Raw genomic sequence first — 57,671 nt, forward strand, 5'->3', positions numbered from 1 at the left:
TGGCGAGATAGCTCAGTTGGCTAGAGCACACGGTTCATACCCGTGGTGTCGAGGGTTCGAATCCCCCTCTCGCTACTACACGAAAGATGAGTCTGTAGATCGAGTGAAAGGTTTACAGGCTTTTTTTATGTTGCCGGCATATTTATGCAAAAATATACAAAATTTCTTTTTACTATTGCCATAATCCCCAAAATCCTTTATAATGCAAAAAGGTGAAAGCAAAAGTTCATTGTAATGACAGTAGTATGAAATGATAACAGGGTAGTTATTCAAAAAAAGGATAACTGCCTTGTTTTTGATTATAGGAAAAATCGCTATTGTAAAACCTTTTGCCGAATCACATCAACATTCACGAAAGAGAGGGAAAGGAATGGAGAAACAAGAGAAAAACACAGTAACACCCTACGACCTTGATGGAAGGCCGCCACTGAAGCTGGCGATTCCTCTTGGTTTGCAGCATGTGCTGGCTATGTTCGTAGGTAATCTTACACCGCTTCTGATCATCACAGCAGCCTGTGGAATCGAAGCCGGCGGAGAACTGCAGGTAGCACTTCTGCAGAATGCCATGCTGATTGCAGGTATTGTAACATTGGTTCAGGTATTTACCATAGGACCTGTGGGTGGTAAACTCCCCATCGTTATGGGAACCAGTTCCGGTTTTATTGGCGTATGCCAGAGTGTTGCAGGAGTCATGGGTAATGGAGTGGTTGCGTATGGTGCAATTATGGCGGCATCCTTTATCGGCGGTCTTTTTGAAACTGTACTGGGAAGCTTCCTGAAACCACTGAGAAAATTTTTTCCGTCAGTTGTAACAGGAACCGTTGTATTATCAATCGGTCTTTCACTGATCGCTGTTGGTATCAGTTCTTTTGGAGGCGGAAGTTCCGCTAAGGACTACGGTTCTCTGGAGAATCTGTTTGTAGGTTTTGTAGTTCTGGTTGTAATTGTCGTATTAAAACATGGAACAAAAGGATTTACAAGCTTTGCATCAATTCTGATCGGCATTATCGTTGGATATGTGCTGGTAAGTATTATGGCAACAGTTCTTCCTACCACATTTACCTATGTGGATGATGCAGGTGCAACAGTAGAAGCTACCAAATCCTGGGTTCTTAACTGGGATAAAGTAGCAAGCGCATCCTGGTTTGCAGTGCCGAAGATTATGCCTGTCAAATGGGTATTTGATGCAAGGGCAATCGTTCCGATCTGCATCATGTTTATTGTAACAGCTGTAGAAACTGTCGGTGATATTTCCGGTATCACAGAGGGCGGTCTTGGAAGAGAAGCTACAGACAAAGAGCTTTCCGGCGGCGTTATGTGTGATGGCCTTGGATCTTCACTGGCAGCAGTATTTGGCGTACTTCCGAATACTTCTTTCAGCCAGAACGTAGGTCTGGTTGCAATGAATAAGGTTGTAAATCGTTTCTCAATTGCAACAGGCGGTATTTTCCTTATCGCATGTGGTCTGTTTCCTAAGCTTGCAGCACTGATCTCCATCATGCCTCAGAGTGTACTGGGCGGTGCGGCAGTTATGATGTTCTCATCTATTGTTGTCAGCGGTATCCAGCTTATCACAAAATGGCCGGTAACTCCGAGAAACGTAACAATTGTCTCCGTTGCACTTGGTCTTGGCTATGGACTTGGGGCAAACTCAGCAGTCCTTGCACATATGCCGCAGGCGATCACACTGATCTTTGGTGGTTCAGGAATTGTACCTGCAGCACTGTTTGCTATTATTCTGAATATCGTGCTTCCACCGGATGAGAAATCCGAAGTTGAGATCGCAGAAGAGATTCTTGACATGAAGAGAAAAGAGACACAGAAGAAATAGCGGCACACTGGGAGTGTTCGAAAGTGAATAAGTAAAACAATAAAAAGCGTGAAACCGGGAATATCTGGTTTTGCGCTTTTATTCAGATTATAGTGAATGATTATCTGGTGCAGATGTATGTGGCGAAAACAGACTGCAGATGTCTGGAATGAATTTTGGCTACGTTACTGAGAACGGAGTGAACAACAACGTAATGATAAAAATATGTTATTGAAAATGAAATTCAGGGTTGACAAATCAAGAAAGCAGTGGTAAATTGTTTGTAAATTTAACAGATTAAACCGATGAAGCGGAAGTCAAAGCAGTCATGCGCGCACAGAGAATCCGGGAAGGTGAGAGCCGGGTGGAAATGCAGTCTGCCAAATGGGCCGCTGAGGGCACAGTGAAAGGTTGAAGATTACAGAGCAGACTAAGTATCCTGTGACGTGAGGCATACGTCAGTTGCCGGGAATATGAAGGTATTTCGCAAAGAGTACGGTTCAAACCGTAAATCAAGGTGGCACCGCGGGTGAAGTATATACGCTCGTCCTTGACAGAAACGATAATTCTGTCAAGGGCGGGCTTTTTTATGTTCTTGGCAGAAACTGAATTAATCACAGGAGGTGTTTCCATGTATCCAACATTAGAAACCATCAGACAGCTTGCACAGACAAAAGAATATCGTCGTATTCCTCTGTGCAGAGAACTTTATGCAGACAGATATACACCGGTAGAGGTAATGCGCATTTTGCGAAAAGCCAGCCGCCATTGTTACCTGCTGGAAAGTGCCAGCCAGACAGAAGTGTGGGGCAGGTATTCTTTTCTGGGGTATGAACCGTCCATGGAGATTACCTGTACAGACAGAACATTGAAGATCCGGACAACCGATGCTGAGGGAAAAACAGAGGAAACCGTAAGGCAGGTCACACATCCCGGTGATACTCTCAGAGAAATCATCCGGAAATATAAAACTCCGGTAATGGAAAAGATGCCTCCTTTTACAGGCGGTCTGGTAGGATATTTCTCCTACGATTATATCAAATACAGTGAACCAAAGCTGAAACTGGAGGACAGGGAACAGCAGGATTTCAGGGACATGGATTTAATGCTTTTTGATCAGGTGATCGTATTTGACCATTTCAGACAGAAAGTACTTCTGATCACAGGTGTGATGGCAGATGATCTGGAAGCCTCCTACGAGAAAGCAGTAAAGAAATTGGAGGAAATGGCGCAGCTGATCCGAAACGGGGAGCATATGGAATTTGAACCGCTGAGACTTCAGTCAGAAATACAGCCGAAATTTCCGAAAGAAAAATATGCAGAGATGGTGGAGAAAGCCAAACATTACATCAGAGAAGGTGATATTTTCCAGGTAGTACTTTCCAATCCCATGCGTGCGAAAGCAACAGGAAGCCTGTTTGATACTTATCGGGTTCTTCGGGCATCTAATCCTTCTCCTTATATGTTTTATTTCTCCAGTGATGACATTGAACTGGCAGGTGCTTCCCCGGAAACCCTTGCGAAGCTGGAAAATGGCACCTTAAGTACCTTCCCTCTGGCAGGAACCAGACCAAGAGGAAAGACAAGAGAAGAGGATAAAGAACTTGAAGAGGGACTTCTGAAAGATGAGAAAGAGCTGGCAGAACACAATATGCTGGTAGACCTGGGAAGAAACGATATTGGAAAGATCAGCAAGATCGGAACTGTAAAAGTAGAAAAGTATCTCTGCGTAGAACGTTTTTCCCATGTAATGCATCTGGGCTCCACAGTAACAGGAATCATCCGGGATGATAAAGACGCTGTGGATGCAGTAGACGCAATCCTTCCGGCAGGAACTCTTTCCGGAGCACCCAAATTCAGAGCCTGCCAGATCATCGAGGAACTGGAACAGAGCAAACGAGGCATTTACGGAGGCGCCATCGGATATCTGGATTTTGCAGGAAACCTGGATACCTGTATTGCCATCCGCCTGGTTTACAAGAAAAACGGAGAAATCTGTATCCGTTCAGGTGCCGGAATCGTGGCAGACAGTGTACCGGAAAAGGAATTTCAGGAATGCTGCAACAAGGCAAGAGCTGTGGTACAGGCAATTGAACAGGCACAGGAGGGATTAGAATGATATTACTGATCGATAATTATGACAGTTTTTCCTATAACTTATATCAGCTCATCGGCGCAGTGGAACCGGACATCAAAGTAGTGAGAAACGATGAGTGTACACTGGAAGAAATCGCAGAGATGAAACCGGAAGCCATCATTTTATCCCCTGGTCCGGGAAGGCCGGAGGATGCAGGTATCTGTATTCCGGTGATTAAAGAATTTGCAGGAAAAATCCCTATCCTGGGTGTGTGCCTGGGACATCAGTCCATCTGCGAAGCCTTTGGAGGAACAGTTTCCTATGCAAAAGAGCTGATGCATGGAAAGAAAAAGCTGATGTATAAAACAGGAGAAAGCCGGCTTTTTAAGGACCTGCCGGATACCTTTGCAGCAGCCAGATATCATTCCCTGGCAGCGTTAAAGGATACCCTGCCCGCAGAACTTAAGGTAACAGCAGAGTCAGAGGACGGAGAGGTCATGGCAGTGGAACATACGAAATATCCTGTGTTCGGAGTACAATTTCATCCTGAATCTGTAATGACACCGGACGGCAGAGTGATGATAGAGAACTTTATGGAGGTAGTGAGAAATGATTAAGGAAGCCATTATTAAATTATCAAAGAAACAGGATTTAGCTTATGCGGAAGCAGAAGCTGTAATGGACGAGATTATGAGCGGTCAGGCAACACCTGTACAGATGTCTGCTTATCTTACTGCATTAGCTTTAAAAGGAGAGACAATTGATGAGATCACAGCTTCCGCAGCAGGAATGAGAGCTCACTGTATCAAACTTCTCCACAACCTGGATGTGCTTGAAATCGTGGGTACCGGCGGAGACGGTTCTAATTCTTTCAATATTTCCACTACTTCTTCTCTGGTGATCGCAGCAGGCGGTGTTCCGGTTGCAAAACATGGAAACAGGGCAGCATCCTCCAAATCCGGTGCAGCAGATGTTCTGGAAGCACTGGGAGTGAAGATTACACTGACGCCGGAACGCAGTGCAGAGATCCTGAAAAAGATCAACATCTGCTTCCTGTTTGCGCAGAATTATCACATTGCAATGAAATATGTGGCACCGATCCGTAAAGAGCTAGGAATCCGTACTGTATTTAACATTCTTGGACCGTTAAGTAATCCGGCAGGTGCAAACATGGAACTGATGGGAGTTTACGATCAGTCACTGGTGGAGCCACTGGCACAGGTTATGGCAAATCTGGGCGTTAACAGAGGAATGGTTGTCTATGGACAGGACAGTCTGGATGAGATTTCCATGTGCGCACCTACTTCTGTATGTGAGATCAGGGATGGCAAATTTACTTCCTATGAGATCACACCGGAACAGTTTGGATATGAGAGATGTGAGAAGGGTGCCCTGACAGGTGGTACACCTGCAGAAAACGCAGAGATCACAAAAGCAATCCTGAAAGGTGAGGAAAAAGGTCCGAAGCGTCAGGCGGTATGTTTAAATGCAGGTACAGCACTCTATATCGCAGGAAAAGCCGCCTCCATAGAAGAAGGAGTGAAGCTGGCAGAATCCCTCATCGACAGCGGTGCAGCACTGAAAAAACTGGAAGAATTTGTAGAAGAGACAAATAAATAAAAAGCAACCCCAAATTACTAATGTAAAGGAAATCTGTAACTGTCCGGTAATCTGCTGACTGTGGATATACAGAACAGTTACAGAAAAATCATAGAGATTATGAAGAATATATTAGAAGAAATAGCAGCCAGAACAAGAGAAAGAATTGCAAAAGAAAAATCCCGTATTTCTGTTTCGGAGTTGGAGAACCGGATTCAGGAAGTAAATAAAAATGCAAGGCAGAAAATCACATTTCTCCAGGCATTACAAAAAGATGGTATGTCCTATATCTGCGAGGTAAAGAAAGCCTCCCCCTCAAAGGGACTGATCGCACCGGATTTTCCATATCTGGCAATTGCAAAGGAATATGAACAGGCAGGTGCAAGTGCAATCTCCTGTCTCACAGAACCTTTTTATTTCCAGGGAGCAGACCAGTATCTGAGAGAAATCGCAGCCGCTGTACAGATACCTGTACTCCGCAAGGATTTTACAGTAGATGAATATATGATCTATCAGGCGAAATCCCTTGGTGCTTCCGCGGTATTGCTTATCTGCGCCATCCTGGATGACGGAGAATTAAGAGCATACAGACAGCTTGCAAAAGAGCTGGGACTGGATGCACTGGTAGAAGCACACGATGAGTACGAAGTGGACAGGGCCTTAAATCTCGGGGCAGAGATCGTGGGAGTCAATAACCGGGATCTGAGAACCTTTCAGGTAGATATGAACAACAGCATTCGCCTGAGAAAAATGGCACCGGACAATGTGGTTTTTGTTTCCGAGAGCGGAATCCGCACCCCGGAGGATATCCGGCTTCTTTATGAGGATAAAGTGGATGCGGTACTGATCGGGGAAACACTGATGCGAAGCCCGAACAAGAAAGCAGCGCTGGAAAGCCTGAATGGCAGCCCGTTACGCTGAAAGATCGAATATTATCTGAGAGGATAGAATATGACCAGAGAACAACAGCAAAGAACCAAAATCAAAATCTGTGGTCTGAAACGCCCGGAAGACATTACCTATGTAAATGAAGCAAAACCTGATTACTGTGGATTTATCATAGAATTTCCGAAGAGCAGCAGAAATGTTACAGGTGCATTGGTGAGAGAACTTACTGCAAAACTTAATCCGGACATTATCCCTGTAGGTGTTTTTGTAAATGTAGCACCTGAGCGTGTGGAGGAACTGCTTCTTGACGGAACTATCCATATTGCACAGCTTCATGGACAGGAAGATGAGGCATATATACGGAGAATCCAAAAGAATACAGGTCATCAGGTTATAAAGGCCTTTTCCGTAAAAACGGCTCAGGATATTGAAAAAGCCCTGAAAAGTCCTGCAGATTATATACTGCTTGATCAGGGTGGCGGTGGAACCGGACAGACCTTTGACTGGTCACTGATCCCGGAGATAGACAGACCGTTTTTCCTGGCAGGAGGACTGGGTGCAGATAATCTGGAAACAGCCGTCCGGACTATTCATCCCTATGCAGTAGATCTGAGCAGCAGCGTGGAGACGGATGGAATGAAAGACAGAGATAAGATTTTGAAGGCAGTTCAACTGGTGCATATAAAATAAGATAACCGAATCAAGTAAGTCACCTGCTTCAATTGCGAAAAGCAATAAGCAGTGGGTGGGGACTTGCTTGTATCAGGAGGAGTGCAAGCTCCTTCTGATAAACTGCGGAGCAGTTATTCGGTTATGAGCAAGTAGCGAAGCGGATTGCGAATATCCGCTTGACTAATTCAGAAAGAACATAGAATACTCTGACCGACCATCTGACAGGCCAGGGATTACATACATAAAAGGAGGACATATACAGATGTCAAAAGGAAGATTCGGCATCCATGGAGGACAGTACATTCCGGAAACACTGATGAATGCTGTCATCGAATTGGAGGAAGCCTACAACCATTATAAAGATGACCCGGAGTTTAACGCAGAGCTTACAGAGCTTCTGAATGAATATGCAGGAAGACCATCCCGTCTCTACTTTGCATCTCACATGACAGAAGATCTGGGTGGAGCAAAAGTATACTTAAAGAGAGAAGATTTAAACCATACAGGTGCTCACAAAATCAACAATGTACTTGGTCAGGTACTTCTTGCAAAAAAAATGGGCAAGACCCGTGTCATTGCAGAAACAGGCGCAGGTCAGCATGGTGTGGCAACAGCAACAGCAGCAGCTCTTATGGGTATGGAATGTGAAATCTTCATGGGAAAGGAAGACACAGAACGTCAGGCATTAAATGTATACAGAATGCGTCTTCTGGGTGCAAAGGTCAATGCAGTTACTTCCGGTACTGCAACACTGAAGGATGCTGTTTCCGAGACAATGAGAGAGTGGACAAACCGTATTTCCGATACACATTATGTACTTGGTTCTGTAATGGGACCTCATCCGTTCCCTACAATTGTTCGCGATTTTCAGGCAGTGATCTCCAAAGAAATCAAAGAGCAGATCCTTGAAAAAGAGGGCAGACTTCCGGATGCAGTTCTTGCATGTGTAGGTGGCGGATCCAATGCGATCGGAACATTCTACAATTTTATCAATGACAAAGATGTCCGTCTGATCGGATGTGAGGCAGCAGGACGTGGCGTAAATACGGCAGAGACAGCAGCTACCATTGCAACCGGCAAACTGGGAATCTTCCATGGAATGAAATCTTATTTCTGTCAGGATGAATATGGTCAGATCGCACCTGTATATTCCATTTCCGCAGGTCTGGATTATCCGGGAATCGGACCGGAACATGCGCATCTCTATGATACAGGACGTGCAGAATATGTACCTGTCACAGATGAAGAAGCAGTGGAAGCATTTGAGTATCTTTCCAGAACAGAGGGAATCATTCCTGCTATTGAGAGTGCTCATGCAGTAGCTTACGCAAAGAAAATTGTTCCGCAGATGAGAAAAGACCAGATCGTGGTCATTACAATTTCCGGACGTGGAGATAAGGACTGCGCAGCAATCGCGCGTTACAGAGGGGAGGATATCCATGAATAAGAGAATTACAGAAGCATTTGAAAAAGGAAAGGCATTTATCCCGTTTATTACCTGTGGAGATCCGTCTCTGGAAGTGACAGAGCAGCTTGTCTATGCAATGGAGGAAGCTGGTGCAGACCTGATCGAGCTTGGGATTCCGTTTTCTGATCCTACAGCAGAGGGACCGGTGATCCAGAGAGCAAATGTGAGAGCACTTTCCGGTGGTGTGACTACAGACAAGGTATTTGACATGGTGGTAAAGATCAGAAAGAACAGTTCTGTTCCTATGGTGTTTATGACTTATGCAAACGTGGTATTTTCTTACGGAACGGAGCGGTTTATTAAAACAGCTGCAGAAATCGGAATGGATGGTTTGATTCTGCCAGATGTGCCATTTGAGGAAAAAGAAGAGTTTGACAGTGTATGTAAGAAACACGGTATTGATCTGATCTCTCTGATCGCGCCGACTTCTCATGAGAGGGTCGCACAGATTGCGAAGGATGCGGAAGGGTTTGTGTATTGTGTTTCTTCTCTTGGTGTTACAGGAACAAGAACTAATATTACTACAGATATCGGGGCAATGGTGAAGCTGGTAAAACAGGCGAAAGATATTCCTTGTGCAGTTGGATTTGGCATTTCTACGCCGGAACAGGCGAAGAAGATGGCGGCGCAGTCAGATGGAGCGATTGTAGGATCTGCAATTGTGAAGTTGTGTGCACAGTATGGCAGGGATTGTGTGCCCTATGTGAAAGAGTATGTGAAGTCTATGAAAGATGCTGTAATGGAAGCTTAGGAATTAAAAAGGGACGCGCAGAAACATATTTCATTTCGTGTGCGGTTTCGGAGCCTAAGAACTTCTAAGTTGCTAAAAATATGCTAAAAACATAAGAAAAATGACCCAAACTCGCCGCATGCTGCGGCTCAGACAGTGGGTCATTTTTCTTATAACGCATATTTTTATCAGCTAAGAAGTTCTAAGACTCCTGCAAATGCACACGAAATGAAATATGTTTCTGCGCTGTGTATTGGTATGAACTGGAGTAATTTGTATCTTTTATAAGAAAGACTTCAGAATTTGCAGAACTCCGTTTTCCCAGTAGGGCGGGCAGGTATTTTTGGCGGCAGCCCGGACTTCGGGGCGGGAGTTGGAGACTGCGTAGCTGAGACCGGCATTCTGAAGCATTTCAATATCGTTGAGGTTATCTCCGAAAGTACAGGTTTCGTCAGGTGAAATTCCCAGATATTCCTGCAGGAAAGCAACGGAAGGACCTTTGCCGGAACCTGGGGCAGTACAGTCCATCCATTCCTTGCCGGCGGCAGCCATAACTGTTTTGTCTTTCCAGGTGGGAGTGAATAAAGGGGCGCACATTTCCTCACAGGCGTTGGGGTGGTAGACAGCAAATTTGTTTACCTGCTGCCCCTCGAGTTTTAACATTTCCGGAACTTCATGGATATCATATCCGTAAGAATCTCTCAGCCAGTGAAACATCTGGCTGCCTCCGTCTTCTGCGAAACAGCGTTCAGGTGTGGAAATAAAATAATCACAGGAAGGCATATTCTCTCTTACCATAGAACACATTCCTTTCCAGATTTCGTCCGGCAGAGTATCCACTTTCAGAATCTCCTTCGGAGTCCGTACAACAGTTCCTCCGTCAGAGATATAAAGCAGTCTGTCTGCGACAGGGGTAAACAGTTTTCTCTCACTTCTGTACTGCCGTCCGGAGCATGCCACAAACACAATCCCCTTATCAATCAGCCTTCCGATAACCTCCATATACTCCCCGTCAATAGCCAGAGTCCCATCCTTTACCAAAGTTCCATCTATATCTGAAGCAATCAATTTAATCATATGAATAAGAAATCCTTTCTATACAAATTCATTTTAAAAATTCTCTTTGTAATTGTAATAAGTCCCTTCTATAATAAATACAAATAAATACAATCCCCATTTTATCACGCTAAAATACAACTTACCATAAGAAATTAGGAAAAATTGCAATTATTCACCAGTCCCGTTTTATGCGTTATCATCCTGCAAAATTTTCTGTGAGAAAATCTCATCTGCATAGCCTGTCGTTGCAAGGCGCATTACTGTGAACGAAGTGAGCAGTAACAGCCCGGCAGTCCCGCAGCCAGCCAACAGGCAGGAAATATTTTTGGTTTCAGGTGCATTTGCAGTGGGCGTAGTAACTCTTGGTGCGTGGGAATCTGCGTTATTCAAAAATTGCTCACTGTCTGAGCGAAGCGAGTTTGAGTAATTTTTGAATGTTTTTAGCAGATTTCCACACACCTAGAGTTATTAGCCCGCGAAACCGCACCTGAAACCAAAAATATTTCCTGTCGTCCCCAATTTTTTTGCCCGCCAAACCCCATTGACTTTTCCACCCTTTTTTCTTATATTATATAAATAGAAATCTGCGTACTCTGAAAACTACGCATTTAAACCCTGAAAAAAGGAGAGTTGCTCGAAATGAACAAAAAAATGCTCTTTGTTTTCAATCCCAAGGCAGGCAAAGGCAAGATCAAAACAAACCTGCTTGATATAGTAGATATTTTCAACAAAGGCGGTTATGAAGTCATTATCTATTCCACACAGAAACCAAAAGATGCCTACGAGAAAGCCAAAGAATACGAATCCAAAGTAGATCTTATCGTATGCAGCGGCGGAGACGGGACTCTTGATGAGGTGGTTACCGGAGTAATGGAAAAGAAGAGTTCCATTCCCATCGGATACATTCCGGCAGGAAGCACCAACGACTTTGCAAACAGTCTCTTTATGCCGAAAAGCATGACAGATGCCGCTTCCATGATCATGGAAGAGAAACTTTATCACTGTGACATCGGCAGATTCAATAACCAGAGCTTTACATATATAGCAGCTTTCGGTCTTTTCACAGATGTAGCCTATCAGACAGATCAGGATCTCAAGAATATCCTTGGCCATGTAGCCTATCTTCTTGAGGGAGTGAAACGCCTTTTTGATATCAAATCATACCATATGAGAATTGAATCCGAAGAATTAACTGTGGAGGATGACTTCATCTTTGGAATGATCACCAATTCCCGTTCAGTGGGAGGGTTCAAGAACCTTACAGGCAAGAACGTGGATATGAATGACGGACTTTTTGAAGTCACCATGATCACAAGACCGAAGAATCCGCTGGAATTGCAGGAGATCATGACTGCAATGCTGACAGCAGAGGACAATACAGATCTGATCCATTCTTTTAAATCAGCCAGGGTGACCATTACCTCAGAAGAACCGGTACCATGGACTCTGGACGGTGAATACGGCGGCAGTCATACACAGATAGAGATTGAAAACTGCCACGAAGCACTGAATCTGTATCTGAAAAGTACAAAAAATGAGGAAACCAGATCAATTGGAATTTCCCCGTTAATAAATAAAAAGGAGAAATAAAATGGGTGAGTATATCAATGTAGTAGAGACTTTTGGATGTGATGTGTTTAATGATTCCGTCATGCAGGCACGACTTCCGAAGAAGATCTACAAAGAATTGAAAAAAACCATAGAAGAAGGCAAGGAACTGTCTATGGAAATTGCGGATGTAGTAGCACACGAGATGAAAGAATGGGCCATCGAGAAAGGTGCCACACATTACAGCCACTGGTTCCAGCCCCTTACAGGTGTGACAGCAGAGAAACATGATGCCTTTATCACAGCTCCGATGGATAACGGCAAGGTCCTGATGTCTTTCTCCGGAAAAGAACTGATCAAAGGTGAACCGGATGCATCTTCTTTCCCGTCCGGTGGATTAAGAGCAACTTTTGAGGCGAGAGGATATACAGCATGGGACTGTACATCACCGGCTTTTGTGCGTCATGATGCAGCAGGCGGAACACTCTGTATTCCTACTGCATTCTGTTCCTATACAGGAGAAGCACTTGACCAGAAGACACCACTTCTTCGTTCTATGGAAGCAATCAACACCCAGGCACTCCGTCTGCTGAGACTTTTCGGAAATACAACTTCTAAGAAAGTAACTCCGTCAGTAGGAGCAGAGCAGGAATATTTCCTGATCGATAAAGAGAAATGGCTTCAGAGAAAAGACCTGATCTATACAGGCAGAACTCTTTTTGGAGCTATGCCTCCGAAGGGACAGGAAATGGATGACCATTACTTTGGAAGTATCCGTCAGAGAATTTCCGCATACATGAAAGAGGTAAATGAAGAATGCTGGAAGCTTGGAATTCCTGCAAAGACACAGCATAATGAGGTTGCTCCTGCACAGCATGAGCTTGCACCGATTTATGCACCGGTCAATATCGCAGCAGACCAGAACCAGATGATGATGCGTATCCTTAAAAAGGTTGCCAGCCGTCATGGAATGCGCTGTGTCCTTCATGAGAAACCATTTGCAGGTGTGAACGGTTCCGGTAAGCATAACAACTGGTCTCTTACCACAGATGACGGAATCAATCTTCTGGATCCGGGCAAAACACCTCATGAAAATATTCAGTTCCTTCTGGTCCTCACCTGTATCCTGAAAGCAGTAGATGAACATGCAGATCTTCTGCGTGAATCTGCGGCAGATGTGGGAAATGACCAGAGACTTGGCGGCCATGAAGCACCGCCGGCAGTGATTTCCGTATTTCTTGGAGAGCAGCTGGAGGATGTTCTGGAACAGCTGGTCAGCACAGGAACAGCAACTCACAGTAAAAAGGGAAGTAAGCTGGAAACAGGTGTTAAGACTCTGCCTGATTTCATGAAGGATGCTACAGACCGTAACCGTACTTCACCTTTTGCTTTCACAGGAAATAAATTTGAATTCCGTATGGTAGGCTCAAGAGATTCTATTTCCGCATGTAACGTAGTCCTGAATACGATCACGGCAGAAGTATTTAAGGAAGTATGTGACCGTCTGGAAAAAGCTCCTGATTTCGAACTGGCGGTACATGACCTGATCAAAGAATATGCCACAGATCATCAGAAGATCGTATTTAACGGAAACGGCTATGCGCCGGAATGGGAGAAAGAAGCTAAACGCCGCGGACTTCCGATCCTTCCGAGCATGGTGGATGCAATCCCTGCACTTACTACAGAGAAGGCAGTGAAACTCTTTGAATCTTTTGATGTATTCTCAAGAGCTGAGCTTGAATCACGCGCAGAGATTAAATATGAGATTTATTCTAAAGCAATCAATATTGAAGCAAAGACAATGATCGACATGGCAACCAAGCAGATTATTCCGGCAGTTATCAGATATACCACTGTTCTTGGCGAATCCATCAATACAGTGAAAACAGCGGGCGAAGGGCTGATCGATGTAAGTGTACAGCTTGACCTGCTTAAGAAAGCGTCAAAACTCTTAAAGGCTGCAAACAGTGCCATGAGTAAGCTGAGCAAACTGGTTGAGAAGATCCCGGAATATGCAGAGGGACGGGACAGAGCCGTATTCTGCAGAGAAAAGGTGGTTCCTGCAATGGAAGCTTTACGTGAGCCGGTAGATGAACTGGAAATGATCGTAGATAAGGAAATGTGGCCGATGCCATCTTATGGAGATCTTGTATTTGAAGTATAATGTTGTAAAAATATAAAGAAGAATGCTATAATAAAAGGGTCGTGAATCTGTAAAAGATAAGCGGCCTTTTTCTATAACACAAACTGGACTATAATAGTTATATAAAGGAGAACTAAATGGAAGAACTGAAATTTCTGGAGGAGCAGCAGGTAGCCTCTGAACTGATAAAGAGAGTAGAAGAATTCCGCAGCCAGTATGAGGTGGTACCGGAGACTGCAGGCAGGATTGTGAAACCATCCATTCCATTTTACGGAAAAGACATTCTGGAAATGGCCATTGCCGGACTGCTCAAAGGGGAGAATCTATTACTCACCGGTCCGAAGGCAACAGGAAAAAATATCCTTGCAGAGAACCTGGCATATATTTTCAACCGTCCCGCGTACAATGTTTCTTTTCATGTAAATACTAACAGCGGAGATCTGATTGGCACAGACACTTTCGTGGACAACGAAGTTAAGCTCCGCAAAGGAACTATCTATCAGTGTGCAGAATACGGTGGTTTCGGAATCCTCGACGAGATTAATATGGCAAAGAACGATGCAGTTTCCGTTCTTCATGCAACTTTGGATTATCGCCGTTCCATCGATGTTCCGGGCTATGACAAAATTGATCTTCATCCGGCTGCCCGTTTTATCGGAACCATGAATTACGGTTATGCAGGAACCAAAGAACTCAATGAAGCGCTGGTATCCAGATTTCTGGTCATAGACATGCCGGCTCAGACTGAAGAATCCCTGGAATTTATTTTCCGCCGGATGTTCCCGAATATAAAAGAAAACGCCAGAACACAGTTCATCGGAGTATTCCTGGATCTTCAGCTCAAAGCCACAAACAGTGAAATTTCCACCAAACCTCTGGATCTGCGAGGTCTCCTTGCAGCCATGAAGATTGTAGAAACCGGACTTTCTCCGAGAAAAGCAGTTACTATGGGAGTGGTGAACAAGACCTTTGACATTTTCGAGAAAGAAATCGTAGAGGATATTGTGAAAACCAGAATTCCGGCAGACTGGACAAGGGATGATGTATATGAAAGATGAGAAAATCGTAGAAATCGACGATTATCGTCTGGAACTGGAAAACAGGATCCGCAATCTCCTCTGGACTATCAGCGGGGATTACACGTTAAATATGAAAGTAGACGTTTCCCTGTATCTGCGCTCAAAAGCAATCGCTCTGTATGACGGCATCAAGCAGGGCGCTCTGGCAAAATATTATGACAGAAATCTGCTGGGTTTATATCTGGTAAAAAAAGTTTTCTGCCAGGCAGGAGAGGGAGAACTGACTGCAGTAGCACAGCTATGTGTAGAAGAAGCAATCGGGGACAAAATCTGTCAGGAACGTCCGGGAGTCCGGGAGATGCAGAAGGAAGCATTCGAGGATATCCTGGATCAGGAGTTTGAACGGATGCCCGCATACGGAGATATTCTTGGCCGATTGAAGATTGCCATCCTGCGTGACCGTTTACAGAATGGAAACCATTATGTAGAAGAGCGTCTTCGGGAAATCCGCGACATGGTTTACAAAGCCAGAACAGCTGCAGACACTATAGAATTGATCCGTATTATTGACAGTCTTTACAACACTATCATTGATCCGAATTTTGAGAAAGATCATGGAACACTGGAACAGGTTATGGCAGTCACCCTGGAAGAACTGACAGAATACGACTGGGAAGATTTTCTTACAGAAGAACTTTATGAGGAAGCTCTGGAGAGTTACATCGAACAGATGACAAATAAGATTACGGACATGGAAGACACTGCTGTCACTGAAGAAATGGAAAAACAGCGCCAGACCAAACACAAAATTACAATTCTCACAGAGGAAGAACTTGAGAAAGCATACACCTATGTTGAGTTGAATTTCGGAAAAACTTATCTGACTCCTGCAGAAGAGAAGCGAATGAATTATCTGATGTGTAGGGAACTTCACAGGGACTGCAGCCTTTATTTTACAGAAGGAATTCTTAAGAATCCGGTCAAACGAAACTATCAGTACGAATATGCAGTGCGATTAAAGAATAAGAATATCTGGCTCTACCATGACAAACACAGAATCGTAAAGCAGAACATCGCATCCCTCACAGACCTTTTACGAAAGACACTGGTGCTGAAAAGCGAGACGCAGGAAGTACTGTCAGACAGAGGAACGATCATTCCGTCCAGACTCTGGCGTGTGGGCAGAAGCAGTGAAGCAAATCTGTTTAAAAGAGAATTGAAATCTGATGCATCTGATTTCGTAGTAGATGTGCTGATCGATGCCAGCGGTTCCCAGATGTCCAGGCAGGGAGATGTGGCATTACAGGCTTATATCATCAGTGAAGCATTAAGTAATGTAAACCTGCCTCACCGTGTCATGAGCTTCTGCACATTCTGGGACTATACGATCCTTCACAGATTCCGTGAGTACGATGATCCACAGTCAGCTAATGAAAATATTTTTAATTATGTAACTTCTTCCAATAACAGGGATGGACTTGCCATCAAAACCGCAGGATACGGTCTGCTTCAGAGATCTGAGGAGAAAAAAATCCTCATTGTATTAAGTGATGGAAAACCATATGATGTCATCGTAAACAGACCTCACGCAAAGAACCCGGAACCTTATATGGGAAAATATGCGATCAATGATACTGCTACAGAAGTGCGGCACCTGCGAAACCTTGGAGTAAGTGTTCTGGGAGTCTTTGCAGGGGAAGAAAAGGACCTATCCACAGAAAAAAAGATATTTGGAAAAGATTTCGCATATATCCGGGATATTTCGAATTTTTCCAGAATTGTTGGGAGATACCTGATTAAACAGTTGGATTCAGATGAATAGACTGATAAAACAGGGAAAAAATATGCTGTTTGAGCGTGTTGATATGTTAAGAGATTATCAAGTTAGCACGTTAATATGGTAAAGTGCATAAAAAACCAGTTTTTTCACCTTGCCTTTTTGTATAAATTTCGCTATAATGTTCTATGTTTATAAATCAATACAAAAGGGAGAGGAAATCATGAACGAAAACAAAGAGTTCAAACCGTATATTCCGGCTGACAAGATCACACCTGAATTTACGGTGACATCCATCATCATGGGTGTTATCCTTGCAGTTATCTTCGGTGCAGCCAATGCTTATCTTGGTCTGCGTGTAGGTATGACTGTATCTGCTTCCATTCCGGCAGCAGTTATTTCCATGGGCGTAATTCGCAAGATCATGAAAAAGAACTCCATTCTGGAGAGCAACATGGTCCAGACAATCGGTTCAGCCGGTGAATCACTGGCAGCCGGTGCAATTTTCACAATGCCTGCTCTGTTCCTTTGGGCAGAAGAAGGACTTTGTGAAATGCCGGGTATCGTGGAAATCACATTAATCGCACTTTGCGGTGGTGTTCTTGGTGTACTTTTTATGGTACCACTTCGTAACGCACTGATCGTAAAAGAGCATGCAACACTTCTTTATCCTGAAGGAACTGCCTGCGCAGATGTTCTTCTTGCAGGTGAAGAGGGTGGTGCAAACGCTGCGACAGTATTCTCAGGTATGGGAATCGCAGCGATCTTTAAATTTGTCGTTGACGGTTTAAAGGTAATCCCTGCAGACGTTGCAGTAGCATTTAAAGGATTCAAAGGTGAAATTGGTATGGAATGCTATCCTGCACTTCTCGGTGTTGGATATATCGTAGGACCAAGAATCGCATCCTTTATGTTTGTTGGTTCTCTTATTGGCTGGATGGTGCTGATTCCGGTAATCTGTCTGTTCGGAGCTGATACAGTTATGTATCCCGGAACAGAAACAATTTCTGCTCTTTATGCAGCAGGCGGAGCATCTAAAATCTGGAGTACTTATGTAAAATATATCGGAGCAGGAGCTATCGCAACAGGTGGTATTATTTCTCTGATCAAATCCCTGCCTCTGATCATTGCAACCTTCCGTGATTCCATGAAGAGCATGAAGGGTGGCAAGAATACAAGTACAGAAAGAACTGCACAGGATCTTCCAATGAACGTTATCCTGATCGGTATTGTGGCAATGGTTGCGATCATTTGGCTTGTTCCGGCTATCCCGGTTAACCCGATCGGTGCGCTGATCATCGTAATCTTCGGCTTCTTCTTTGCAACTGTATCTTCCCGTATGGTTGGTCTTGTAGGAAGCTCCAACAACCCTGTATCAGGTATGGCTATCGCTACTCTTCTGATCGCAACAATGGTTATCAAAGCATCCGGCAATACCGGTATCGACGGAATGAAAGCAGCAATTGCGATTGGTTCCGTAATCTGTATCGTAGCAGCGATCGCAGGTGATACTTCACAGGATTTAAAGACAGGTTATCTTCTTGGTGCAACTCCTAAGAAACAGCAGATCGGTGAGCTTATCGGTGTTGTTGCTGCCGGTCTTGCTATCGGTGGAGTTCTTTATCTTCTGAACACTGCATGGGGATACGGAAGTGCAGAAGTACCTGCTCCTCAGGCAACTCTGATGAAGATGATCGTAGAAGGTATCATGGGCGGCAAGCTTCCATGGACACTGGTATTTATCGGTGTATTCCTTGCAATTGGTCTGGAAATCTTAAGAATTCCGGTTATGCCATTTGCTATCGGTCTTTATCTTCCAATCTACCTCAACGCTGCTATCATGATCGGTGGTGTTGTTCGTATGTTCGTTGACGGAAGAAAGAATGTTGATGATAAGAAAAAAGAAGAACAGGCAACAGACGGTACACTTTACTGTGCAGGTATGATCGCAGGTGAAGGTCTTGTAGGTATCCTTCTTGCAATCCTTGCAGTAGTAAACGTAAGCAGTGTATTTGATCTCTCCGGAAGCATTAACCTTGGTAATGCAGGCGGCGTGATCCTGATGTTACTTATGATCTTAAGCCTTCTGAAATTCAGTATCTGGAACAAGAAGAAAGCCTGATCAGGCGGAGATGATAATATTTAAATGAGTAAAAAGAAAAAAGAAATACAGATCAATTATCTGGATCTCATTCCTGAGCGCAGTGCACAGCTTCGCTGGCATACGGATATCAGGGGGAGAATGGTGCTGGAAATAGAGAATAAGGGCGCGTTTAACACGATTGCCCAGAAGCTGTTTGGAAAACCCAGATATACGAAGATACATCTGGATGACAATGGCACATTTATCTGGCCACTCATAGATGGCAGGAAGACAGTGGAAGATATTGCTGCACTGGTAAAAGACGAATTTGGGGAGAAGGCAGAGCCTTTATATCCAAGGATCGTTAAATACTTCCAGATAATGGAGAGTTATCATTTTGTAAATTTTATCAATAAGCCTGAAAAATAAGGTAAGAATAAGAGCGGGAGCAGTCCTTCATGGATTGCTGCCGTTCTTGTAGTTTATGGAAGAATAATTACGGCACAGTGATAAAGCGGTATTTCTGGCTGATATTCATGAAAGCATAAAACAAATATCATTTTTACAGAATACAAGGAGGCAAATGAATGAAGTTAGTAAATGGAAAAAGATCACAGCTTCTGGAATATCTGATGATCATAGCAGGAACCGGATTAATGGCACTGGCGATCAATTCCGTATTTGATGCATCAGGTATGGTAACCGGAGGCTTTTCAGGTATCGCAATCATTATAAAAGCAGGGAGTCAGGGAATCATTGACGGTGGTATCCCTCTCTGGGTAACAAATATGGGTTTGAACATTCCACTGTTTCTGATCGGATGGAAGATTAATGGATTCTCCTTTGTAAAAAAAGCTTTGATAGGAGAAATTGCTCTGTCCACCTGGCTTGCCATAGAACCTGTATGGAATCTTGCTGGCAATGATCTTCTTCTTGCCGCACTTTACGGTGGTGTGATCCAGGGTGTGGGAATTGGTCTTGTCTTTCTGGGCGGTGGAACAACCGGAGGAACCGATATGATGGCAGCTATCATCCAGAAATATCTGCAGCACTATTCAATCGCGCAGATCATGCAGGTTATAGATGCAGGCGTTGTACTGGTGGGTATGTATGTGTTTGGTATCCACAAGGCACTCTATGCGATTATTGCGGTATATCTGGTGACAAAAGTATCTGACGGTTTGATTGAAGGTCTGAAATTCTCAAAAGCTGCCTATATCATTACAGCAAAGCCAAAGGAAATAGCAGATATGATCATGAAAGATCTGGACAGAGGTGTAACAGGCATCAGTGCCAGAGGAATGTACTCAGGACAGGATAAACTGATGCTTTTCTGCGTGGTAAATAAAAAAGAGATCGTAATGCTTAAAGAAAAAGTAGATGAAATTGATCCGGAAGCTTTTGTGATAGTGACAGATGCCAGGGAAGTTCATGGAGAAGGTTTTATTGAAAAAAAGTAATACAAAAAAATATATAAAAAATTGTAAATTTTTTTCTCTTTCCTCTTTCATTTTTGGTAAATATATATTAAAATACAATACAGGTATAAGGTTTTATAGTTAAAACGGAAAATAAACACTATAGGATGAGAAGGGATTGAAATCAGATGATATCGAATCAGGTGCTTCAGAATACTCTTGAAGGGTTAAAAGAAATTTCCAGAACAGAATTTTGTGTACTCGACACAGAAGGCAAAGTGCTTGCAAGTACTTTTGCAGATTTTTCCATTGCAACACAGGATGTACAGGCTTTCGTAGAATCACAGGCCGACAGCCAGCTTGTAAAGGGGTTCCAGTATTTTAAAGTCTGTGATGACTATCAGCTGGAATATATACTGGTTGCCCATGGCGACGATGAAGATACTTATATGGTTGGCAAGCTCGCCGCTTTTCAGATCCAGAATCTGATCGTAGCGTATAAAGAACGCTTTGACAAAGACAGCTTTATCAAGAACCTGCTTCTTGACAACCTGCTTCTTGTTGACATTTATAATCGTGCGAAGAAACTGCACATTGAGGCAGATGTCCGCCGCGTAGTCATGATCCTTGAAATGCCACAGGAGAAAGACCACAGCTCCATGGAAAGCGTGAAGAGCCTTTTCGGCGGTAAAAGTAAAGACTTTATCACAGCAGTAGATGAGAAGAGTATTATCGTAGTCAAGGAACTTGAAGATGGTGAGAATTATCCTGAGATGGATCAGCTTGCACATACTATCCTTGATACTCTTGGAATGGGAAATGACGGTAAGACACATATGGCATACGGTACTATCGTCAATGAACTGAAAGAAGTATCACGTTCCTATAAAGAAGCCCGCATGGCTCTTGATGTAGGTAAGATTTTCTTCGGAGATAAAGAAGTGATCGCATACAGCTCTCTGGGAATCGGACGACTGATCTACCAGCTCCCGATCCCACTCTGTAAGATGTTTATCAAAGAAATCTTCGGCGGCAAATCCCCGGATGACTTTGACGAAGAGACTCTGGTTACAATTGATAAGTTCTTCGAGAACAGCCTCAATGTTTCAGAGACATCCAGACAGCTTTACATCCATAGAAACACTCTGGTCTACCGCCTCGATAAACTCCAGAAGAGTACAGGCCTTGATCTCCGCGTTTTTGAAGATGCCATTACATTCAAGATCGCACTCATGGTAGTACGTTACATGAAATATATGGAAACACTGGAATATTGATATATTATAATAGAAGGAAAATTTTCAATGCCTGCCACAGCTTTAATTGCTGCCGCAGGCATTTTGACCTTTACAAATCCAGCCTTGCAGTGTATAGTTAGAAATCGAGATTGCAATTGATAAGGTATGCAATATCCCGAGACATGCAAGTCAAAATTTTGTTGCCGCAGGCAATTTGTAATGAATGTTGGCTACGTTACTGTGAATATTCTATGAATCCTCAAAAATCTCTTGCAATCCCCAAAAACATACATTACAATAATGTTACAAATTCATTAATCCATTGGAGGAGAAATTTATGATAGATCTTACAGATGTAAGCAAATCCTATGGTCCCGGACTTCCGGCAGTGAACCATGCGAACTTACATATAGATAAAGGTGAATTCGTCTTTGTAGTAGGAAACAGCGGTTCAGGAAAAACAACCCTGATCAAACTTCTTATGAAAGAACTGGATTCCACATCCGGCCAGATCATCGTAAGCGGTGAACGTCTGGAAGGAATGAAACACAGAAGAGTAGCCAAATACCGCCGTAAGCTGGGCGTAGTATTTCAGGACTTCCGTCTTCTGAAAGACAGAAATGTATATGAGAACGTAGCGTTTGCCCAGAGAGTAGTCAACCGTCCCACAAGAGTAATCCGTAAACGTGTTCCGGAGGTACTTCAGGAAGTTGGACTTGCTGTCAAATACAAATCCTTCCCGGATGAACTTTCCGGTGGAGAACAGCAGAGAGTTGCATTGGCAAGGGCGTTGGTCAACCGTCCGGATATCCTTCTGGCAGACGAGCCTACAGGAAACCTGGATCCGAAGACTTCCGAAGAAATCATGAAGCTTCTCGAACAGATCAACGACAGAGGAACCACAGTCCTTGTTGTAACACACAACAAAGAGATCGTAAATGCAATGAAGAAACGTGTAGTTACTATGCATGAAGGTTCCATAATAAGTGACGAGAAAGAGGGAGAATATCATGAGGCCTAGCACAATATGGTATACCCTGAAACAGGGTATCAAGAACATTAAGAGAAACTGGATGTTTTCCCTGGCATCTATCATTACCATGGCTGCCTGTATTTTTTTGTTTGGCATTTTCTTTTCTATCGTGAATAACGTAAACAATGTTGCTCATAAAGTAGAGCAGGAAGTCCCGATCACAGTATTCTTTGATAAAGGAACAACGAACAAACAGATCAAGGCAATCGGTAAGAAAATTAAGGAACGCCCGGAAGTAGAGAAAATTGAATTCACATCCGCTGATGAGGCATGGGAAGAATTTAAAGAGACATATTTCCAGGGATCTGAAGCGGCAGACGGATTTAAAGATGACAATCCGCTTGCAAACCAGGCAAACTACAGTGTATACATGAACGATATCACGAAACAGTCAGAGCTGGTTTCTTATATAGAAGGGCTGAAACATGTACGTCTGGTAAATCAGTCCGAGGAAGCAGCCAAGACACTGGGAAATGTCAATAAACTGGTTTCCTATGTTTCCATTGCAATCATAGCATTATTACTTATCATTTCTATTTTCCTGATCAGCAATACAGTATCTGTCGGTATTGCAGTTCGTAAGGAAGAAATCGGAATCATGAAGTACATAGGAGCGACCGATGCATTTGTAAGAGCTCCATTCCTTCTGGAAGGCATTGTGCTGGGAGTTATCGGTGCTGCTATACCGTTGGTCGGACTTTATTTCTGCTATAATGCAGCGGTATCCTATATTCTGAACAAATTTAATGTGCTGACCGGTGTGGTTGATTTTATCCCGGTATGGCAGATTTACCAGACATTGCTTCCTATAGGACTGGCACTTGGAATCGGAATCGGACTGATCGGAAGTTTCTTTACAACAAGAAAGCATTTAAGAGTATAATAAAAAGCAGATAAGCATGAAGCTGCCGGAACAATGATATCATATCATAAACCGGCGGCTTTTTTTACAGGAGTGTAGATATGAAAAATAAAGAATTTTGGAAAGGTGCAGTAGCAGGAGCACTGGTTGTGACGTGCATCGGTACAGGTGTTTTTGCAGGAACAGGTCTTGCAGCAAAAGGAACAGCTCTTGGTGATCGCAAGTGTACATCAAAGCTGGCATATCTTGAAGAGCTGATCGACAGATACTATCTGGGAGATAAGGATGAAGAAAAGCTTCAGGAAGGGCTTTATGCAGGTCTTCTCTATGGACTGGATGATCCTTATTCCAGATATTATACAGCAGAGGAATACGATTCTGAGAATTCTTCCAATGAGGGAAGCTATGTGGGAATCGGCATTCTTATGGAGAAGAACAAAGAAGGTGGAGTAAAGATTGTTGAATGCTATGAGGGCGGTCCCGGAGAAAAAGCAGGACTGGAGGAAGGGGACATCATCAGTGCCATTGACGGGGAAGATATCACAGAGGATGAAGTATCTGATGTTGCAGACATTGTACGCAATTCAGATAAAGACAGTGTGGTGCTTACTGTTCACAGAGAAGGTGAAGAAGATGCCATGGAAATCACAGTCCCTGTTACAGATGTGGAATTACCGTCTGTTTTCCATGAAATGCTGGATTCTAAAATCGGCTACATCCGCATTACACAGTTTACAGGCGTTACCGGCGAACAGTATCAGGAGGCTTTTGATGACCTGCAAAAACAGGGAATGGAGAAAATGATCGTGGATCTCCGCGATAATCCGGGTGGACTTCTTGATTCTGTCTGTGATGTCCTGCGGAAAATCCTTCCGGAAGGACTGATCGTTTACACCGAAGATAAGGACGGAAACAGAGAAGAGGAAAAATGTGATGGCAAAAACGAACTCCGGATTCCGCTTGCAGTCCTGGTAAATGAAAGCAGCGCCAGTGCATCAGAGATTTTTGCCGGTGCAGTGCAGGATTATGGTATTGGAACGATCGTCGGAACAACCACTTTCGGAAAAGGCGTGGTACAATCCATCCGCCAGCTCTCAGACGGAAGCGCCATTAAACTGACTGTTGCCAATTACTACACTCCAAAAGGAAACAACATCAACAAAACAGGAATCAAACCTGATATAGAGGTTTCTCTGGATACCCGTCTGCTGAATAAGAATAAAGACGAGATTACTCATGAGGAGGATAATCAGCTGCAGGAAGCGATTAAGGCAGTTGAGAAGGAAAAGTAGTTGTTTGGCTGATAGTTTGATGTTATACTGTATATATCTGTATTTATAATAGAAGCATTTTTATTATAGATGAAAAGCCCATTACTGAGCAGGCAGCGGATTTTGCTTCGTAACTGAAAAAATAGTCAAGCGGATATTCGCAATTGAAGCAGGGGACTTACTTGATTCGGTTAAACAGTTAATGGGCAGAAAGTGAAAAATATCAGAAAAAAGAGGGCGACAACATGAGCGAATATGTGATCACCACCGACAACAATTCAGATCTTCCGGAGAAATATCTCAAAGACCATGGAGTAGGCTGCATGTATCTCAGTTATTCCATGGATGGAAAAAATTATACGCATGGAAATTTCCTTCCGGAGCATGAATTTTATGAGGCAATGAGAAACGGTTCCATGCCAACCACAGCACAGGTAAATCCTGAAAATGCAAAAGCACTGCTGGAGCCTTACCTGAAAGAAGGAAAAGATATTCTTCATATTGCATTTTCCTCTGCTTTAAGCGGTACATACAATAGCAGCCGTATCGCAGCAGAGGAACTGATGGAGGAATATCCGGACCGCAAGATCATCGTGGTAGATTCTCTTGGCGCTTCCCTTGGTCAGGGGCTTCTGGTTTACCTTGCACAGGAGAAGAAAGAGCAGGGAGAAGATCTGGAGACAGTTGCGAAATGGGCAGAAGAGAACAGGCTTCATATGGTACACCTTTTTACAGTCAACGATTTAAATCACCTATACCGCGGAGGCCGCATTTCCAGAACTACTGCAGTAGTAGGAAGCATGCTGAATATTAAACCGGTCCTTCATGTAGACAACGACGGAAAACTCACTGCCATCGGAAAAGTCCGCGGCCGTAAAAAATCCCTTCAGGAGCTGGTAAAGCTTATGGATGAGAAAATCGGCAGCTATCATGACACCTGCCATACCATCTTTATCAGTCATGGCGACTGCGAAGAAGATGCAAATTATGTGGCAGAGAAAGTAAAAGAAAAATACCAGATCAACACGATTATCATGAATCAGGTAGGAGCCACCATCGGCGCTCACTCAGGTCCGGGAACAATGGCGTTGTTCTTTGTGGGAGATGAAAGATAAATTAGCCTTTTGTGAAATGGTTTCATGGTATCATTATCCTGCGGGAAGATAAATGATACTGTGGAACCATTTTTGATATTACAGGAGAATTTTATGAAATTATTAAAAAAAGCATTCGCATTCACATTTATATTTATGCTGAGCGTTTCAGGACTGACAGGATATCAGGTAAACGCCTCAGAGGAGCCAAAACATCTGGATATCCTGTTCACCCATGATCTGCATTCCCATTTGAACAGCTTTCAAACGATTGTAGACGGGACACAGCAGGAGACCGGCGGGTTTGCCCGGCTGAAAACATTGATCAATGAGCACGAGAAAGAGAATACAGATACACTCATATTGGATGGCGGAGACTTCTCCATGGGAACTCTGATACAGACTGTATATGACACTGAGGCCGCCGAACTGCGGATGCTTGGATATCTGGGCTGTGATGTGACAACTCTGGGAAATCATGAATTTGATTACGGCTCCGATGGTCTGGCAGATATGCTGAACGCCGCAGTCAGTTCAGGCGAAAACCTTCCCAGGATGGTTGTGTGTAATGTGGACTGGGATGCAATGAAAAAAGCCGGCCTCAGTGAAGGACAGAAACAGATTTATGAAGCATTTCAGACATATGGAGTAAAAGACTATACGGTAATTCAAAAAGGTGATGTAAAGATTGCAGTACTGGGTGTTTTCGGCAAGGATTCTCTGGATTGCGCTCCTACCTGCGAGCTTCTTTTCAAAGACCCGTCAGAAGCAGCCAGAGAAACAGTAGAGGAAATAAAAAAGAACGAAGATGTAGACATGATCGCCTGTGTATCACACAGCGGAACATGGGAGGACGAAAAAGTATCAGAGGACGAAATCCTTGCAAAGAATGTTCCGGACATTGATCTGATCGTCAGCGGACATACCCACACACAGTTGGCAGAACCAATCCTGCAGGGAGATACCTGCATCGTATCCTGTGGAGAATATGGGAAAAACCTGGGAACACTTTCCATGACTCAGAAAGAGAATGGACGGTGGGAAACGGATACCTATGAGCTTGTTCCGGTTACGGATGAAATCAAAGCAGATGAAGCCACACAGAAGAAAATAGATGAATTGTCAGATACTGTTGACACCAATTATCTTTCCAATTTTGGTTACACCAGAGAGGAAATTCTGGCAGAGAATGACATTGAATTTAACAGCCTCAGTGAGATGGAAACAAAGCATGAGGAGTTAAATCTGGGAGATATCATATCAGATGCTTATGTATATGCAGTAGAGAATACAGGAGACTCTGACGGAGAAAAAGTAGATGTTGCAATCGTACCTGCCGGAACTGTAAGAGATACTTATACAAAAGGCGATATAACAGTGGAGCAGGTATATAATTCCTTCTCACTGGGAACAGGAAAGGACGGACTTGCAGGTTATCCTCTGATCAGTACATATTTAACGGGAAAAGAACTGAAAACAGTGGCAGAGGTAGATGCCTCAATTTCAGATTTTATGACAATAGCCAGATTATATTGCAGTGGAATGAATTTCACCTATAATCCCCACCGCATGATCTTAAATAAAGTAACAGACTGTTATCTGACAGGCAAGGACGGGGAAAGGGAAGAAATACAGGACGATAAATTGTATCATGTTGTCACCGACCTGTACACTGGCCGTATGCTTGGCTCTGTTCTGGACAAATCCTATGGTCTGATATCCATCGTCCCCAAAGATAAAAACGACAATCCCATAGAGAATCTGGAAGATTATGCAGTCATGGATGGAAAAAAAGAACTGAAAGCCTGGGCTGCAATTGCAGAGTATATGCAATCCTTTGAAGACACAGACAAAGACGGAATTGCAAATGTGCCGGAATATTATGATACAACACACGAAAGAAAAGTTGCAGACAACAGCAAAAACATCATAAATCTGATAAAACATCCGAATAAATTTGCCGTAGCGATTGTCGGGATCTGTATTGTGACTGTTGGGGTGATTCTGCTGTTGATCTTTGGGGTTGTAAAGATTATCAGAAGAAGGAGATAGTATTTTACTATAAACATAGCCACACATGTGATTGCAAAAGGCTTCCGGGATGCATATGATATTGCTGTATATAGTTATACTGGAAAGTAGCGAATATTCAATTAGTGAATGAAAATGTAGACATATTGTGGATGCAGATTTCTGCATTTTGTGTTAGGATAGAGTAGTAAATACAACTTAAGAATTGTAAAGATGATTCGCAGATTATTTATTTCAAACATTTTGTGAAAAGAAAGGTGAAACGCAATGAACGTTATATGTTTCCATAACCCGGATGAAGAAAATGGCTATTTAAGTAACTGGTATCTTAGTCATTTCACAGTCAAGGGAATAGATTTTTCGTCAATGGAGCAGTTTATGATGTATCAGAAAGCATGCCGCTTTCATGATGAAGAAATAGCTAATGACATACTTCATACAGATAATGTTGCTGAGATTAAGAAATTAGGTCGTAAAGTACATGGATATGATGAAAATGTCTGGAATGGTATAAGGCATATTATTGTTTATGAGGGATTAAAAGCGAAATTCAGTCAAAACACAGACTTAAAACGACAACTTGTTGATACAGGTGATGCTGTGTTAGCTGAATGCGCAGTAAGAGATCAGATCTGGGGAATAGGTTTATCCATGGGAGATCCAAACAGGTTTGAGCGAAGCAAATGGAAAGGCACCAATCTTCTGGGATATGCTTTAATGTTAGTGAGAGAACAGTTATAAACGGAGGAACACAAAACAAATGCACCTTGAGTTAGCCAAAACATTGCGAAATTACGACAGAAAAAATTTATCAAAGGACATCCTCACCGGGCTGATCATTATGGCTGTCTCGATCCCGATTTCCATGGGCTATGCCCAGATTGCGGGGCTTCCGGCGGTTTATGGACTGTATGGCTCTGTATTCCCGATCATTTTGTTTGGGCTGTTTTCCACATCGCCTCAGTTCATCTTCGGAGTGGATGCAGCACCTGCAGCGTTAGTCGGGGCGGCACTGGTGGAAATGGGAATCCAGAGTGGTTCGAAACAGGCAATGGCGGTTGTGCCGGTGCTCACATTTTTTGTGGCAGTCTGGCTGTTTGTATTTGCATTTTTAAAAGCAGGAAAACTGGTAAACTATATTTCCGCACCTGTAATGGGAGGCTTTATCACAGGTATCTGCACCACGATCATTCTCATGCAGGTGCCCAAATTAATGGGCGGAACTGCAGGAACCGGAGAATTGTCGGAGCTGGCAGAGCATATCTGGGCTACATTAGGGCAGATCAATCTGCCTTCCCTGATTTTAGGTCTGGTTTCTCTGGTCATCCTTCTGGTGATGAAAAAAATCCTGCCCAAGTTTCCTATGGTAGTAGTTCTGATGGCAGCAGGTGTATTATTATCCTATTTCGTCCCGATTTCCAACTGGGGAATCCGTACACTGGATGCAGTAGAACCGGGGCTGCCTGTATGGAGTATTCCTGATTTCTCTGCCATTGGTCTAAAAGAAGCGGTCATCTACAGTCTGTCAATTGCAGTAGTGATCATGGCGGAAACTTTACTTGGTGAGAATAGCTTCGCACAGAAAAATGGTTACAGGGTAAATGCTAACCAGGAGCTGGTAGCCTTTTCCATGGGAAATCTGGCAGCAGCTCTGACAGGCTGTTGTCCGATCAACGGTTCGGTGTCACGTACCGCCATCAGTGAACAGTACCAGGGAAAAACACAGTTGACCGGAATTGTTGCAGGAATTTCCATGATTCTTGTGCTTCTGGGAGCAACCGGGCTGATTGCTTATCTGCCGGTTCCTATGCTGACTGCAATTGTAATCTCCTCACTTCTGGGGGCAACGGAATTTGATCTGGCTGTACGTCTGAGGAAAATCAGCAAAAAGGAATGCCTGATTTACTGGGGCGCATTCTGGGGAGTGCTGACGCTTGGTACCATCAATGGAGTATTGATCGGTATTATTCTCTCCTTTGCCGAGATGATCATCCGTACTGCGAAACCGGCACGCTGTTTTCTGGGAGTGCAGCCGGGACACAGACATTTCGAAGATCTTACGGAAAGTCTGCATAACTGTGAGATTGAGGGAGTAGTGATCTACCGATTCAGCAGCAGCCTGTTTTTTGCAAACATAGATATTCTACAGCAGGATATTGAGAATGCCATTGGATCGGATACCAAAGCAGTCATTCTGGATGCCAGCGGGATTGGCAGCATTGATGTTACGGCTGCAGACAGGCTTGCAATTCTGTATCGTTCTCTGAAGTCAAGAGGAATTCGTTTCTACATAACAGAGCATATCGCTGAGCTGAATGAACAGATGCGCGCACTGGGACTTGGATTTATGATCGAAGAGGGACGTGTGCGTCGGACTATACATGTGGCATTGAAGGATATGGGAATCCATTATCCTTATCCTTTGAAGGGCAATGTAGATAATACAGAACGTTCTCCGTTCAGAAAGCGTGTGGACAACAGTGTACAGGAATTTGTCTGGGCTTTTGGTTCTGATTCTGAGGCAGAGATAGAGAAACAGATCCGTCTGCAGATTGAACAGCTGAAAGAGAACGGAGATATGCAGGAGCTGCTCCATGGTCAGTGGAATCATATGGATGAACTTGATGCAGATGCATGGATTGAGCATCTGGAAGAGCATATGAAAGAAATTGTAAAGATTTCCGGACAGGATGAACAGGAACTGACTGTACGTTTTGAGAAGCATCGAAAGAAACTCCGGGAACAGATGCTGAAAGAGCATCCGGAGCTGGTGGCAATGTTCGAGGAGCGCAGACGGCTTTTGGATGAGCAGCTTGAGAGAAAATGGCCGGATGTGTATGCTCTGGTCTTAAAACAGCGTGAGAAAGATAGCAGGTTAAAATAACAAGCAGTCTGGCATACAAATCAGAGCTTCTGAATCAGCGGATGTTCCCGGTAGTACATCTTGGTGAAGTTCAGGAATTTCTGCATATTGTCGCTGATATATTTCCCCTTTTTCCATATCATTCCGATCTTTATGCGGATGGGTGGACTGAGGGGAATTCCTTTTATGCCGGAAGAGGCAAATCTGTCGGTCATGCTGGAATAGAGAAAACTTCCATATTTACAGGTCTTTACTAGCTGCAAAATCGTATAAATCTGGCTGCTGCGCATGACGATATCCGGAATGTAACCGTCCATTTCGAAACGTGTTTTCAACAACTGGTTCTGTACGGAATCAGCATTGAAAAAGATTAAAGATTCTTTAGACATTTCTTTTGTGGTAACCACTTCTTTGTCTGCCAGTCGGTGGTCATCACTTACACAAAAAACAACCTGGTCGTTGGCAAGGAGAGCCTTGTTAAACTTATCAATATTATACTGTTCCATATTTACCAGAGCCAGATCCAGAGTGTCGTCCTGTACCAGATTGCAGGCACGGACAGAGCCATATTCCTCCAGAACAACAGCGATTTCCGGATATTGGTCATGAAATGCGATGAGAAGCTCAGGAAAAAAGACGGTGCTCAGCATAGGCGGAATTCCGATACGAAGAGGGGGCTTTACTCTCGCCATACTGGAGTAATCTGCCTGAAGCTCGGTGCAGTACTGAAGAATGTAGGTAGCTTTGTTATAAAGCTCTTCGCCTTCTTCGGTAAGAATCAGTCGGTTTCCCTTCCTATAGAAAAGGCTGATGCCGAATTCAATTTCCAGGTCGCGGATAGCAACGGACACAGTGGGCTGAGTAACGTATAATTCCTCGGCTGCCTTGGTGATACTGTGGCAGCGGCTTGCTGTGCAAAAGTAACGGAGTTGGTTAAGTGTCATAAGTAAATACCTCTAAGTTCGTTCTATATGTCATTTCTATAGCAATTGCAGTATTTTCTGAAACTGCTTTAAGTTATCTTCAAATAAAAAATACCATATACCTATCATAATTTCCATATTTATTTCTAAAGTTTTTTTTAATGTAGTAATATTGCATAAAAAAAACCTGCTAAAATTGAGATTATAAAAATTTTTTATGGGGATATGCAACCCATTAATTTGTTTTTTTATACGTGCATGATTTATAATAAACTCATCAAAGGAAACGTGCACGGCCGGTACCTTTCAAGAGAGATTAATAAAAAAGACGGATAAGTAAGACAAAAGCGAAGAGCAAAATAAAAAACGAAATCACAGAGAAAAAGTGAAAGGAGATCAATAAAATGTCTCAACAAACAATCACACTGTTATTTCTTGTGTTTACGATCATTAGTTTCATCCTCGAAAAGATACCACTTGGGCTTACAGCTTCGATCTGTGCAATCGGATTGACACTCACCGGAGTAGTGGATGTATCTACAACGTTTTCACAGTATGTAAACAGTAACGTAATCCTTTGTGTCGGCATGTTTGTAGTAGGCCAGGCACTATTTGAAACAGGAATGGCAAATAAAATCGGAGGTCTGGTCACCAGATTTGCCAGAACAGAAAGAACATTGATTATTGCAATCATGGTAATCGTAGGTGTGATGTCCGGATTCTTATCAAACACAGGTACAGCAGCAGTGCTGATCCCTGTAGTTTGTGGAATCGCTGATGAATCCGGCTATTCAAGAAGCCGCCTTTTGATGCCGCTGGTATTTGCAGCAGCGCTTGGCGGGAATCTTTCCATCATCGGTGCACCCGGAAACCTGATGGGTGTAAACGCACTTCAGGAAATGGGGCTTTCCACAAGCTTTTTTATGTATGCACCGGTGGGAGTCCCGATGCTTCTGGTAGGAATTATCTACTTCGTTTTCATTGGATACAGATTTCTTCCGGATGGAAAAGGGGCTGTAGGGGCAACTGTTGAAAAACAGAAAGATTTCAGTGATGTACCGAAATGGAAACAGACTGTTTCACTGGTAGTTCTGATACTTGTGATTCTTGCAATGATTTTTGAGAAACAGATCGGAGTCAGCATTGAGATTTCTGCATGCATCGGAGCAATCATTCTGGTGCTGGTTGGAGTTCTTTCAGAAAAAGAAGCACTGGCTTCCATTGATCTGAAAGTAGTATTCCTTTTTGGAGGATCTCTTACACTTGCCAAAGCCCTGGACACAACAGGTGCCGGTGAACTGATAGCAGATAAGATCGTAGGACTTCTGGGTGCAGACCCGAACCCGATCGTGCTTCTTCTGGTAATATTCATTGTAACCTGTGCACTGACAAACTTCATGTCAAACACAGCCACAACCGCACTGATGATCCCAATTGCAGTTTCTCTGGCAAACAACCTTGGTGCGGATCCGAGAGCTGTTGTTATCGCAACTGTTATCGCAGGCTCCTGTGCATATGCAACACCGATTGGAATGCCTGCAAATACTATGGTAGTAGGACTTGGAGGATATAAATTCAAGGATTACGTGAAATCAGGTTTACCGTTGATTCTGGTATCCTTCGTGATCTGTATGATCCTTTTGCCTGTTCTGTTCCCGTTCTATCCGTGAGAGGATAAACCATATGAGACGGAAGATTTTCCGCTTAATGTAAATGTATCAATAGAAATAAAGCAGAAAACATGCTGCTTTAGATAAATAACCCAAAATTAAAAGCCAAACAACCCTAAACCATTGAATGATCAGGAGGTAAATCATGACTAAGGAAAATGGAGTTAAAGTATTAACAGACATGGTAGCAGATTTTGTTGCCCACATTGGAAAAAAATTACCGGACGACGTAGTAACAAAACTGGAAGAGCTTGGTTCTCAGGAAAGCGAAGCACTTCCAAAAGTACTTTATGAGACAATGACTAAGAATCAGGGACTGGCTGTAGAACTGAATCGTCCAAGCTGTCAGGACACAGGAGTTCTTCAGTTCTGGCTGAAATGCGGAACTAATTTCCCGTACATCAACGAGCTGGAAGCCCTTTTGAAAGAAGCTGTTGTACAGGCTACTTTTGCAGCACCATTAAGACATAACTCTGTAGAAACTTTCGACGAGTACAACACCAAGAAAAACGTTGGAAAAGGAACTCCGACTGTATGGTGGGACATCGTTCCAAACAGTGATAAATGTGAGATTTACGCATACATGGCAGGAGGCGGATGTACTCTTCCGGGAAAAGCAATGGTACTTATGCCAGGTGCAGGATATGAAGGCGTTACCGATTTTGTTCTTGATCAGATGACAACTTACGGACTGAATGCTTGTCCTCCGCTTCTTGTGGGTGTAGGTGTAGGAACATCTGTAGAGACAGCAGCCCTCAACTCCAAGAAAGCACTTATGCGTCCGATCGGTTCTCACAATGACAATGCAAATGCAGCAAAAATGGAGAAGCTTCTGGAAGACGGAATCAATGCAATCGGCCTTGGACCGCAGGGAATGGGCGGAAAATATTCTGTAATGGGTGTTAATATCGAGAATACAGCCCGTCATCCGTCTACAATCGGTGTAGCAGTAAATGTAGGCTGCTGGTCACACCGCCGTGGTCACCTGACCGTAAATTCTGACCTTACAGTAACCTGTGATACACATTCCACATGGAAATTCAACGCATAATCGGAGGGAAAAAACATGATCGAAATCAGAGGAGATAAAAAAGTTCTTATTACACCAATCAGTGAAGAAGACCTGGCTGCCATCAAAATCGGTGATATTGTATGGCTGGACGGAGAGCTGATGACCTGCCGTGATGTGGCACATCGCCGTCTGGTTGAGTATGGAAGAGAACTTCCATATGATATCAAGGACAAAGCAATTTTCCACGCTGGCCCAATCGTTCGTAAAATTGAGGGAACAGAAGATGACTATGAAATGGTTTCCGTTGGACCGACAACCTCCATGCGTATGGAGAAATTTGAGTATGAATTTACTAAGCTTACAGGTGTAAGAGTAATCGTTGGAAAAGGCGGAATGGGACCGAATACAGAGCGTGCATGCAAAGAATTTGGTGCGATCCACTGTGTATTCCCGGCTGGCTGTGCAGTAGTAGCTGCAACAGAGGTTGAGAAGATCGTAGAACATCACTGGGATGAGCTTGGAATGCCTGAGACCTTATGGTGCAACAAGGTAAAAGAATTTGGTCCACTGATCGTATCTATCGATGCACAGGGCCGCAACCTGTTTGAAGAAAACAAGGTTATCTTCAATGAGAGAAAAGAAGCCGCTAAGCAGGCTATTTATCCGGAAGTTAAGTTCATTAAATAAGGAGGATCCAAACAATGCCTATGACAACTCCTGGAAAATTTGACAGCAACGGAGCATGGGATGGATTTCGCGGTGAAATCTGGCAGGAAGAGATCAATGTCCGCGATTTTATCCAGAAAAACTACACTCCATATGATGGAGACGAAGCATTCCTGACTGATCCTACAGACCGAACACAGAAGTTATGGAACCATGTTCAGAAGCTTCAGAAGGAAGAACGTGAAAAAGGTGGCGTTCTGGAATGTGAGACAGAAGTCGTTTCTGGTCTTACCGCATATGGTGCCGGTTACATCAGTGAGGACATGAAGGAACTGGAGCAGATCGTAGGTCTGCAGACAGATAAACCATTGAAACGTGCATTTATGCCTTATGGCGGTATCCGTATGGCAGTTCAGGCAGCAGAGACTTACGGATATGAGATCAATCCGGAACTGAAGAAGATCTTTACAACCTATGTAACTACTCACAATGATGCTGTTTTTGGTGCCTATACTCCTGAGATGCGTCTTGCCAGAAAAACACATGTTGTTACAGGTCTGCCGGATACTTATGGCCGTGGACGTATTGTTGGTGACTACCGTCGTGTTGCCCTTTATGGAATCGACCGCCTTATTGAGGCGAAAAAAGTGGCTCATTACCGGGCTGGCTGCGGAAACATGTATGATGATGTAATCCGCATGCGTGAGGAAATCAGCCAGCAGCTGAAAGCTCTTAACGGAATGAAAGAAATGGCAAAGGCTTATGGATATGATATCTCCAAGCCGGCAAGAAATGCAAAAGAGGCAGTTCAGTGGCTGTATTTTGGATATTTGGCTGCTGTTAAGACTCAGAATGGTGCAGCAATGAGTGTTGGACGTATTTCTACATTTCTTGACATTTATATTCAACGTGACCTGCAGAATGGTACTCTTACCGAGTCTGAGGCGCAGGAGCTGATCGATCATATGACCATGAAATTCCGTCTGGTAAAATTTGCCCGTATTCCGGAATACAATCAGTTATTCTCTGGAGACCCTACCTGGGTTACTCTGGAAGTAGGCGGTACAAGTCTGGATGGCAGACACATGGTTACAAAGACTGACTATCGTTTCCTTCATACCCTGGAAAACATGGGACCAAGCCCGGAGCCGAATCTGACTGTACTTTACAGTCCAAATCTTCCGACTGCATTCAAGAAATATGCAGCCAAGATTTCCATCGACACCAGCTCTATCCAGTATGAGAATGATGAAGTTATGAAGCCGGAGTGGGGAGATGATTACTCTATCTGCTGCTGTGTTTCCGCAACAAAAACAGGAAAAGAAATCCAGCTGTTCGGTGCACGTGCAAACCTTGCCAAGACTCTGCTCTATGCATTTAACGGTGGTTTTGATGAGAAACACAGGATCCAGTGCGGACCTGCCATGCAGCGCATTACTTCTGAATATGCAGATTATGACGAGGTAATCGAGAAGTTTGACTGGTGGATGGACTGGCTGGCAGACATCTATGTAAATGTGCTGAACCTGATTCATTACATGCATGACAAATATTACTACGAGGCTGCAGAGATGGCTCTGATCAATAATGATTGTGAGCGCTCCTTTGCAACTGGAATTGCCGGATTTTCACATGTTGTTGATTCACTTAGTGCAATTAAGTATGCGAAAGTGAAGATCATCCGTGATGAAGAAGGTATTACAAAAGATTTTGAAATCGAGGGTGACTTCCCGCGCTATGGTAACGACGATCCTCGTGCAGACGAGATCGCAACCTGGCTGCTGCGTACTTTCTTTGACAAGATTCGTCGCCGTCACACTTACCGTGATTCCAAGCCAAGTACTTCTATCCTGACAATTACTTCTAACGTAGTTTATGGTGAAGCTACAGGTGCCACACCGGATGGCCGTAAAGCATACACCTCATTTGCCCCAGGTGCGTCACCATCTTATGGTGCAGAGCAGAACGGACTCCTGGCTTCCCTGAACTCTGTTGCAAAGATTCCGTATCATTGGGCACTGGATGGAATTTCCAATACCCAGACCATTAATCCGGATGCACTTGGACATGAAACCGAGGAACGCAAGAATAACCTGGTTCAGATTCTTGACGGATATTTTACACAGGATGCCCATCATCTGAATGTAAATGTATTTGGTACAGAAAAGCTGATCGATGCAATGGAGCACCCGGAAAAAGAGGAATATCAGAACTTTACTATCCGTGTTTCCGGTTATGCTGTGAAATTTATCTCCTTAACAAAGAAACAGCAGCTTGATGTAATTGCACGTACCTGCCATAAGACTTTGTAATTAACATTATGGGACCACAGGAAATGCTGGACAGAGCAGAAGTGAAAAATAAGTGGAAGCTGACGCCTCTGAAAAACTTTAAATCACCCCGTCTTACAGAACGTATGTGGCGTACTGCTCTGGTAGTATTAATTACTTCTATTATTTATGAATATCCTTTGGAAGGACGAAATCCCTGTTTTGCATTGATTGGTGCAGTATATGGGGTGGGAAGCCAGTTTGAAGAAGGTTTTCATAATGGGATCAACCGTGTGATAGGGACTTTGGTTGGTGGTCTTCTGGCGATCCCTTTTTATAAGCTGTATATCAGTCAGCCCTTTGGAATACCTGGCTGGGTATGGCTTGTTGCAGGGGTTTGTCTTGTACTCTGGTGCAACTTCGCACTGGGCGCAGACTCTGCAATTCAGCCCGGAATTGTGATTTACTTTGTTGTTATGTTTACTGTCGGAAAGGAAAGGGTTTTACTATACACAATCGCGCGTATCCTGGACACAGGCTTTGGCGTACTTCTGACCCTTCTGCTATATGTTTTATATCCATCTAAATATGATAAGGCAAAGGGAGTCTCCTTAAAAACATTCTGGGCTGAAACAAATAATGCATTTCAGTCTTACAAAATTAAAAACCGTACCATGAGGAAAAAAGAACATGAAAACTTTGGTACGGACGATGATAAAAATTTCTCCTTTATTGTTTCAAAAATAAAAAAAGATAAACATCTCTAAGATGAAAAAGAAAAGGCGACTCACAGATTTTTCTCCCATATATGGTCTGTGAATCGCTTTTTTGGTATTTAAAAGAAAAAATAGCCATGGTCATCATTCTGGGAAGTATTGGTCTGATGCTGTTGGAAAATGTGATAGGGGTTGATATGTATCTGATCGCATGTATTGGTGCAGTACTTCTGGTTCTTACCGGTGTTCTTTCTGAAAAAGAAGCACTGGAATCCATCCACATGCCAACCATTTTTCTGTTTGCCGGTGTGCTTGCATTATCTGATGCGATTAAAGTAACCGGTGCAGGTGAAGTGGTTGCAGACCTTATGATCAAAATCATTGGAAATAATACAAATACATACGTGATCATGGCGGTTTTCTTCATGATCCCGTTTATCCTTACGCAGGTAATGTCAAACCTTGCGACTCTGACAATCTTTATCCCTCTGGTAACTTCTGCCTGTATAAAAATAGGCGTAGATCCAAGAGCAGCAGTAGTAGGCGTTCTTACAGCAAGCTGTATTTCCATCATGACTCCAATGGCAGCTCCCTGCCAGATCATGATCATCGAACCAGGCGGATATAAACTGAAAGACTATTTAAAGTGTGGAACACCTTTAGCAATTATACTTGCCATAATGACCATCTTCCTAATGCCTCTCATGTTCCCCATGCAATAAATAGTAACCTTAATACTTCGCGTGCAAAAAGCAATTTCGAAAGAAATTGCTTTTTGTCGTATCTTTCCCTCTGCTTTTTTTGTGGTACGCCTAACGGTAATATTCCGGGAGGTGTTTTTGTTTTTTATTATATAATCAGAAAGAGAAAAATAGACATTTACCTGTAATAAATGTATAATGAAAAATATCGCCAGGTACACTGGCTGAAAATAAAATACTGTTCGGAGAAACATATGAAAAAGTTTAAGATAAATGTACAAGGGTATGGCTGCATTTTATTATGTCTTATTTTATGTATTATGATATTACTTCCCATTCCTGTATCAGCACAGGAGGACAGATCTAAGGTTGTCAGGATAGGCTGGTATGAGGGAACTTATAATACCACAGAAGCAGACGGTCAGAGGAGAGGCTACAGCTACGAATACCAGCAGGCAGTAGCTGCGCATACCGGATGGAAATATGAATATGTGGAGGGAAGCTGGGCAGAACTGATGAGCATGCTGAAAAATGGACAGATCGATCTGCTGGGAGGCATTTCCTATACAGAGGAACGTTCCACTTCCATGCTTTTTTCAGAATTGCCTATGGGAGAGGATAAATATTACCTGTATGTGGATACTTCTAATACAGATATCTCCATTTCAGATCTGACTACATTAAATGGAAAAAGAATCGGTATGCTGCCGAATGCACTTCCTGCCGAAATGTTCCATGAGTGGGAGAAAAGTCATGGAGTGAACACGCAGCAGGTTGATATTACCGGTGCAGATGATGTTCGTCAGAAATTGAAAAATCATGAAATTGACGGATTTGTTTTAAATGAATCTCCACAGTGGGAAAGAGACGATATTTCACCAGCTATTCTGATTGGTAGCTCCTATAATTATTTTGCAGTCAGCAAAAAACGCCCGGATTTGAAAGAAGAGCTGGATCAGGTAATGCAGAAGATAGAGAGGGAGAATCCTTTTTATACAGACGATCTTTATAAAAGGTATCTCTCTGCAAATTCCCTTGAAACTCTTACGGATGAGGAACAGAACTGGCTGGAACAGCATGGGGCGGTCCGGATTGGATATCTGAAAAATGATGTGGGTATCAGCCTTGTGGATACGGAGTCAGAGAAACCGGTAGGAATTATTAACGATTATATTAGTCTGGTATCCGGTTATCTGGGTGAACAAGCCATAGAATTTCAACTGACAGGTTTTGAATCCCAGGAGAAAGAGCTGCAGGCATTAAAGGATAACAGGATTGATATGATTTTTCATATGAACCAGAATCCATATGAAGCTGAGCAGAATGATATTGTATTGTCAAATACTGTTTTTGAAATTAATGTTGCAGTACTCACCGGTGTTAAGAAGTTTGATGAAAATAAAGAGAATACAGTAGCAGTGAGCAGGAATAACCTGCTGGGGAAGTGGTATATTTCTTTTAATTATCCATTCTGGAAAATAAAGGAATACGACTCATCTGCTGAGGCCGATAAAGCAGTTCAAAGTGGCGAGGCAGACTGCTTTGTTGTGAAGGCAGGACAGTCATTAAAGACACTGGAGGACAGCAAAATGCGCAGTATTTTTCTTACGAAATCCGGCGCTTCCTGCTTTGCGGTCACCAGGGAAAACACAACATTAATGAATATCCTGAACAAAACCATTCAGACTCTGCCTGCTTCCAGACTTTCCAGTCAGTTTTACGTATATGAAAACGCACCGGGCAAGGTTACTCTGGCAGAATACATAAAGGATAATCTGCGGGTAGTTTCCATTTGGTTTGTAAGTGTGGTCTTGATTATTGTATGGATTATAGTTTATCTGCTGATACAAGCGAGAAAAGCCAAGATTCAGGCAGAAAAGGCTAATGCCGCCAAATCAGAGTTCCTTTTCAATATGTCTCACGATATCCGGACACCCATGAATGCCCTGCTGGGATACAGTGAGCTGATAAAAAGGGAACTGACTGATCCGAAACTTCTGGATTATCAGGAGAAGATGGAACAGTCCGGAAATCTGCTTCTGTCTATTATCAATAATGTGCTGGACATGGCCCGGATCGAAAGCGGTAAGGTGGAACTGGATGAAGATTATGTGAAGATCAGAGATATTTATCAGGGAATTTACAAAATTTTCCAGGCGGAAGCGGAGAAAAAATGTATTCACCTTAAGATGGAATATGATGTCAAGCATGAGCACGTAATCTGCGATGAGACGAAGAACAAGGAAATTTTCCTCAATCTGATCAGTAATGCGGTAAAATATACAGCTTCAGGGGGAAGAGTTACCATAAGGATCACAGAGCTTGACTGTGACAGGAAAGACTATGTGCGGATACGGACTCAGGTAATTGATACAGGTATCGGAATGAGCGAAGAATTCCTTCCATCTCTCTTTGAGGCTTTTGCCAGGGAACGAAATACAACAGACGGAAAGATTGCGGGAACAGGTCTGGGAATGCCGATCATAAAGAAGTATATTGATATGATGTACGGAACTATTGAAGTAGAAAGTAAGCAGGGAGAAGGAAGTAAATTTACAGTTACCCTGGAATACAGGATTGCTGATAAGAGCTACTATGAACAGGATACGGAAAAATCTTCAGATATGGATGAAACAGACAGAATCAGCGGAAAATATATTTTGCTTGCCGAGGATAATGATCTGAATGCGGAAATCGCACAGTTTATCCTGGAGGATATGGGACTTATGGTTGATCGTGTTGAGGATGGAGTTCAATGTGTGTCAAGGATAGAACAGAAACCGGCAGGCACCTATGACCTGATCCTTATGGATATCCAGATGCCGAATATGGATGGCTACAAAGCGACAGAGGTAATCCGAGACCTGGCAGATAAGAGCAAAGCAAATATTCCAATCATTGCCATGACAGCCAATGCCTTTGAGGAAGACAGAAAGAAAGCACTGGCAAAAGGAATGAACGGACATATTGCGAAACCTGTGGATATTGAGAAGATGAGAGAAATTCTGCAGAATACTTTTAAGCGATAATATGGATTACCTCAGAGCGTGTTTGAAAAATCATTTCTTGTGGAAGGTATTTTCAAACACATTTCAGGCAATCGACAGACTGGGAAGGGAATACAGAAATTAAATGAAAGAAAAAGAATCAATGAGCAGAACAGGAAAAAGGATTGTATGCATATGCATGGTCCTAAGTCTGATTCTGACCTGCATCCTGTGTGCGACACCCGCCACAGCAAAAGCTGCGGAGGAAGAAACCACGGAAAGAGTTGTCCGCGTAGGTTCCTTTGAGGACACCTTTAATTATGTCAATGAGAAAGGTGCAAGGAAGGGATATGGATATGAGCTTCTGGAAACTCTGTCCGGCTATACAGGATGGAAGTTTGAGTATGTCACCTGTGACTGGTCCAACTGTTTTGAAAAGCTTATAAACGGTGAATTTGACATTATGGGTGATATTTCCTATACAGAGGAACGCGCAAAGCAGATGCTGTTTTCCGATGAACCTATGGGTGAGGAGAAATATTATCTGTATGCAGATCTTTCAGATACGGATATTTCAGCTTATAATTTCCAGACACTGAATGGAAAACGGATCGGTGTGCTGAAAGGAACCCAGCCGGAAGTCATGCTCACAGAATGGGAGCAGAAATATAACCTGGAAACAACACATGTGAATATAGCCAATAATGATGATGTGAAAAGAAAGCTGGCAGATCATGAAATCGATGCCTTTGTTTCCCTGGAGGAGTCTTTATGGGCTGCCCAGGGGATTTCTACAGTTGTAAATGTGGGAAAATCTGGCATTTATTATGCAATCAACAAGGATCATCCGGAGATCAAAGAAGAACTGGATAATGCCATGCGCAGACTGGAGGATGATAATCCATTTTACCTGGCAGATTTGTATAAGCAGTATTTTTCCATGGATTATACACCGATTCTTTCCGGTGAGGAGAAAAAATGGCTGAAAGAGCATGGGGCCATCCGCATCGGATTCCTGAAAGATGATACAGGCATCAGCACCATAGAGATGCCTGACGGCAGATTCAGCGGTGCAATGACTGACTATATTCAATATGCAGCAGGCTGTCTGGGAAACCAGAAGCTGGATTTTAAACTGACAGAATATAACAGCTATGAGGAGGAGACTGAAGCCCTGAAATCGGATGAAATTGATATGATCTTTCATTTCAGTCAGAATCCGGACACAGCAGAGGAATACCATTTCGCTTTTACCAATACAGCCTGGATCTATAATCTGATGGCTGTCACCAATAAGACATCTTTCAATGAGAATGAATCAAACCGTATTGCAGTTCCAAAGGATGATCTGCCGTTGGAAAAGCATATTGAATATTACTATCCTCAGTGGGATGTCGTAGAGTGCGATTCTGTGGATGATGCGGCAAATCTTGTGATAAAGAAGCAGGCAGACGGATTTGTTACAGGAGTTGCGTCTGCATTGGATTACAGTGAAAAATACAATTTATATAGTTTGCCTCTTTCTAACCCTGAGAAGTCGGCTTTCGCAGTAAAAAGCGGTAATCATTACCTGCTGTCCATACTGAATAAGACCATTAAAGCCATGCCTTCCAATATGCTTACAAGTGCCATCGCCATGTATGAGAGTACACCGGGGAAGGTCACTCTGGCAAAATTTGTAAAGGATAATCTGACTGTGGTTTTACTGTGCAGTGCAGTGGTTATTATGCTGATCCTGATATCAATCCTGGGCTTGCTGAAAAAAGCGCGTCAGGCTGAGGTTGCTGCAAAACAGGCTGCAGATGAAACACAACAACTGAACAAAAAGCTGCAGATTGCTGTGGAAAAGGCAGAGAGTGCGAACCTGGCAAAGACCAATTTCCTGAATAATATGTCTCATGATATCCGTACACCTATGAATGTGATCCTGGGATACAACCGGATGCTTGGAAAGAGACTGACAGATCCCAAACTTCTGGATTATCAGAAAAAGATAGAGCAGTCAGGAAATATGCTTTTATCGATCATTAACAATGTGCTTGACATGGCGCGGATTGAGAGCGGCAGGGTGGAACTGGATGAGGATTATATAAAAGTAAGCAGCATACTGAGAGAATTTTATGATGTTTTCGAAGAGGAAGCACAACAGAAGGGGATTACTTTTTTACATGAGGATAATGTGATACATCAGTATATTATCTGTGATGGCACCAAGATAAGAGAAATTATGATTAATCTTCTCAGCAATGCAATTAAGTATACACCGGACGGTGGCACCGTATCTCTGATAACCACAGAACTTCCGTGCAGCGAGGAAGGATATGTAAGGATAAAAACAGAGGTTACGGATACCGGAATTGGCATGAGCAAAGAATATCTCCCCATTATCTTCGAGTCCTTCAGTCGGGAACGGAATACAACAGCCGGAAAAATAGGCGGAACCGGACTGGGAATGTCTATTGTGAAAAACCTGGTTGATATGATGGGCGGAACCATCGAAGTAGAAAGCGAATCCGGGAAAGGAAGCCGTTTTACTGTCATACTTCAGCACAGGATTGCAGATGCAGGATGTTATGAAAAAAGATCAGAGCAAAAAACAGATGATTCAGCAGAAATCCTTAGAGGAAAGCATGTGTTGCTTGCAGAGGATAATGATCTGAACGCAGAGATTGCAACAGCAATTTTGATGACTGCGGGACTGGTAGTTGACAGAGTGGAAGATGGCCTTCAGTGTGTCCGCAAAATCGAACAGTCTCCGGCAGGCACCTATGACCTGATCCTTATGGATATCCAGATGCCGAATATGGATGGCTACAGGGCAACAGAGATGATCCGCGGACTGTCAGATAAAGACAAAGCCACTATTCCGATCATAGCCATGACAGCCAATGCCTTTGAGGAAGACAGAAAAAAGGCACTGGCAAAAGGAATGAACGGACATATTGCAAAGCCTGTTGATGCAGAAAAAGTTGAGAAGACTATTTGTTCGGTTTTAGGCAGCCAGAGTGAACAGTAACGCGACACGTTAAAGTACAGAACAGGTATTCGCTTGCTCTGTACTTTTTTTATATGGGATGATATACTGAAAATATAACCATATTAAACATATTTCAATTTTTGATAAGTGAAATTTGATTAAAACAGGAGAATATTATGGATCATTTTGAATTGCATTCCGAGTACAAACCAACTGGAGATCAGCCTCAGGCAATTGAACGTCTGGTCAGAGGCTTTAAAGAAGGCAACCAGTTCGAAACTTTACTGGGTGTCACCGGTTCCGGCAAGACATTTACCATGGCAAATGTCATCGCCCAGCTAAACAAACCAACCCTCATCCTCGCCCACAACAAAACTCTCGCGGCGCAGCTCTACGGAGAGATGAAGGAATTCTTCCCTGAGAACGCAGTGGAATATTTTGTCTCCTATTATGACTACTATCAGCCGGAGGCTTATGTCCCATCCTCAGACACCTATATTGCCAAAGACTCCTCCATTAATGACGAGATTGACAAACTCCGTCTCTCTGCCACAGCCGCAATGTCAGAGCGGAAAGACGTAGTGGTCATTTCCTCCGTTTCCTGTATCTACGGACTGGGTTCCCCTCAGGAATTCTTTGACATGATGATCTCTCTGCGTCCGGGAATGACCAAAGACCGGGATGAGGTAATCCGGGAACTGATCGACATTCAGTACACCAGAAATGAGATGGACTTCCACCGAAGCACCTTCCGTGTCCGTGGAGATACCCTGGAAATTTTTCCTGCCAACAGCTCCGATACAGCCGTGAGAGTAGAATTTTTCGGAGATGAGATCGACCGTATTTCAGAAATTGATGTACTGACAGGAGAAATCAAATGCCAGCGTTCTCATATCAGCATCTTCCCTGCATCCCACTATGTAGTACCAGCAGAACAGATCCAGAGAGCAGCTGTAGCAATAGAAGAAGAATTAAAAGAACGTGTAGAGTATTTCAAAAGCGAAGATAAGCTTCTGGAAGCCCAGCGAATCTCAGAACGCACCAATTTCGACATTGAAATGATGAAAGAAACCGGATTCTGTTCAGGAATCGAAAATTATTCCCGACATCTGTCAGGATTAAAGCCCGGACAGCCGCCATACACACTGCTGGACTATTTTGGAGATGACTTCTTACTTATTATAGATGAATCTCATATCACAGTACCTCAGGTAGGAGGAATGTACGCCGGTGACCAGAGCAGGAAGCAGACATTGGTGGACTATGGTTTCCGTCTTCCCTCAGCCAAGGATAACCGCCCCTTAAGCTTCGAAGAATTCGAATCCAAACTGGATCAGGTCATGTTTGTATCCGCCACTCCGGGACAATATGAGTATGATCATGAACTCCTCCGTGCAGAACAGATCATTCGTCCAACCGGACTTCTGGATCCGAAAGTAGAAGTCCGCCCCATTGAAGGCCAGATCGATGATCTGATCGGAGAAGTAAACAAAGAAGTGTCAAAGAAACACAAAATCCTGATTACCACCCTCACCAAAAGAATGGCAGAAGACCTGACAGAATATATGAAAGAAGTAGGAATCAGAGTCCGTTACCTCCATTCCGATATTGATACCTTAGAGCGTGCCCGCATCATCCGGGATATGCGTCTGGATGTCTTTGATGTTCTGGTAGGAATCAACCTCCTTCGAGAAGGCCTGGACATCCCGGAAATCACCCTGGTAGCAATCCTAGATGCAGACAAAGAAGGTTTCCTCCGTTCCGAAACCTCCCTCATCCAGACCATCGGACGAGCTGCCCGAAACAGCGAAGGTCACGTGATCATGTACGCAGACAACATGACCGATTCCATGCACAAAGCCATCACCGAAACCAACCGCCGCCGAACCATCCAGGAAGCCTACAACAAAGAACACGGAATCACTCCGACTACTATCAAAAAAGCAGTCCGCGACCTCATCGCCGTATCCAAAGCAGTAGCCGAAACCGAAGTCCGACTCCAGAAAGACCCAGAGTCCATGACCCGTAAAGAACTCACCAAACTCATCGCCCAGGTAGAAAAACAAATGCGCGCCGCAGCCGCAGACCTCAACTTTGAACAGGCCGCCGAACTACGTGATAAAATGATCGACCTGAAAAAGAACCTTGACGCTCTTGATAAATAGAACAAATGACCTGAAACAAGAAAATACTAATTGCGGTCAAGCCTGCGAGAAGAAAAGAATGACCTAAAACAGGAAAATAATAATTGCGGTCAAGCCTACGAGAAGAAAAGAATGACCTGAAACAGAAAAAGAACAATTACAGTCAAATCTGTGAGAGAAAAAGAATGATCTGAAACAGGAAAATAATAATTGCGGTCAAGCCTGCGAGAAGAAAAGAATGACCTGAAACAAGAAAATGATAATTACGGTCAAGGCTATAAGAAGAAAAGAATGACCTGAAACAAGAAAATAACAATTGCAGTCAAGCCTATGAGAAGAAAAGAATGACCTGAAATAGGAAAAGAAAAATTACAGTCAAGGCCAGGGCAGGAAAAGAATGACCTGAAACAGGAAAAATATTTTTATGGTCAATTCCAGAACAGGTTACAAGTAATATGAGATAAAAAATGATGTTACAGTCAATTTCTCACAGCATTCTTTTCATCAAATCAAATAAATAATATTGTTATGAAATAACAAAAAATTCACAAAATAATATTGACAAACCAAATCAAGAGTGCTATCTTATGAGCATAAGGTGTTAGCACTCCTAAAACATGAGTGCTAACAAACCAAAAACAAAGGCAGTAAAGGAGTGGAACTTCATGGATCAGGAATTAGATGATCGTAAAAAGAAAATACTAAAAGCCATCATCAAAACCTACATGGAAACAGGCGAACCGGTGGGTTCCCGGACCATTTCCAAGTTTGCAGATTTAAATGTAAGCTCTGCCACCATCCGGAATGAGATGTCAGACCTGACAGATATGGGATATATCGTACAGCCCCACACCTCAGCCGGAAGAATTCCTTCTGATAAAGGTTATCGCCTCTACGTAGACGAGCTGATGAGAGAAAAGGAATCAGAGGTTCAGGAAATCAAAGATCTCATGATCGAGAAAACCGATAAAATGGACAAAATGCTGAAGCAGGTAGCAAAGGTACTGGCCTCCAATACCAACTATGCAACAATGATCTCTGTTCCACAGTACAGCGGAAGCAAGATTAAATTCATCCAGCTTTCCCGTGTGACACCCCTTCAGCTTGTGGCAGTAGTAGTGAGTGATAACAATGTCATCCGAAACCAGATCATCAATCTGGATGAGGAGATGGACGATCAGACAATCCTGAAATTAAATCTTCTTCTTAACACCAACTTAAATGGGGTGCCCATTCAGGATATCAACCTGGGAATGATTGCCCGCCTGAAAGAACAGGCAGGTGTACATGGCTCTGTGGTTGGCACAGTCCTTGATGCAGTGGCAGACACCATCCAGGTAGACGAAGACGATATGCAGATATATACTTCAGGAGCAACCAACATTTTCAAGTATCCGGAGCTTGCAGACACAAGCAAAGCGAGCGAGCTGATTTCAGCATTTGAAGAGAAGCAGGATCTGGTAGACCTGGTGAAAGAGAGAATGTCTGATACAGAGAACACAGGAATTCAGGTGTACATTGGTGATGAAATGCCGGTGCAGACCATGAAAGACTGCAGTGTAGTCACAGCCACTTACGAACTTGGAAAAGGAATGCATGGTACCATCGGTATCATCGGTCCCAAGCGTATGGATTATGCAAACGTAGTTGACAGCCTGAAGGCTTTGAAAGTCCAGCTGGACGAACTGATTAAGAAAGAGAGTTAGAAAGGCGGTAATAGAGAGTGTCAGAAGAAACAAAGAACACAGCTCAGGAAGAAGAGACAACAGATACTCCGGTAACAGAAGAAACTGTTGAGAATGAACCTGAAGTTGTAGAGAACGGCGAAGCAGAAACAGAGGAAATCCCGGTAGAGGACGGAGACGAGGAAGCTTCCCAGGATGACAAGAAAGACAGCAAATCAAAAACTTCTTTCTTCGGCAAGAAGAAAAAAGAAAAAGATAAATTTGAACAGCAGATTGAAGAACTTACAGACAGGCTGAAACGAAACATGGCTGAATTCGATAACTTCCGTAAGAGAACGGAGAAAGAGAAATCCAGCATGTATATCATCGGAGCCAAGGACATAGTTGAGAAAATGCTTCCGGTTGTGGATAACTTCGAGAGAGGTCTTGCACAGGCACCTGAAGGAGATTCTTTTGCAGATGGCATGAAGATGATCTATAAACAGCTGATCACCACATTAGATGAGCTGGGCGTGAAACCGATTGAAGCAGTGGGTAAGGAATTTGATCCGAACTTCCACAATGCAGTAATGCATGTGGAGGATGAAGAAGCTGGTGAGAATATTGTGGTAGAAGAATTCCAGAAGGGTTACACCTACAAGGATTTCGTAGTCCGCCACAGTATGGTAAAAGTAGCCAACTAATTTACATGAAAATATAGAATATATCAAATCTAGTTGAAAATAAACAGGAGGAACAAGATTATGGGAAAAATCATTGGTATTGACTTAGGTACAACAAACAGCTGTGTAGCCGTAATGGAAGGCGGACAGCCAACAGTTATCGCTAATACAGAAGGCGCAAGAACAACACCATCAGTTGTCGCTTTCACAAAAACAGGAGAACGTCTTGTAGGTGAACCTGCAAAACGTCAGGCAGTAACAAACGCAGAGAGAACAATCTCTTCCATTAAAAGAGAGATGGGTACTGACTATCGTGTAACAATCGACGACAAGAAATATTCTCCACAGGAAATTTCCGCTATGATTCTTCAGAAACTGAAAAAAGATGCAGAAGGATACCTTGGTGAGAAAGTTACAGAAGCAGTTATCACAGTTCCTGCATATTTCAATGATGCTCAGCGTCAGGCAACAAAAGATGCCGGTAAAATCGCAGGTCTTGATGTAAAACGTATCATCAACGAGCCAACTGCAGCAGCTCTTGCATATGGTCTTGACAATGAAAAAGAACAGAAGATCATGGTATACGATTTAGGTGGCGGTACATTCGATGTATCTGTGATCGAAATCGGTGACGGCGTTATCGAAGTACTTTCCACAGCAGGTAACAACCGTCTTGGTGGTGATGACTTCGACCAGAAAGTTACAGATTACATGCTTGCAGAGTTTAAGAAAGCAGAAGGCGTAGACTTAAGCAATGATAAGATGGCACTTCAGAGATTAAAAGAAGCTGCAGAGAAAGCAAAGAAAGAGCTTTCTTCCGCAACAACTACAAACATCAATCTGCCATTCATCACAGCTACAGCAGAAGGCCCGAAACACTTCGATATGAACCTTACAAGAGCTAAATTCGATGAATTAACACATGACTTAGTAGAAATGACAGCAGAACCGGTACGTCGTGCACTTTCAGATGCAGGTATCACAGCATCTGAACTTGGTCAGGTACTTCTGGTTGGTGGATCTTCCCGTATCCCGGCTGTTCAGGATAAAGTAAGACAGTTAACAGGCAAAGAGCCAAGCAAGAACCTGAACCCGGATGAGTGTGTAGCACTTGGTGCTTCTATCCAGGGTGGTAAACTTGCAGGTGATGCAGGCGCAGGTGATATCCTTCTTCTGGATGTTACTCCACTGTCACTGTCCATCGAGACAATGGGTGGTATCGCAACAAGACTGATTGAGAGAAATACTACAATTCCTACAAGAAAGAGCCAGATTTTCTCAACAGCAGCAGACAACCAGACAGCAGTAGATATCAACGTTGTACAGGGTGAGCGTCAGTTTGCAAAAGACAACAAATCCCTTGGCCAGTTCCGTCTGGACGGAATCCCGCCAGCACGTCGTGGTGTTCCGCAGATTGAAGTTACATTTGATATCGATGCAAACGGTATCGTAAATGTATCTGCTAAGGATCTTGGAACAGGTAAAGAACAGCACATCACAATCACAGCTGGTTCTAACATGTCTGATTCCGATATCGACAAGGCAGTAAAAGAAGCTGCTGAGTTTGAAGCACAGGATAAGAAACGTAAAGAAGCAATCGATACAAGAAACAATGCTGATTCCATGGTATTCCAGGTTGAGAATGCACTGAAAGAAGCCGGAGACAAGATCGATGCTAATGATAAAGCTGCTGTAGAAGCAGACCTGAACGCACTGAAAGATTTACTGTCTCAGACTGCAAATGCAGAAGAGATGACAGATTCTCAGGTAGCAGATATCAAAGCTGCTCAGGAGAAGATGATGGAAAGTGCTCAGAAGCTTTTCGCTAAAATGTATGAGCAGACACAGCAGGCAGGCGGCCAGGCAGGACCGGACATGAATATGGGCGGCGGTGCAGCAGGCAGCACAGATGCAGGAAACAACGATGATGTTGTAGATGCTGATTACAAAGAAGTATAATGTGACATTTCTGTAAAAGCAGAGATTTGCAACGGAAATATCAATAATAACTGTTCAGTGGGAGAGTCTCTCTCACTGAATAGTTGTGTTATAAATAAAACGGGTATAGGATTAAAATCATGGCTGATAAGAGAGATTATTATGAAGTCTTAGGCGTGGACAAAAGCGCCGATGACGCAACACTTAAAAAAGCATATCGTAAGCTGGCCAAGAAGTATCACCCGGATGTAAATCCAGGAGATAAAGAGGCTGAGGCGAAATTTAAAGAGGCAACAGAGGCTTACACCATCTTAAGCGATCCGGAGAAGAGAAAACAGTATGACCAGTTTGGCCATGCGGCTTTTGAAAACGGTGGCGGAGGTGCCGGCGGCGGCTTCGGAGGTTTTGATTTTAACGGTGCTGATATGGGTGATATCTTCGGCGATATTTTCGGCGATTTATTTGGCGGCGGCAGCAGAAGCAGACGTGCCAATAATGGTCCGATGAAGGGAGCTAATCTCCGCGCACGCGTAAATATTACTTTTGAAGAAGCTGTCTTTGGCTGTGAGAAGGAACTGGAGATCGTACTGAAAGACGAGTGTACTACCTGTCATGGAACAGGTGCGAAGCCGGGTACTTCACCGGTAACCTGTCCGAAATGTCATGGAGAAGGTCAGGTTGTTTATACACAGCAGTCCATGTTTGGAATGGTGCGTAATGTACAGACTTGTCCGGATTGTCATGGATCAGGTAAGATCATCAAGGATAAATGTACTTCCTGCCGCGGAACCGGATATACATCTTCAAGAAAGAAGATTCAGGTATCTGTACCTGCAGGTATTGACAATGGTCAGAGCATCCGCATCCGTGAGAAGGGTGAACCGGGTACAAACGGAGGCCCGAGAGGCGATCTGCTTGTAGAAGTAAATGTTGCACGTCATCCGATCTTCCAGAGACAGGATATGAATATCTTCTCTACTGCGCCTCTTACATACGCGCAGGCAGCACTGGGCGGTACTGTACGTATCAACACAGTGGATGGAGAGGTTGAATATGAAGTGAAACCCGGAACTCAGACAGACACAAGGATCCGTCTGAAGGGAAAAGGTGTACCGTCTCTGAGAAATAAGAATGTACGTGGCGATCATTATGTGACTTTCGTTGTGCAGGTTCCTACAAACCTCAACGAAGAAGCAAAAGAAGCACTGCGCAAATTCGATGAGGCGTGTGGTAACCGTCCGAAATCAAAAGATTCTGATGATTTTGAAAAACCGGAAAAGAAGAAAAAGAGTTTCATGGATAAATTAAAAGAGACTTTTGAGGATTAATTATAAAAGAAAATTAAAGAAAAGAGGTTTACCCTCTTTTCTTTTTTTGTATAGTCGTGTATATTGAAGAGTAACGGTAAAAATCAGATGAACAGACAGGAATAAAAGTTTCCTGAGAAATGGAGAGATATTTGACAAAAACAGAGAAGATCGCAGCTTTTCGGGAGAAGTATCTCCCTGTATGGGTAATTTTGCCGCTGATAAGCATTTTTGTATTAAACTGTCTTATTTACTGGGGAAGCGGAGTACTGACAGCAGACAGATATCATTTTGATTTTACCATGTCACTGGACAGGGCAGTGCCGTTAATACCACAGTTTATCTGGATTTATATTCTGGCATTTCCTTTTTGGGCAGTGAATTATATTCTGGCTGCACAGAGAGGAAAAGATGGATTTTATCGGTTTGTGGCAACTGATCTGACTGTTCATATTACATGTTTTATTATTTTTCTGGTTTTGCCAACTACCAATGTCAGACCTGAGATTGCAGGAACTACATGGTCCCAGCAGATGCTTAAGTTTGTTTATCTCATGGATGGTGGAAACAGTCCGTCTAACTTATTTCCGTCAATCCATTGTTATGTAAGCTGGCTGAGCTGGCGCGGAGTCAGTAAATCAGAGAATATTCCAAAATGGTATCAGCATTTTTCACTGATTTTTGCAATACTGATCATTATTTCTACCCAGGTGCTTAAACAGCATTATCTGGTGGATGCCATTGCCGGAGTTGCACTGGTAGAATTGGCGTGGAGATTTTACAGCAAAGGAAACCGCCACGAGATATTCAGACATTTTTTTGAAAAAATAAGTGAAGCATGCAGTCGGTGGGCAAATAAGAATTGACTGGATGTGGTGAGATGCTGCATTATGGGAATAGCTGCAGAGTAACAGAGAATGGGTCAGACATATTTTTGGATGATAATAGTTAATTATATAACATAAAGAAATGGAGACAATTACATGAAGTGGAACCGTTTTACAGTAAAAACGAAAACAGAAGCAGAAGATATCGTTATCAGCACACTTGCAGAAGTCGGCATTGAAGGCGTGGAAATTCAGGACAAACAGCCTCTGACTGAGGAAGACAAGGCTCAGATGTTTGTAGATATTATGCCGGAAGGACCAGCAGATGACGGCATTGCCTATCTGAATTTTTATCTGGAAGAAGATGCAGACAAAGAAGCAATCCTGAAAGATGTTCGTGAAGCATTAGATGACCTGAAGAATTTTATGGACATCGGGGAAGCTACCATTGAAGAATCTCAGACAGAGGACAAGGACTGGATTAATAACTGGAAACAGTATTTCCACCAGTTCTATGTAGATGATATCCTTATCGTACCGTCATGGGAAGAAGTAAAAGCAGAGGATAAAGACAAGATGATCCTCCACATTGATCCGGGTACAGCCTTCGGTACAGGTATGCATGAGACTACTCAGCTTGTGATTCTCCAGTTAAAGAAATATGTAACACCGGATACAGAGATGCTTGATGTAGGAACCGGAAGCGGTATCCTTGGTATCGTTGCCCTGAAACTTGGTGCGAAACATGTACTGGGAACAGACCTTGATCCATGTGCAGTTCCTGCAGTTGCAGAGAATAAAGAAGCAAACCAGATCGTGGATGAAACTTTTGATATGGTGATCGGAAACATCATTGACGATAAAGCGATTCAGGATCAGGCAGGATATGAAAAATATGATATCGTAACAGCAAATATCCTTGCAGATGTTCTGATCCCTCTGACACCGGTAATTGTAAACCAGATGAAAAAAGGCGCTTACTACATTACTTCCGGTATTCTTGATGTGAAAGAAGAAGTTGTAGTGGAGGCAGTAAAAGCAGCAGGCCTGACGGTCGTAGAAGTGACACATCAGGGCGAGTGGGTTTCCGTAACAGCAAGAAAGGACTGATCCTATGCAGCGTTTTTTTGTGGAGCCTTATCAGATTGAGGAAGAGGCACACCGTATCCACATCAATGGGACGGATGTAAATCATATTAAAAACGTTCTCCGCATGAAATGTGGGGAGGATGTGTGGATCAGTGACGGAGGAGATAAAGAATACCACTGCCAGATTGAAGAACTGGGAGAGGATGAGGTTCTGCTGCATATCCTCTATGCACAGGAGCCGGAATATGAGCTGCCAAATAAAATTTATCTTTTCCAGGGACTGCCGAAAGCAGACAAGATGGAACTGATCATCCAGAAAGCAGTAGAGTTGGGAGCTTTTTCTATAATCCCGGTAGAGACAAAGCGATGTGTGGTGAAACTGGATGTTAAGAAGGCAGCAAAGAAGGTGGTTCGCTGGCAGCAGATCGCAGAGAGTGCAGCAAAGCAGTCCAAGCGAATGCTGATCCCGGAGATCCATGAAGTAATGACCTACAAACAGGCACTGGAATTTGCGAAACAGTTAGATGTAAAACTGATCCCGTACGAACTTGCCAAAGGAATGAAAGAAACCAGAGAAATCCTCAGCGAGATTAAGCCTGGACAGTCTGTCGGTATCTTTATCGGACCGGAGGGTGGATTCGAGGAAGAAGAGGTAGTAAAGGCACTGGAAGCAGGTGCCCATGCGATTACACTTGGAAGACGAATCCTCAGAACTGAGACAGCAGGACTTGCGATTCTTTCAGTTCTGATGTTCCAGTTGGAAAATGAATAATAGAAACAAGAGAGAACAAAAATGGAAGCATATTTTGATAATTCAGCCACGACCCGCTGCTTTGAAGAAGTAAAGGACATCGTGGTAAAAACAATGATGGAAGATTTCGGAAACCCATCTGCCATGCATCAGAAAGGTGTAGACGCAGAAGGGTATGTCAAAGAATCTGCCAGAACTTTGGCACAGATACTGAAAGTAACAGAAAAAGAAATCCTGTTCACCTCCGGCGGAACAGAGTCAAACAACCTGGCTCTGATCGGTGGTGTGCTTGCCAACAAACGAAGCGGTAATCACATTATCACAACTGCAGTAGAGCATGCTGCAGTCAGCCAGCCGGTAGCTTTTCTGCAGGAACAGGGATTTGAAGTGACCATTCTTCCTGTAGACGGGCATGGAGTAGTAAAACTTGACGCATTGGAGAAAGCATTAAGGCCGGATACCATTCTCGTATCTACAATGATGGTAAATAATGAGACCGGTGCGGTTATGCCTGTAGAGAAAATCGGTGCAATGATCCAGGAGAAGTGTCCGAAGGCGCTGTATCATGTAGATGCGATCCAGGCATTCGGTAAATATCGTATTTATCCGAAGAAATGGAATATCCATCTTCTGTCTGTCAGCTCACATAAGATCCATGGACCAAAAGGAGTTGGATTCCTGTACATCAACAGCAAGGCAAAAGTACAGCCTCTCATTCTCGGCGGCGGCCAGCAGAATGGCATGCGTTCCGGAACAGACAATGTACCGGGAATCGCAGGACTTGGCGTTGCAGCGAAGATGATGTACCAGAACTTTGATGAGAAAGCAGAACATCTCTATCAGTTAAAAGAACGTATGGCAGAGGGACTTTCTAAGATGAATGATGTAGTGATCAATGGAATGCCTGTCAGAGAGGGTGCACCTCATATTTTAAGCGTCAGCTTTCTGGGAATCAGAAGCGAGGTACTGCTTCACACATTAGAGGATAGAAATATTTATGTATCAGCAGGAAGCGCATGCTCCAGTCACAAGAGAAAACCAAGTGCAACACTTTCAGCAATGGGAATGAGTAACGCACAGATTGAGAATACCGTACGTATCAGCTTTTCAGAGGAGAATACTTTCGAAGAAGTTGATTACTGCCTGGAAGTTCTGAACGAAGTACTTCCAATGCTGAAACGCTATGCGCGCAGATAACAAATAATAGTTATAAGTGATATTTGGAATGGAACCTGAGATAAGCTCAGGAATATTTGAAAAGGTTGTTAATAGCATTTATATGAATTCTATTTGAAAATTACAGATATTAAATCCAGAAAAATATTAATTCTAATATTATATAAAACAATTTATTATAAGCAAAATAAGAGAAGGAGAAACAAATGATATTCCACGCATTTTTAATAAAATACGCAGAAATCGCCATCAAGGGCAAGAACAGATACATCTTCGAAGATGCCCTTGTAAAGCAGATGAACATCGCCCTTTCCAAAGTAGAAGGTGAGTTTGAAGTAAAGAAAGAACAGGGAAGAATCTATGTATTCTGCCCGGAGCAGTATGACTATGATGAAACTGTAGAAGCCTTGCAGCATGTATTCGGTATTGTTGGAATCTGCCCTGTAGTGATCTACGAAGATCAGGGATTCGAGCAGATGGCAAAGGACGTAGTTTCCTACATGAAGAACTGCCATCCGAACTACGACGGAAGTTTCAAAGTATATACAAGAAGAGCAAAGAAATCTTATCCGATCACATCCATGGAAGTTAGTGCAGAACTCGGCGGTCGTATCCTGGATGAGTTTCCGGATGCAAGCGTAGATGTACATGAACCGGACCTGACTCTTTCCGTAGAAATCCGAGACAAGATCTATGTATATTCCCAGACCATCAAAGGCGCAGGCGGAATGCCAATCGGCACAAACGGAAAAGCCATGCTTCTTCTTTCAGGCGGCATCGACAGCCCGGTAGCAGGATACATGATCGCAAAACGTGGCGTTAAAATTGACGCTGTATATTTCCATGCTCCGCCATACACCAGCGAGAGAGCAAAACAGAAAGTTGTAGATCTGGCAAAACAGGTAGCAAAATACAGTGGACCAATCCGCCTTCATGTAGTGAACTTCACAGATATCCAGCTCTATATTTACGATCAGTGTCCGCACGATGAGCTGACTATCATTATGCGTCGTTACATGATGCGTATTGCAGAGCATTTCGCAAAAGAAAGCAGATGTCTCGGTCTGATCACTGGAGAAAGCATCGGTCAGGTTGCCAGCCAGACCCTGCAGAGCCTTGCAGCAACAAACGAAGTCTGCACACTCCCTGTATACCGTCCGGTTATCGGATTCGACAAACAGGAAATCGTAGAAAGATCCTGGGAAATCGGAACCTATGAAACATCCATTCAGCCATTCGAAGACTGTTGTACTATTTTCGTGGCAAAACATCCGGTTACCAAACCAAACCTGAACGTGATCCACCGTTCTGAAACAAAACTGGAAGAAAAAATTGACGAACTCATGAAGACAGCGCTGGAGACTGTTGAGATTATTGAGATTGATTAATATCGATTACAAACATTCGGAATCTGCTGACGCTACTTCCTTATGTTTGAACTTGAAACTCTGGTATACAAAAAAAGAGGAACTGGTAAACAGTTCCTC

Annotated in this window: 44 protein-coding genes and 1 tRNA gene; 42 read left to right on the forward strand and 3 right to left on the reverse strand. The window is 43.3% G+C overall.

Annotated features, from left to right (window positions below; all coding sequences use genetic code 11):
* The first annotated feature begins 1 nt into the window (after position 1).
* The 9 genes from ACESZG_RS16535 (at position 2) to trpA (ending at position 9,265) form a co-directional block, all read left to right on the forward strand.
* Positions 2-75: transfer RNA gene (locus ACESZG_RS16535), tRNA-Met, on the forward strand.
* 295 nt (positions 76-370) lie between these two features.
* Positions 371-1,831 (forward strand): uracil-xanthine permease family protein, encoded by a 1,461-nt coding sequence (locus ACESZG_RS16540; RefSeq protein ID WP_368211021.1) that lies wholly within the window; start codon positions 371-373, stop codon positions 1,829-1,831.
* Between the two features lie 610 nt (positions 1,832-2,441).
* Positions 2,442-3,929: an anthranilate synthase component I gene (gene trpE / locus ACESZG_RS16545; protein WP_022381369.1), complete on the forward strand. Its 1,488-nt coding sequence runs from the start codon at positions 2,442-2,444 to the stop codon at positions 3,927-3,929.
* Complete coding sequence (locus ACESZG_RS16550) at positions 3,926-4,504, forward strand: aminodeoxychorismate/anthranilate synthase component II (protein ID WP_022381370.1); 579 nt, start codon at positions 3,926-3,928, stop codon at positions 4,502-4,504. The genes trpE and ACESZG_RS16550 overlap by 4 nt, the downstream gene beginning before the upstream one ends.
* Positions 4,497-5,507: an anthranilate phosphoribosyltransferase gene (gene trpD, locus ACESZG_RS16555; protein WP_022381371.1), complete on the forward strand. Its 1,011-nt coding sequence runs from the start codon at positions 4,497-4,499 to the stop codon at positions 5,505-5,507. Before ACESZG_RS16550 ends, trpD begins: the two co-directional genes overlap by 8 nt.
* Positions 5,508-5,606: 99 nt before the next feature.
* Positions 5,607-6,407: an indole-3-glycerol phosphate synthase TrpC gene (gene trpC / locus ACESZG_RS16560; protein ID WP_022381372.1), complete on the forward strand. Its 801-nt coding sequence runs from the start codon at positions 5,607-5,609 to the stop codon at positions 6,405-6,407.
* Positions 6,408-6,437: 30 nt separating this feature from the next.
* Positions 6,438-7,064 carry a phosphoribosylanthranilate isomerase gene (locus ACESZG_RS16565; protein WP_055201244.1) on the forward strand — a complete coding sequence of 209 codons (627 nt, stop codon included), beginning with the start codon at positions 6,438-6,440 and terminating at the stop codon, positions 7,062-7,064.
* A 244-nt stretch (positions 7,065-7,308) separates the two neighbouring features.
* Positions 7,309-8,493 (forward strand): tryptophan synthase subunit beta, encoded by a 1,185-nt coding sequence (gene trpB, locus ACESZG_RS16570; protein ID WP_055058796.1) that lies wholly within the window; start codon positions 7,309-7,311, stop codon positions 8,491-8,493.
* A complete protein-coding gene (gene trpA, locus ACESZG_RS16575; RefSeq protein ID WP_215680583.1) occupies positions 8,486-9,265 on the forward strand; it encodes a tryptophan synthase subunit alpha in 780 nt (259 codons plus the stop codon). The genes trpB and trpA overlap by 8 nt, the downstream gene beginning before the upstream one ends.
* Positions 9,266-9,526: 261 nt before the next feature.
* Here the strand turns inward: trpA and ACESZG_RS16580 are convergent, their stop codons facing one another.
* Both ACESZG_RS16580 and ACESZG_RS16585 read right to left on the reverse strand, forming a co-directional pair.
* Entirely contained in the window at positions 9,527-10,321 is a 795-nt protein-coding gene (locus tag ACESZG_RS16580) for a Cof-type HAD-IIB family hydrolase (protein WP_215680585.1), read from the reverse strand.
* Positions 10,322-10,489: 168 nt separating this feature from the next.
* Positions 10,490-10,693 (reverse strand): hypothetical protein, encoded by a 204-nt coding sequence (locus ACESZG_RS16585; RefSeq protein WP_128867778.1) that lies wholly within the window; start codon positions 10,691-10,693, stop codon positions 10,490-10,492.
* A gap of 249 nt (positions 10,694-10,942) precedes the next feature.
* Here ACESZG_RS16585 and ACESZG_RS16590 point away from each other — a divergent pair, with 249 nt between their 5' ends.
* The 15 genes from ACESZG_RS16590 to ACESZG_RS16660 all read left to right on the forward strand — a co-directional run bounded on the left by ACESZG_RS16590 (position 10,943) and on the right by ACESZG_RS16660 (position 30,704).
* Positions 10,943-11,893, forward strand: coding sequence for a diacylglycerol kinase family protein (locus ACESZG_RS16590; RefSeq protein ID WP_008707346.1), 951 nt, complete (start codon positions 10,943-10,945; stop codon positions 11,891-11,893).
* Position 11,894: 1 nt separating this feature from the next.
* Positions 11,895-14,015, forward strand: coding sequence for a glutamine synthetase III (locus ACESZG_RS16595; RefSeq protein ID WP_022380145.1), 2,121 nt, complete (start codon positions 11,895-11,897; stop codon positions 14,013-14,015).
* 116 nt (positions 14,016-14,131) lie between these two features.
* Positions 14,132-15,052, forward strand: a complete 921-nt coding sequence (locus ACESZG_RS16600; RefSeq protein ID WP_022380146.1) for an AAA family ATPase — start codon at positions 14,132-14,134, stop codon at positions 15,050-15,052.
* Complete coding sequence (locus tag ACESZG_RS16605) at positions 15,042-16,835, forward strand: hypothetical protein (protein WP_008707352.1); 1,794 nt, start codon at positions 15,042-15,044, stop codon at positions 16,833-16,835. The genes ACESZG_RS16600 and ACESZG_RS16605 overlap by 11 nt, the downstream gene beginning before the upstream one ends.
* Before the next feature lie 178 nt (positions 16,836-17,013).
* On the forward strand, positions 17,014-18,912 hold the full coding sequence (locus ACESZG_RS16610; RefSeq protein WP_008707353.1) for an OPT family oligopeptide transporter: 1,899 nt from the start codon (positions 17,014-17,016) through the stop codon (positions 18,910-18,912).
* Between the two features lie 24 nt (positions 18,913-18,936).
* Entirely contained in the window at positions 18,937-19,302 is a 366-nt protein-coding gene (locus ACESZG_RS16615; protein WP_022380147.1) for a PqqD family protein, read from the forward strand.
* A gap of 158 nt (positions 19,303-19,460) precedes the next feature.
* The gene (locus ACESZG_RS16620; protein ID WP_008707356.1) at positions 19,461-20,333 is read left to right on the forward strand and encodes a YitT family protein; all 873 of its coding nucleotides are present in this window, start codon (positions 19,461-19,463) and stop codon (positions 20,331-20,333) included.
* 146 nt (positions 20,334-20,479) lie between these two features.
* Positions 20,480-21,568: a CdaR family transcriptional regulator gene (locus ACESZG_RS16625; RefSeq protein WP_008707357.1), complete on the forward strand. Its 1,089-nt coding sequence runs from the start codon at positions 20,480-20,482 to the stop codon at positions 21,566-21,568.
* Positions 21,569-21,866: 298 nt separating this feature from the next.
* Positions 21,867-22,550 carry a cell division ATP-binding protein FtsE gene (ftsE, locus tag ACESZG_RS16630; protein WP_173681481.1) on the forward strand — a complete coding sequence of 228 codons (684 nt, stop codon included), beginning with the start codon at positions 21,867-21,869 and terminating at the stop codon, positions 22,548-22,550.
* Positions 22,540-23,445 (forward strand): permease-like cell division protein FtsX, encoded by a 906-nt coding sequence (gene ftsX / locus ACESZG_RS16635; protein WP_025579695.1) that lies wholly within the window; start codon positions 22,540-22,542, stop codon positions 23,443-23,445. The genes ftsE and ftsX overlap by 11 nt, the downstream gene beginning before the upstream one ends.
* An 80-nt stretch (positions 23,446-23,525) precedes the next feature.
* The gene (locus ACESZG_RS16640; RefSeq protein WP_055150371.1) at positions 23,526-24,716 is read left to right on the forward strand and encodes a S41 family peptidase; all 1,191 of its coding nucleotides are present in this window, start codon (positions 23,526-23,528) and stop codon (positions 24,714-24,716) included.
* A gap of 224 nt (positions 24,717-24,940) precedes the next feature.
* On the forward strand, positions 24,941-25,810 hold the full coding sequence (locus ACESZG_RS16645) for a DegV family protein (protein ID WP_055150368.1): 870 nt from the start codon (positions 24,941-24,943) through the stop codon (positions 25,808-25,810).
* Positions 25,811-25,903: 93 nt separating this feature from the next.
* Positions 25,904-27,841, forward strand: a complete 1,938-nt coding sequence (locus ACESZG_RS16650) for a bifunctional UDP-sugar hydrolase/5'-nucleotidase (protein ID WP_330607487.1) — start codon at positions 25,904-25,906, stop codon at positions 27,839-27,841.
* A 246-nt stretch (positions 27,842-28,087) separates the two neighbouring features.
* The gene (locus tag ACESZG_RS16655; protein ID WP_195284841.1) at positions 28,088-28,561 is read left to right on the forward strand and encodes an NADAR family protein; all 474 of its coding nucleotides are present in this window, start codon (positions 28,088-28,090) and stop codon (positions 28,559-28,561) included.
* A gap of 19 nt (positions 28,562-28,580) precedes the next feature.
* Positions 28,581-30,704 (forward strand): SulP family inorganic anion transporter, encoded by a 2,124-nt coding sequence (locus ACESZG_RS16660; protein ID WP_373218765.1) that lies wholly within the window; start codon positions 28,581-28,583, stop codon positions 30,702-30,704.
* 20 nt (positions 30,705-30,724) lie between these two features.
* Here the strand turns inward: ACESZG_RS16660 and ACESZG_RS16665 are convergent, their stop codons facing one another.
* Positions 30,725-31,627, reverse strand: coding sequence for a LysR family transcriptional regulator (locus ACESZG_RS16665; protein WP_373218767.1), 903 nt, complete (start codon positions 31,625-31,627; stop codon positions 30,725-30,727).
* 383 nt (positions 31,628-32,010) lie between these two features.
* Between ACESZG_RS16665 and ACESZG_RS16670 the strand changes: the two genes are divergently transcribed.
* The 18 genes from ACESZG_RS16670 to thiI all read left to right on the forward strand — a co-directional run bounded on the left by ACESZG_RS16670 (position 32,011) and on the right by thiI (position 57,572).
* Entirely contained in the window at positions 32,011-33,276 is a 1,266-nt protein-coding gene (locus ACESZG_RS16670) for an SLC13 family permease (protein ID WP_025579211.1), read from the forward strand.
* 145 nt (positions 33,277-33,421) lie between these two features.
* A complete protein-coding gene (ttdA, locus tag ACESZG_RS16675) occupies positions 33,422-34,327 on the forward strand; it encodes a L(+)-tartrate dehydratase subunit alpha (RefSeq protein WP_118508277.1) in 906 nt (301 codons plus the stop codon).
* A 15-nt stretch (positions 34,328-34,342) separates the two neighbouring features.
* On the forward strand, positions 34,343-34,975 hold the full coding sequence (gene ttdB, locus ACESZG_RS16680; RefSeq protein ID WP_373218769.1) for a L(+)-tartrate dehydratase subunit beta: 633 nt from the start codon (positions 34,343-34,345) through the stop codon (positions 34,973-34,975).
* A 14-nt stretch (positions 34,976-34,989) separates the two neighbouring features.
* Positions 34,990-37,266, forward strand: coding sequence for a formate C-acetyltransferase (gene pflB, locus ACESZG_RS16685; RefSeq protein WP_173720396.1), 2,277 nt, complete (start codon positions 34,990-34,992; stop codon positions 37,264-37,266).
* Between the two features lie 23 nt (positions 37,267-37,289).
* On the forward strand, positions 37,290-37,991 hold the full coding sequence (locus tag ACESZG_RS16690; RefSeq protein ID WP_055153986.1) for an FUSC family protein: 702 nt from the start codon (positions 37,290-37,292) through the stop codon (positions 37,989-37,991).
* A gap of 41 nt (positions 37,992-38,032) precedes the next feature.
* Positions 38,033-38,662 (forward strand): SLC13 family permease, encoded by a 630-nt coding sequence (locus tag ACESZG_RS16695; RefSeq protein ID WP_373218772.1) that lies wholly within the window; start codon positions 38,033-38,035, stop codon positions 38,660-38,662.
* Positions 38,663-38,895: 233 nt separating this feature from the next.
* A complete protein-coding gene (locus ACESZG_RS16700; RefSeq protein WP_373218774.1) occupies positions 38,896-41,670 on the forward strand; it encodes a transporter substrate-binding domain-containing protein in 2,775 nt (924 codons plus the stop codon).
* Positions 41,671-41,773: 103 nt separating this feature from the next.
* Positions 41,774-44,644 (forward strand): ATP-binding protein, encoded by a 2,871-nt coding sequence (locus ACESZG_RS16705; RefSeq protein WP_373218776.1) that lies wholly within the window; start codon positions 41,774-41,776, stop codon positions 44,642-44,644.
* A gap of 137 nt (positions 44,645-44,781) precedes the next feature.
* Positions 44,782-46,770, forward strand: a complete 1,989-nt coding sequence (gene uvrB, locus ACESZG_RS16710; protein WP_022379890.1) for an excinuclease ABC subunit UvrB — start codon at positions 44,782-44,784, stop codon at positions 46,768-46,770.
* Positions 46,771-47,414: 644 nt separating this feature from the next.
* Positions 47,415-48,455: a heat-inducible transcriptional repressor HrcA gene (gene hrcA / locus ACESZG_RS16715; RefSeq protein WP_022381212.1), complete on the forward strand. Its 1,041-nt coding sequence runs from the start codon at positions 47,415-47,417 to the stop codon at positions 48,453-48,455.
* Between the two features lie 17 nt (positions 48,456-48,472).
* Entirely contained in the window at positions 48,473-49,117 is a 645-nt protein-coding gene (gene grpE, locus ACESZG_RS16720) for a nucleotide exchange factor GrpE (RefSeq protein WP_022381213.1), read from the forward strand.
* 60 nt (positions 49,118-49,177) lie between these two features.
* Positions 49,178-51,055, forward strand: a complete 1,878-nt coding sequence (gene dnaK, locus ACESZG_RS16725; RefSeq protein ID WP_008707391.1) for a molecular chaperone DnaK — start codon at positions 49,178-49,180, stop codon at positions 51,053-51,055.
* A 119-nt stretch (positions 51,056-51,174) separates the two neighbouring features.
* Positions 51,175-52,362: a molecular chaperone DnaJ gene (gene dnaJ / locus ACESZG_RS16730; protein WP_022381214.1), complete on the forward strand. Its 1,188-nt coding sequence runs from the start codon at positions 51,175-51,177 to the stop codon at positions 52,360-52,362.
* 131 nt (positions 52,363-52,493) lie between these two features.
* Positions 52,494-53,207, forward strand: a complete 714-nt coding sequence (locus ACESZG_RS16735) for a phosphatase PAP2 family protein (RefSeq protein ID WP_243259874.1) — start codon at positions 52,494-52,496, stop codon at positions 53,205-53,207.
* A 117-nt stretch (positions 53,208-53,324) separates the two neighbouring features.
* The gene (gene prmA, locus ACESZG_RS16740) at positions 53,325-54,278 is read left to right on the forward strand and encodes a 50S ribosomal protein L11 methyltransferase (protein ID WP_195284233.1); all 954 of its coding nucleotides are present in this window, start codon (positions 53,325-53,327) and stop codon (positions 54,276-54,278) included.
* Between the two features lie 4 nt (positions 54,279-54,282).
* Positions 54,283-55,029, forward strand: a complete 747-nt coding sequence (locus ACESZG_RS16745) for a 16S rRNA (uracil(1498)-N(3))-methyltransferase (protein ID WP_178015843.1) — start codon at positions 54,283-54,285, stop codon at positions 55,027-55,029.
* A gap of 21 nt (positions 55,030-55,050) precedes the next feature.
* The gene (locus tag ACESZG_RS16750) at positions 55,051-56,205 is read left to right on the forward strand and encodes a cysteine desulfurase family protein (protein ID WP_173684625.1); all 1,155 of its coding nucleotides are present in this window, start codon (positions 55,051-55,053) and stop codon (positions 56,203-56,205) included.
* Between the two features lie 185 nt (positions 56,206-56,390).
* Positions 56,391-57,572, forward strand: a complete 1,182-nt coding sequence (gene thiI, locus ACESZG_RS16755) for a tRNA uracil 4-sulfurtransferase ThiI (protein ID WP_055052522.1) — start codon at positions 56,391-56,393, stop codon at positions 57,570-57,572.
* Positions 57,573-57,671 lie beyond the last annotated feature (99 nt).

The sequence above is a fragment of the Blautia sp. Marseille-P2398 genome, assembly GCF_964240315.1.
GTDB classification, from domain to species: Bacteria; Bacillota; Clostridia; order Lachnospirales; family Lachnospiraceae; genus Blautia_A; species Blautia_A wexlerae.

Bases quoted from the DNA above. Each gene is read 5' to 3' on its own strand.
- trpD (WP_022381371.1), top strand. From the start codon at position 4,497: ATGATTAAGGAAGCCATTATTAAATTATCAAAGAAACAGGATTTAGCT.
- ACESZG_RS16620 (WP_008707356.1), top strand. From the start codon at position 19,461: ATGAAGTTAGTAAATGGAAAAAGATCACAGCTTCTGGAATATCTGATG.
- ACESZG_RS16600 (WP_022380146.1), top strand. From the start codon at position 14,132: ATGGAAGAACTGAAATTTCTGGAGGAGCAGCAGGTAGCCTCTGAACTG.
- hrcA (WP_022381212.1), top strand. From the start codon at position 47,415: ATGGATCAGGAATTAGATGATCGTAAAAAGAAAATACTAAAAGCCATC.
- ACESZG_RS16705 (WP_373218776.1), top strand. From the start codon at position 41,774: ATGAAAGAAAAAGAATCAATGAGCAGAACAGGAAAAAGGATTGTATGC.
- ACESZG_RS16640 (WP_055150371.1), top strand. From the start codon at position 23,526: ATGAAAAATAAAGAATTTTGGAAAGGTGCAGTAGCAGGAGCACTGGTT.
- thiI (WP_055052522.1), top strand. From the start codon at position 56,391: ATGATATTCCACGCATTTTTAATAAAATACGCAGAAATCGCCATCAAG.
- ACESZG_RS16625 (WP_008707357.1), top strand. From the start codon at position 20,480: ATGATATCGAATCAGGTGCTTCAGAATACTCTTGAAGGGTTAAAAGAA.
- ACESZG_RS16660 (WP_373218765.1), top strand. From the start codon at position 28,581: ATGCACCTTGAGTTAGCCAAAACATTGCGAAATTACGACAGAAAAAAT.
- ftsX (WP_025579695.1), top strand. From the start codon at position 22,540: ATGAGGCCTAGCACAATATGGTATACCCTGAAACAGGGTATCAAGAAC.
- ACESZG_RS16670 (WP_025579211.1), top strand. From the start codon at position 32,011: ATGTCTCAACAAACAATCACACTGTTATTTCTTGTGTTTACGATCATT.
- dnaK (WP_008707391.1), top strand. From the start codon at position 49,178: ATGGGAAAAATCATTGGTATTGACTTAGGTACAACAAACAGCTGTGTA.
- pflB (WP_173720396.1), top strand. From the start codon at position 34,990: ATGCCTATGACAACTCCTGGAAAATTTGACAGCAACGGAGCATGGGAT.
- ACESZG_RS16750 (WP_173684625.1), top strand. From the start codon at position 55,051: ATGGAAGCATATTTTGATAATTCAGCCACGACCCGCTGCTTTGAAGAA.
- uvrB (WP_022379890.1), top strand. From the start codon at position 44,782: ATGGATCATTTTGAATTGCATTCCGAGTACAAACCAACTGGAGATCAG.
- ACESZG_RS16745 (WP_178015843.1), top strand. From the start codon at position 54,283: ATGCAGCGTTTTTTTGTGGAGCCTTATCAGATTGAGGAAGAGGCACAC.
- ACESZG_RS16695 (WP_373218772.1), top strand. From the start codon at position 38,033: ATGGTCTGTGAATCGCTTTTTTGGTATTTAAAAGAAAAAATAGCCATG.
- ACESZG_RS16550 (WP_022381370.1), top strand. From the start codon at position 3,926: ATGATATTACTGATCGATAATTATGACAGTTTTTCCTATAACTTATAT.
- trpB (WP_055058796.1), top strand. From the start codon at position 7,309: ATGTCAAAAGGAAGATTCGGCATCCATGGAGGACAGTACATTCCGGAA.
- ACESZG_RS16610 (WP_008707353.1), top strand. From the start codon at position 17,014: ATGAACGAAAACAAAGAGTTCAAACCGTATATTCCGGCTGACAAGATC.
- ACESZG_RS16690 (WP_055153986.1), top strand. From the start codon at position 37,290: ATGCTGGACAGAGCAGAAGTGAAAAATAAGTGGAAGCTGACGCCTCTG.
- ACESZG_RS16565 (WP_055201244.1), top strand. From the start codon at position 6,438: ATGACCAGAGAACAACAGCAAAGAACCAAAATCAAAATCTGTGGTCTG.
- ACESZG_RS16595 (WP_022380145.1), top strand. From the start codon at position 11,895: ATGGGTGAGTATATCAATGTAGTAGAGACTTTTGGATGTGATGTGTTT.
- ACESZG_RS16655 (WP_195284841.1), top strand. From the start codon at position 28,088: ATGAACGTTATATGTTTCCATAACCCGGATGAAGAAAATGGCTATTTA.
- ACESZG_RS16540 (WP_368211021.1), top strand. From the start codon at position 371: ATGGAGAAACAAGAGAAAAACACAGTAACACCCTACGACCTTGATGGA.
- trpC (WP_022381372.1), top strand. From the start codon at position 5,607: ATGAAGAATATATTAGAAGAAATAGCAGCCAGAACAAGAGAAAGAATT.
- ACESZG_RS16700 (WP_373218774.1), top strand. From the start codon at position 38,896: ATGAAAAAGTTTAAGATAAATGTACAAGGGTATGGCTGCATTTTATTA.
- ftsE (WP_173681481.1), top strand. From the start codon at position 21,867: ATGATAGATCTTACAGATGTAAGCAAATCCTATGGTCCCGGACTTCCG.
- ACESZG_RS16580 (WP_215680585.1), bottom strand. From the start codon at position 10,321: ATGATTAAATTGATTGCTTCAGATATAGATGGAACTTTGGTAAAGGAT.
- ACESZG_RS16650 (WP_330607487.1), top strand. From the start codon at position 25,904: ATGAAATTATTAAAAAAAGCATTCGCATTCACATTTATATTTATGCTG.
- prmA (WP_195284233.1), top strand. From the start codon at position 53,325: ATGAAGTGGAACCGTTTTACAGTAAAAACGAAAACAGAAGCAGAAGAT.
- ACESZG_RS16645 (WP_055150368.1), top strand. From the start codon at position 24,941: ATGAGCGAATATGTGATCACCACCGACAACAATTCAGATCTTCCGGAG.
- ACESZG_RS16665 (WP_373218767.1), bottom strand. From the start codon at position 31,627: ATGACACTTAACCAACTCCGTTACTTTTGCACAGCAAGCCGCTGCCAC.
- trpA (WP_215680583.1), top strand. From the start codon at position 8,486: ATGAATAAGAGAATTACAGAAGCATTTGAAAAAGGAAAGGCATTTATC.
- dnaJ (WP_022381214.1), top strand. From the start codon at position 51,175: ATGGCTGATAAGAGAGATTATTATGAAGTCTTAGGCGTGGACAAAAGC.
- ACESZG_RS16615 (WP_022380147.1), top strand. From the start codon at position 18,937: ATGAGTAAAAAGAAAAAAGAAATACAGATCAATTATCTGGATCTCATT.
- ttdA (WP_118508277.1), top strand. From the start codon at position 33,422: ATGACTAAGGAAAATGGAGTTAAAGTATTAACAGACATGGTAGCAGAT.
- ttdB (WP_373218769.1), top strand. From the start codon at position 34,343: ATGATCGAAATCAGAGGAGATAAAAAAGTTCTTATTACACCAATCAGT.
- ACESZG_RS16605 (WP_008707352.1), top strand. From the start codon at position 15,042: ATGAAAGATGAGAAAATCGTAGAAATCGACGATTATCGTCTGGAACTG.
- trpE (WP_022381369.1), top strand. From the start codon at position 2,442: ATGTATCCAACATTAGAAACCATCAGACAGCTTGCACAGACAAAAGAA.
- ACESZG_RS16590 (WP_008707346.1), top strand. From the start codon at position 10,943: ATGAACAAAAAAATGCTCTTTGTTTTCAATCCCAAGGCAGGCAAAGGC.